At 69.4% G+C, this 55983-nt stretch carries 54 protein-coding genes and 1 tRNA gene (2 of these 55 running past the window's edge); 30 read left to right on the top strand and 25 right to left on the bottom strand.

The window, feature by feature from the left end; all coding sequences use genetic code 11:
• The 7 genes from flhA to WJM96_RS21745 form a co-directional block, all read right to left on the bottom strand.
• Positions 1–1731, bottom strand: the 5' portion of a protein-coding gene (flhA, locus tag WJM96_RS21715) for a flagellar biosynthesis protein FlhA (RefSeq protein WP_424814655.1). It extends 330 nt beyond the left edge of the window; the window shows 1731 of its 2061 coding nt (coding positions 1–1731); its start codon is at positions 1729–1731; its stop codon lies beyond the left edge, outside the window.
• Positions 1728–3104, bottom strand: coding sequence for a sigma 54-interacting transcriptional regulator (locus WJM96_RS21720; protein WP_424814656.1), 1377 nt, complete (start codon positions 3102–3104; stop codon positions 1728–1730). The genes flhA and WJM96_RS21720 overlap by 4 nt, the downstream gene beginning before the upstream one ends.
• Positions 3101–3424, bottom strand: coding sequence for a flagellar motor switch protein FliN (fliN, locus tag WJM96_RS21725; RefSeq protein ID WP_424814657.1), 324 nt, complete (start codon positions 3422–3424; stop codon positions 3101–3103). The genes WJM96_RS21720 and fliN overlap by 4 nt, the downstream gene beginning before the upstream one ends.
• 6 nt (positions 3425–3430) lie before the next feature.
• Positions 3431–4435 carry a flagellar motor switch protein FliG gene (gene fliG / locus WJM96_RS21730; RefSeq protein WP_424814658.1) on the bottom strand — a complete coding sequence of 335 codons (1005 nt, stop codon included), beginning with the start codon at positions 4433–4435 and terminating at the stop codon, positions 3431–3433.
• Entirely contained in the window at positions 4432–6105 is a 1674-nt protein-coding gene (fliF, locus tag WJM96_RS21735) for a flagellar basal-body MS-ring/collar protein FliF (protein ID WP_424814659.1), read from the bottom strand. Before fliF ends, fliG begins: the two co-directional genes overlap by 4 nt.
• Before the next feature lie 66 nt (positions 6106–6171).
• The gene (locus WJM96_RS21740) at positions 6172–6837 is read right to left on the bottom strand and encodes a flagellar hook assembly protein FlgD (protein ID WP_424814660.1); all 666 of its coding nucleotides are present in this window, start codon (positions 6835–6837) and stop codon (positions 6172–6174) included.
• A gap of 18 nt (positions 6838–6855) precedes the next feature.
• Complete coding sequence (locus tag WJM96_RS21745) at positions 6856–8184, bottom strand: flagellar hook-length control protein FliK (protein WP_424814661.1); 1329 nt, start codon at positions 8182–8184, stop codon at positions 6856–6858.
• A gap of 210 nt (positions 8185–8394) precedes the next feature.
• On the opposite strand from WJM96_RS21745, the gene flgE reads away from it, so the two are divergent.
• The 10 genes from flgE to WJM96_RS21795 all read left to right on the top strand — a co-directional run bounded on the left by flgE (position 8395) and on the right by WJM96_RS21795 (position 18662).
• The gene (gene flgE / locus WJM96_RS21750) at positions 8395–9672 is read left to right on the top strand and encodes a flagellar hook protein FlgE (RefSeq protein ID WP_424814662.1); all 1278 of its coding nucleotides are present in this window, start codon (positions 8395–8397) and stop codon (positions 9670–9672) included.
• Positions 9673–9686: 14 nt separating this feature from the next.
• Positions 9687–11222 carry a flagellar hook-associated protein FlgK gene (locus WJM96_RS21755; RefSeq protein WP_424814663.1) on the top strand — a complete coding sequence of 512 codons (1536 nt, stop codon included), beginning with the start codon at positions 9687–9689 and terminating at the stop codon, positions 11220–11222.
• Positions 11223–11232: 10 nt separating this feature from the next.
• Complete coding sequence (locus WJM96_RS21760; RefSeq protein WP_424814664.1) at positions 11233–12309, top strand: flagellin; 1077 nt, start codon at positions 11233–11235, stop codon at positions 12307–12309.
• 143 nt (positions 12310–12452) lie between these two features.
• A complete protein-coding gene (locus WJM96_RS21765; RefSeq protein ID WP_424814665.1) occupies positions 12453–12896 on the top strand; it encodes a flagellar biosynthesis repressor FlbT in 444 nt (147 codons plus the stop codon).
• A complete protein-coding gene (locus WJM96_RS21770) occupies positions 12889–13647 on the top strand; it encodes a DUF1217 domain-containing protein (protein ID WP_424814666.1) in 759 nt (252 codons plus the stop codon). The genes WJM96_RS21765 and WJM96_RS21770 overlap by 8 nt, the downstream gene beginning before the upstream one ends.
• A gap of 81 nt (positions 13648–13728) precedes the next feature.
• The gene (locus WJM96_RS21775) at positions 13729–14790 is read left to right on the top strand and encodes an AbrB family transcriptional regulator (protein WP_424814667.1); all 1062 of its coding nucleotides are present in this window, start codon (positions 13729–13731) and stop codon (positions 14788–14790) included.
• Positions 14791–14814: 24 nt separating this feature from the next.
• Positions 14815–16026 (top strand): CaiB/BaiF CoA transferase family protein, encoded by a 1212-nt coding sequence (locus tag WJM96_RS21780; protein WP_424814668.1) that lies wholly within the window; start codon positions 14815–14817, stop codon positions 16024–16026.
• Positions 16026–16832 (top strand): enoyl-CoA hydratase, encoded by an 807-nt coding sequence (locus tag WJM96_RS21785; RefSeq protein ID WP_424814669.1) that lies wholly within the window; start codon positions 16026–16028, stop codon positions 16830–16832. The genes WJM96_RS21780 and WJM96_RS21785 overlap by 1 nt, the downstream gene beginning before the upstream one ends.
• Positions 16833–16993: 161 nt before the next feature.
• The gene (locus WJM96_RS21790; protein WP_424814670.1) at positions 16994–17632 is read left to right on the top strand and encodes an exopolysaccharide biosynthesis protein; all 639 of its coding nucleotides are present in this window, start codon (positions 16994–16996) and stop codon (positions 17630–17632) included.
• 58 nt (positions 17633–17690) lie between these two features.
• Entirely contained in the window at positions 17691–18662 is a 972-nt protein-coding gene (locus WJM96_RS21795) for a Bug family tripartite tricarboxylate transporter substrate binding protein (protein WP_424814671.1), read from the top strand.
• A gap of 60 nt (positions 18663–18722) precedes the next feature.
• Here WJM96_RS21795 and WJM96_RS21800 read toward each other — a convergent pair whose 3' ends face one another.
• The 11 genes from WJM96_RS21800 to WJM96_RS21850 form a co-directional block, all read right to left on the bottom strand.
• Positions 18723–19604 carry a lipid A biosynthesis lauroyl acyltransferase gene (locus WJM96_RS21800; RefSeq protein ID WP_424814672.1) on the bottom strand — a complete coding sequence of 294 codons (882 nt, stop codon included), beginning with the start codon at positions 19602–19604 and terminating at the stop codon, positions 18723–18725.
• Positions 19601–20623 (bottom strand): zinc-binding dehydrogenase, encoded by a 1023-nt coding sequence (locus WJM96_RS21805; RefSeq protein ID WP_424814673.1) that lies wholly within the window; start codon positions 20621–20623, stop codon positions 19601–19603. Before WJM96_RS21805 ends, WJM96_RS21800 begins: the two co-directional genes overlap by 4 nt.
• Before the next feature lie 48 nt (positions 20624–20671).
• Complete coding sequence (locus tag WJM96_RS21810; RefSeq protein ID WP_424814674.1) at positions 20672–21604, bottom strand: 2-hydroxyacid dehydrogenase; 933 nt, start codon at positions 21602–21604, stop codon at positions 20672–20674.
• Entirely contained in the window at positions 21604–22050 is a 447-nt protein-coding gene (locus WJM96_RS21815) for a hypothetical protein (RefSeq protein WP_424814675.1), read from the bottom strand. The genes WJM96_RS21810 and WJM96_RS21815 overlap by 1 nt, the downstream gene beginning before the upstream one ends.
• A 13-nt stretch (positions 22051–22063) precedes the next feature.
• Positions 22064–23653 carry an ABC transporter ATP-binding protein gene (locus tag WJM96_RS21820; protein ID WP_424814676.1) on the bottom strand — a complete coding sequence of 530 codons (1590 nt, stop codon included), beginning with the start codon at positions 23651–23653 and terminating at the stop codon, positions 22064–22066.
• A gap of 133 nt (positions 23654–23786) precedes the next feature.
• Positions 23787–24824, bottom strand: coding sequence for an ABC transporter permease (locus tag WJM96_RS21825; RefSeq protein ID WP_424814677.1), 1038 nt, complete (start codon positions 24822–24824; stop codon positions 23787–23789).
• Positions 24821–25549 (bottom strand): DUF3891 family protein, encoded by a 729-nt coding sequence (locus WJM96_RS21830; protein WP_424814678.1) that lies wholly within the window; start codon positions 25547–25549, stop codon positions 24821–24823. Before WJM96_RS21830 ends, WJM96_RS21825 begins: the two co-directional genes overlap by 4 nt.
• The gene (locus tag WJM96_RS21835) at positions 25546–26640 is read right to left on the bottom strand and encodes a microcin C ABC transporter permease YejB (RefSeq protein WP_424814679.1); all 1095 of its coding nucleotides are present in this window, start codon (positions 26638–26640) and stop codon (positions 25546–25548) included. Before WJM96_RS21835 ends, WJM96_RS21830 begins: the two co-directional genes overlap by 4 nt.
• A complete protein-coding gene (locus WJM96_RS21840; protein ID WP_424814680.1) occupies positions 26637–28475 on the bottom strand; it encodes an extracellular solute-binding protein in 1839 nt (612 codons plus the stop codon). The genes WJM96_RS21835 and WJM96_RS21840 overlap by 4 nt, the downstream gene beginning before the upstream one ends.
• A 39-nt stretch (positions 28476–28514) precedes the next feature.
• On the bottom strand, positions 28515–29297 hold the full coding sequence (locus WJM96_RS21845; RefSeq protein WP_424814681.1) for an inositol monophosphatase family protein: 783 nt from the start codon (positions 29295–29297) through the stop codon (positions 28515–28517).
• Positions 29298–29310: 13 nt separating this feature from the next.
• A complete protein-coding gene (locus WJM96_RS21850) occupies positions 29311–29844 on the bottom strand; it encodes a c-type cytochrome (RefSeq protein ID WP_424814682.1) in 534 nt (177 codons plus the stop codon).
• A 130-nt stretch (positions 29845–29974) separates the two neighbouring features.
• Between WJM96_RS21850 and WJM96_RS21855 the strand changes: the two genes are divergently transcribed.
• The 4 genes from WJM96_RS21855 to WJM96_RS21870 all read left to right on the top strand — a co-directional run bounded on the left by WJM96_RS21855 (position 29975) and on the right by WJM96_RS21870 (position 33638).
• A complete protein-coding gene (locus tag WJM96_RS21855; RefSeq protein WP_424814683.1) occupies positions 29975–30706 on the top strand; it encodes a 3-deoxy-manno-octulosonate cytidylyltransferase in 732 nt (243 codons plus the stop codon).
• A gap of 15 nt (positions 30707–30721) precedes the next feature.
• Positions 30722–31573, top strand: coding sequence for a prephenate dehydratase (locus WJM96_RS21860; protein WP_424814684.1), 852 nt, complete (start codon positions 30722–30724; stop codon positions 31571–31573).
• A 62-nt stretch (positions 31574–31635) separates the two neighbouring features.
• Positions 31636–32613 (top strand): Bug family tripartite tricarboxylate transporter substrate binding protein, encoded by a 978-nt coding sequence (locus WJM96_RS21865; RefSeq protein ID WP_424814685.1) that lies wholly within the window; start codon positions 31636–31638, stop codon positions 32611–32613.
• Complete coding sequence (locus WJM96_RS21870) at positions 32610–33638, top strand: amidohydrolase family protein (RefSeq protein WP_424814686.1); 1029 nt, start codon at positions 32610–32612, stop codon at positions 33636–33638. Before WJM96_RS21865 ends, WJM96_RS21870 begins: the two co-directional genes overlap by 4 nt.
• On the opposite strand, the gene WJM96_RS21875 is transcribed toward WJM96_RS21870, so the two are convergent.
• The 5 genes from WJM96_RS21875 to WJM96_RS21895 form a co-directional block, all read right to left on the bottom strand.
• Entirely contained in the window at positions 33628–34554 is a 927-nt protein-coding gene (locus WJM96_RS21875) for a cation diffusion facilitator family transporter (RefSeq protein WP_424814687.1), read from the bottom strand. The two genes, WJM96_RS21870 and WJM96_RS21875, sit on opposite strands and share 11 nt — an antisense overlap.
• An 85-nt stretch (positions 34555–34639) precedes the next feature.
• A complete protein-coding gene (locus tag WJM96_RS21880; protein ID WP_424814688.1) occupies positions 34640–35269 on the bottom strand; it encodes a glutathione S-transferase family protein in 630 nt (209 codons plus the stop codon).
• 46 nt (positions 35270–35315) lie between these two features.
• On the bottom strand, positions 35316–36266 hold the full coding sequence (locus WJM96_RS21885) for a DUF808 domain-containing protein (RefSeq protein ID WP_424814689.1): 951 nt from the start codon (positions 36264–36266) through the stop codon (positions 35316–35318).
• Positions 36267–36282: 16 nt separating this feature from the next.
• The gene (locus tag WJM96_RS21890; RefSeq protein WP_424814690.1) at positions 36283–37419 is read right to left on the bottom strand and encodes a glycosyltransferase; all 1137 of its coding nucleotides are present in this window, start codon (positions 37417–37419) and stop codon (positions 36283–36285) included.
• A gap of 84 nt (positions 37420–37503) precedes the next feature.
• Positions 37504–37579 (bottom strand) — tRNA-Ala (locus tag WJM96_RS21895).
• 119 nt (positions 37580–37698) lie between these two features.
• Between WJM96_RS21895 and WJM96_RS21900 the strand changes: the two genes are divergently transcribed.
• The 12 genes from WJM96_RS21900 (at position 37699) to WJM96_RS21955 (ending at position 50130) form a co-directional block, all read left to right on the top strand.
• The gene (locus tag WJM96_RS21900; protein ID WP_424814691.1) at positions 37699–38403 is read left to right on the top strand and encodes a CoA transferase subunit A; all 705 of its coding nucleotides are present in this window, start codon (positions 37699–37701) and stop codon (positions 38401–38403) included.
• A gap of 11 nt (positions 38404–38414) precedes the next feature.
• Positions 38415–39068 (top strand): CoA transferase subunit B, encoded by a 654-nt coding sequence (locus WJM96_RS21905; RefSeq protein ID WP_424814692.1) that lies wholly within the window; start codon positions 38415–38417, stop codon positions 39066–39068.
• A 47-nt stretch (positions 39069–39115) separates the two neighbouring features.
• On the top strand, positions 39116–40306 hold the full coding sequence (locus tag WJM96_RS21910; protein WP_424814693.1) for a YcjF family protein: 1191 nt from the start codon (positions 39116–39118) through the stop codon (positions 40304–40306).
• The gene (locus WJM96_RS21915; RefSeq protein ID WP_424814694.1) at positions 40303–41811 is read left to right on the top strand and encodes a GTPase family protein; all 1509 of its coding nucleotides are present in this window, start codon (positions 40303–40305) and stop codon (positions 41809–41811) included. The genes WJM96_RS21910 and WJM96_RS21915 overlap by 4 nt, the downstream gene beginning before the upstream one ends.
• A gap of 102 nt (positions 41812–41913) precedes the next feature.
• Complete coding sequence (gene atpH, locus WJM96_RS21920; protein WP_424814695.1) at positions 41914–42504, top strand: ATP synthase F1 subunit delta; 591 nt, start codon at positions 41914–41916, stop codon at positions 42502–42504.
• Position 42505: 1 nt separating this feature from the next.
• Positions 42506–44038 (top strand): F0F1 ATP synthase subunit alpha, encoded by a 1533-nt coding sequence (atpA, locus tag WJM96_RS21925; RefSeq protein ID WP_424814696.1) that lies wholly within the window; start codon positions 42506–42508, stop codon positions 44036–44038.
• Positions 44039–44071: 33 nt separating this feature from the next.
• Complete coding sequence (locus tag WJM96_RS21930) at positions 44072–44959, top strand: F0F1 ATP synthase subunit gamma (RefSeq protein WP_424814697.1); 888 nt, start codon at positions 44072–44074, stop codon at positions 44957–44959.
• Between the two features lie 27 nt (positions 44960–44986).
• A complete protein-coding gene (gene atpD, locus WJM96_RS21935; protein WP_424814698.1) occupies positions 44987–46414 on the top strand; it encodes a F0F1 ATP synthase subunit beta in 1428 nt (475 codons plus the stop codon).
• 180 nt (positions 46415–46594) lie between these two features.
• Positions 46595–47005, top strand: coding sequence for a F0F1 ATP synthase subunit epsilon (locus tag WJM96_RS21940; RefSeq protein ID WP_424814699.1), 411 nt, complete (start codon positions 46595–46597; stop codon positions 47003–47005).
• A 91-nt stretch (positions 47006–47096) separates the two neighbouring features.
• Positions 47097–47942 carry a ferritin-like domain-containing protein gene (locus WJM96_RS21945; RefSeq protein WP_424814700.1) on the top strand — a complete coding sequence of 282 codons (846 nt, stop codon included), beginning with the start codon at positions 47097–47099 and terminating at the stop codon, positions 47940–47942.
• Positions 47939–49033 carry an endo-1,4-beta-xylanase gene (locus WJM96_RS21950; RefSeq protein WP_424814701.1) on the top strand — a complete coding sequence of 365 codons (1095 nt, stop codon included), beginning with the start codon at positions 47939–47941 and terminating at the stop codon, positions 49031–49033. The genes WJM96_RS21945 and WJM96_RS21950 overlap by 4 nt, the downstream gene beginning before the upstream one ends.
• A gap of 50 nt (positions 49034–49083) precedes the next feature.
• On the top strand, positions 49084–50130 hold the full coding sequence (locus tag WJM96_RS21955) for a glycosyltransferase family 4 protein (RefSeq protein ID WP_424814702.1): 1047 nt from the start codon (positions 49084–49086) through the stop codon (positions 50128–50130).
• Positions 50131–50253: 123 nt separating this feature from the next.
• Here WJM96_RS21955 and WJM96_RS21960 read toward each other — a convergent pair whose 3' ends face one another.
• On the bottom strand, positions 50254–51234 hold the full coding sequence (locus WJM96_RS21960; RefSeq protein ID WP_424814703.1) for a sialic acid TRAP transporter substrate-binding protein SiaP: 981 nt from the start codon (positions 51232–51234) through the stop codon (positions 50254–50256).
• A 113-nt stretch (positions 51235–51347) separates the two neighbouring features.
• Between WJM96_RS21960 and WJM96_RS21965 the strand changes: the two genes are divergently transcribed.
• Genes WJM96_RS21965 through WJM96_RS21975 form a run of 3 tightly spaced genes read left to right on the top strand, consistent with a single transcriptional unit; the run spans position 51348 to position 54665 of the window.
• Positions 51348–52883: a UxaA family hydrolase gene (locus WJM96_RS21965; protein WP_424814704.1), complete on the top strand. Its 1536-nt coding sequence runs from the start codon at positions 51348–51350 to the stop codon at positions 52881–52883.
• 50 nt (positions 52884–52933) lie between these two features.
• The gene (locus WJM96_RS21970) at positions 52934–53635 is read left to right on the top strand and encodes a DUF4145 domain-containing protein (protein ID WP_424814705.1); all 702 of its coding nucleotides are present in this window, start codon (positions 52934–52936) and stop codon (positions 53633–53635) included.
• A gap of 22 nt (positions 53636–53657) precedes the next feature.
• Positions 53658–54665 carry a C-terminal binding protein gene (locus tag WJM96_RS21975; protein WP_424814706.1) on the top strand — a complete coding sequence of 336 codons (1008 nt, stop codon included), beginning with the start codon at positions 53658–53660 and terminating at the stop codon, positions 54663–54665.
• Here WJM96_RS21975 and WJM96_RS21980 read toward each other — a convergent pair.
• On the bottom strand, positions 54643–55377 hold the full coding sequence (locus tag WJM96_RS21980; protein WP_424814707.1) for an aspartate/glutamate racemase family protein: 735 nt from the start codon (positions 55375–55377) through the stop codon (positions 54643–54645). The two genes, WJM96_RS21975 and WJM96_RS21980, sit on opposite strands and share 23 nt — an antisense overlap.
• A 173-nt stretch (positions 55378–55550) precedes the next feature.
• Between WJM96_RS21980 and WJM96_RS21985 the strand changes: the two genes are divergently transcribed.
• A protein-coding gene (locus WJM96_RS21985) for an ABC transporter permease (protein WP_424814708.1) crosses the window boundary here: on the top strand, positions 55551–55983 show its 5' end (the start). Its footprint extends 521 nt past the window's final position; 433 of the gene's 954 nt are visible here — the first part of the coding sequence; its start codon is at positions 55551–55553; its stop codon lies beyond the right edge, outside the window.

The raw sequence follows: 55983 nt of genomic DNA on the forward strand, positions 1-55983 counted from the left end.
CTGGCGGGCGAGCCGCATGCGGACGATGCCCAGCATCTGCGGCACCGAGCGCAGGCTCGCCGCCGCCGCCTCCTGCAGCCCTTCGAGGATGGTGGGCAAGTCGCGGATGGAGACGCGCTCCGACAGCAGGGCCTGGAGCAGGCGCTGCAGCAGCCCCACGCTCACCTGCGTGGGGATGAGGTCCTGCACGAGCTTGTGCTGCTCGCGCGGGAGCTCGTCGAGCAGCTTCTGCGTCTCGCTGTAGGAGAGCAGCTCGCTCATGTTCTCGCGCACCACCTCGGTCAGGTGCGTGGCCAGCACGCCGGCGCAATCCACCACGGTGCAGCCGCGCATCGCGGCCTCTTCGCGCTGATGCTCCTCGATCCAGAGGGCGGGGAGGCCGAAGGCGGGCTCCTGCGTCGCGGTGCCCTTCATGTCGGGCTGCTTCCCGGAGGGGTCGATGGCGAGCAGCATGGGCGGCTTCAGCACGCCCCTCGCGGCCTCGATCTCCTTCACGCGGAGGATGTAGGTATCCGGCGGCAGGTCCAGATTGTCCTGGATGCGGACGGAAGGCAGCACGAAGCCCATATCCTGCGCGATGTTGCGGCGAAGGCCGCGGATCTGCTCGGTCAGGCGCGGGGCGTCGCCGGAAGCCAGCGCCAGCAGCCCGTAGCCCAGCTCCAGCCGCAGCAGGTCCATCCGCAGCGCCTCGGAGACCGCGGGCTCGGTCGGGACGGCGGCGGGCACGGCCGGCTCGGGCGGGGGGACCAGCGCGGCCTTACGGCGGAACCAGGCGACGCCACCGAAGCCGCCCGCGAGAAGCAGGAAGGGCAGCATGGGCATGCCCGGCATCACGCCCATGAAGAGGGAGGCACCGCCCGCGACGGCGAGCGGCTTCCACCCCGCGAGCTCCCGCGCCATCAGCCGGTCGGCCTGCTCCTCCCGCGCGGCCTTGGTGACGAGGATGGCGGCCGCGACGGACACGAGCAGCGCGGGAATCTGCCCGACGAGACCATCGCCCACCGTCAGGATCGAATAGGTCTCGACCGCGTCCATGAAGCCCATGCCGTGGCGGCCGACACCGATGGCGAGCCCGCCCAGCAGGTTGATGAAGGTGGAGACGAGGCCCGCGACCGCATCGCCCTTCACGAATTTCGCGGCACCGTCCATGGCGCCGTGGAAGCCGCTTTCCTCCTGCAACTCGCGGCGGCGGGTACGGGCCTCGGCTTCGTCGATCGTGCCGGCGGAAAGGTCGGCGTCGATGGACATCTGCTTGCCGGGCATCGCGTCCAAATGGAAGCGCGCGGCGACCTCGGCCACGCGGCTTGCGCCCTTGGAGACGACGACGTGGTTCACCATCAGCAGGATGGCGAACACGATCATGCCCACCAGGATGTCGCCGCCCATGAGATAGCGGCCGAAGGTGGCGATGACCGCGCCGGCCGCTTCCGGCCCTTCATGTCCGCTGGCGAGGATGGCGCGCGTGGTGCCGACGTTGAGGCCGAGGCGGAACAGCGTGGTGATGAGCAGCAGCTGCGGGAAGGACTGAAAGTCCAACGGCCGCGCCAGCAGCAACGCCACCATGAGCATGAGCACCGAGACGGTGATGTTGAGCGCCGAGGCCGCGTCCAGCATCGAGCCCGGCAGCGGCACGATGAGGATGACGAGGACCAGCACGATGCCCGCCACCAGCGCCGCCTCCGAGGAGACGCGCAGCTGCCCGAGCCAGGGAGGAAGCGTCAGCGACTTCACGCGATGCGCCAGGCCTCGGGTAGCTGGCCCGGCGCGGGCGGCACGCTGACGCCCTGGCCGCGATACTCCGCGAGCTTGTTGCGCATGGTGCGGATGGAGATGCCCAGGATCTCCGCCGCGCGGGTGCGGTTGCCGAGGCAGCGGCCCAGCGTCTCCAGGATCAGGTCGCGCTCCACCTCCTCCATGCGGCGGCCGACCAGGGCGGCGATAGCGGGCTCATGCGCGACGGCCGACATGGGCGCGGGCGCGATGGAAGGTGCGACCTCCGGCTCGGCGGCCGGCGACAGCTCGATGGCGTCGAGACCGATCTCCCGCCCCGAGGCGAGCAGCACGGCGCGATGCATCGCGTTCTCCAGCTCCCGCACATTGCCGGGCCAGGCGTGGCCGAGCAGGCGGTGCGTGGCGGCGGGCGAGAGCGCGCGCGGCGGCAGGCCGTTGGCCGTGGCGTAGCGCTGCGCGAAATGCTCGGCGAGCGGGAGGATATCGGCCGCGCGTTCCCGCAGCGGCGGGATACGGAGCTGCACGACGTTCAGGCGGAAATAGAGATCCTCGCGGAAGCGCCCGGCGCGCACCTCCGCCACCATGTCGCGATGCGTGGCGGCGAGGATACGCACATCCACCTTCACCGGCTGCGTGCCGCCGAGGCGATCCACCTCGCGCTCCTGGATGGCGCGCAGCAACTTGGCCTGGAGGCGGGGGTCCATCTCGCCGATCTCGTCCAGCAGCAGCGTTCCGCGCTCCGCCTGCTCGAACTTGCCCTTGCGCGCGGCCGCGGCGCCGCTGAAGGCCCCCTTCTCATGGCCGAAAAGCTCGCTTTCCAGCAGTGTCTCGGGAAGGGCCGCGCAGTTGAGCGCGACGAATGGGCCGCGCGCGCGGCGGGAGGCCGCGTGGATGTGGCGCGCGATCACCTCCTTGCCCGTGCCGCTCTCCCCGGTGATCAGCACCGAGGCCTCGGCCTGCGCGAGCTGAGTGGCGCGCGCCAGCAGCGCCTGCATCGCCGGATCGCGGCAGATGGGCGCGCTCTCCACCGCCGTCACCGCCTCCAGCATGGCGGCGATCAGCTCCGCATCCGGCGGCAGGGGCAGGAACTCGCGCGCCCCGGCGTGAATGGCGCGCAGCACGGCATCGGCGTCGGGGTTCCGGCCGCAGGCGATGAGCGGCGTGGCGATGCGCTCGTCGGCCAGGCGCTCCAGCAGCCAGGGCAGGTCGTGGATCACCTCGGCCAGCACGAGGTCCGCACCCTCGGCGCGCAGATGCGCGAGGCCGGAGGAGACGCCATCCGCCTGCGCCAGCTGCGCCCCGCGCGCCGAGGCGATGCGCGCCGCCTGCCCGAGCTCGCCCGAGAGCGAGCCGATGAGGAGCAGCCGCGTCATATGCCGCGATCCGCCTTCACGATCTCGGTCATGGTGATGCCGAGGCGGTTGTCCTCCACCATCACCACCTCGCCGCGCGCCACGAGGCGGTTGTTGACGTAGATGTCCACCGCCTCGCCCAGCTTGCGGTCCAGCTCCACCACCGCGCCGCGGCCGAGCTTCAGCAGCTGGCTCACCTGCATGGTCGCGCGGCCCAGCACCGCGCTGACCTGAACGGGGATGTCGTACACGGCATCCAGCTCGCGCGGGGCTGCCGGCGCACGCTCGCCGGGCGGCAGCGCGCCCGGGATGGTGGGTTCGAATTCCGGCGTGTCGCTCATCGCGCGCTATTCCACGAGCATGTCATCCTTGCCCTCCGAAAGCTGTATCTGTCCCTGGGCCGCGAGGTCCTTCGCGGTGGCGACGATGGCGGCCTGCGCCTCGTCCACATCCTTGAGCCGCACGGGTCCGAGAGCCGCGATGTCCTCACGCAGCAGCTTGCCCGCGCGCTCCGTCATGTTGCGGTAGAAGAGCTCGCGCATATCCTCGGCCGCGCCCTTGAGGCCGAGCGTCAGGCGCTCCTTCTCGACGCTGCGCAGCAGAACCTGCAGCCCGGCGGGGTCGAGGCGGCGAAGATCCTCGAAGGTGAACATGAGGCTGCGGATGCGCTCCGCCGCCTCCAGGTTGCGTTCCTCCAGCGCGGCGAGGATGCGCGATTCCGCCTGGCGGTCGAGGCCGTTGAAGATCTCGGCCATCATCTCATGCGCGTCGCGGCGGGTGGAGCGCGCGAGGTTGGACATGAACTCGGCCTTCAGCGTGCGCTCGACGCCTTCCAGCGCCTCCTTCTGCACGTTCTCCATGCGGAGCATCCGCATGACGACCTCCATCGCGAAGCCGTCGGGCAGGATGGAGAGCACGCGCGCGGCATGATCCGGCTTCACCTTGGTCAGCACCACGGCGACCGTCTGCGGGTATTCGTTCTTGAGGTAGTTCGCGAGGACCGTCTCGTTCACATTGCCGAGCTTCTCCCACATGGTCCGCCCGGCCGGGCCACGGATCTCCTCCATGATCTGGGCGACGCGTTCGCGCGGGAGAGTCTTGAGCAGCAGGCGCTCCGTGCTCTCGAAGGAGCCGATGAGATGACCGGCCTTGCCCAGATGGGTGGAGAATTCCTCGCACACCGCCTCGACCACCGAGGCCGAGATGGTGCCCAGCTGCGCCATCGCGGCGGAGAGATCGCGGATCTCGTCCTCATGCATGCGCGCGAACAGGCGGGCGCTGTTCTCCTCGCCGAGGGCGAGCATGAGGACGGCGGCCTTCTGCGGGCCGCGAAGCGCGCGGGCGTCGCTCATTCGTCCTCCTCCGGCGTCAGCCAGCGGCGGATCACCATCAGGGCCTGGTCAGGGTTTTCCTCGGCGAGTGCCATCACGCGCGCGATGGAGGAGGCGCGCATGGCGCCGTCCACGCGCGCCATGTGGACCATGCCATCCGGCCCTTCGCTGGCGATCAGGCCGGTGGTCCCGCCGCCCTCCAGCACCCCGGCGCCTGGCGCGCCCACTGCGCCCGCGAGCGCGGCGCCGCCGGGGCCGGCGAGGGCCGGCGCCGGGGCCAGAGAAAGCGCCAACTTGCGCGCCACCGGCCGGGCGACGAGCCATAGCGTCAGCAGGATCAGAACGCCGATGATCGCGGTCTCGGCCAGGCGCGCGACCAGCGCCTGCGGGATGTCGAGACCGAGCATCCCCGTGCCGGTCGCCGCGGCCTCGGCCTCGGCGAAGCGCATGGAGACGACCTCCACGCGGTCGCCGCGCGGCTCGCTGAAGCCGACCGCGTTGCGGACCAGGGCGGCGATGCGGGCGAGTTCCTCGGCCGTGCGTTCGCGCGTGGTGGGGGTGCCGTCGCGCATCTCCGTCACGCCATCCACCAGCACGGCGACGGTGAGGCGCCGGACGACCGGCTGTTCGCGCAGCACGTTGCGCGTGGAGCGGCCGATCTCGTAGTTGGTCGTCTCCTCTTGCCGGGATTCCTGCGTGCCGTTGCCGCCCCCCTGCGCCTCGGAGCCCGGCACGTTGTTGCCGACGCTGACCGTCCCCGGATCCTGCGAGCGATTGGTCTCGGTGGTGGACTGGACGCTGCGGGGAACCTGATTGTCCGGGTCGAAGCGCTCCTCCCGCGTCTCCACGCGGTCGAAATCCATCTCGATCGCGACTTCGGTCCGCACGCGGCCGGCGCCCAGCACGCGCTCCAGCATCTCTTCCACGCCGCGGGCCAGCCGGGCTTCCTGGGCGCGACGCAGATCATCCTGCGACTGGGCGCCGCCCACGCCGGAGAGCGCCTGGCCGCCGCGCGCCAGGAGCTCACCGCGGCTGTCCACGATGGAGACGTTCTGCGGCCGCAATCCAGGCACCGCGGCGACGACGAGGTGCAGCACGGATTGCACGCCCTCGCGGTCCAGCCGCATGGAGCCCTGCATGGTGAGCAGCACGCTCGCCTGCGCCTCGGCCCGCTCGCGCGAGAAGGCCTCGCGGCGGGGCAGGACGAGGTGGACGCGCGCGCCCCGCACCCCGGCCAGCGTGCGGATGCTGCGCGCGAGTTCGCCCTCCAAGGCGCGCAGGCGGTTCATCTCCTGCTGGAAGGGGGTGGTGGTCAGGCCCTCGCCGCGGTCGAAGAGCTCGTTGCCGATGCTGCCGCCGGCGGGCAGCCCGTCGCGCGCCAGGGCGAGGCGCAGGCGCGGCACGTCGTCGATGGGGGCGAGGATCTGCGACCCGCCCTGGGCGATGCGATAGGTGGTGCGCTGCCGTTCCAGCGCGGCGACGACATTGGCGGCGTCACGCGTCTCGAGCTCGGCATAGAGCACGCCCATGGGCGGCGTGCCCGCGCGCAGCACGAGGAAGAGGATCAGGCCGAGCACGCCCAGGCCGACGCCGGCCAGCGCCGCCAGCCGCACACGCCCCAGGGCGCGCAGCTGGCCGATCAGGTTCTGCACGACCCCTATGGGCACCGTGCTGGGCGACGGAACGTCCATGACTCTCCCGAAGCGCATCCTGCGCTCCCGGCAGAACTTGCCGCATCAACCCTTATGAAAAGTGAATCAGCTGCCGCCGACGCTCCGCAAACGGTCGAAATCGACCGAAAGCTTGCCGAGGCTCAGGCGCACCGCGCTGTCCGTCCGGTCCACGCCGGTCGCCGTGCCCAGCACGGTGAAGGGCAGGCTGGCGGTCGTGCCATCGGCCGCGATGCCCGTCACGGTGACGTTGTAGGCGCCGTCCGCGACTCGGGTGCCCGAGCTGCTGGTGCCGTCCCACTGGAAGTCGCTCCTTTCCGCACCGAGCGCGACGGTGCCGCTGCGGACCAGCCGCCCGGCGCCGTCGGTGATGACGATCTGCGCCGCGTTCGCGTCCCCTGCCGCCGGCAGGCGCAGCGTTGCGACGCCGTTCTGCAGCGCGAGCTGGCTGCTCTGGACCTCGACCGTGCGGCCCATCAGCGGGGCGGCGGAGACGAGTTGGTTGCCCTGCTGCAGCCGGATCAGGCTCTCGAGCTGCGAGTTGGTGCGAATCTGCTGCTCGACCGACGAGAACTGCACGAGCTGCTGCGTCATCTCGTTGGGATCCATGGCATTGGTGGGATCCTGATTCTGCAGCTGCGTCGTGAGCAGCGTGAGGAAGGTGTTGAAGTCGCCGGTGAGCTTGGAGGCGCTGGACCCCGCGCTGGAGGTGGTGCTGGCCGTGCTGGTGGCGCTGCCGACGGAGCCGCTCATGGATGGATTCCTTTCGCGTCAGATGTGGAGGTCGAGGAGGCTGCGGGAGAGGCGCGGCGGTTCGGGGAGGGGGGAGGCGCGCTCCGCGCGATCCTGCCGCATGGGGGAGGAGCCACCCTGGCGTGGTTCGTCGCGCGCGCCCGGCTCGCCTTGCGTGCCTAGCGAGAAGTCGATGCCGCCCGGCGTCAGCTTCAGCCCCGCATCGGCGAGGCTGCGGTCCATCTCCAGATGGTCGCGCTGCAGAAGCGCGAGGGTTTCCGGCCGCTCGGCTGCGATGCGGACGGTATGGACATCACCCTCGCGCCGCACCTCGATCTCCACCCGGCCCAATTCCGGGGGCTCCAACGCGAGGGTGAAGCCGCTGACATCCCCCGGCTGAAAGGCGAGGGCGATGGCCACGGAAGCGACCTGGCGCGGCGGTAGAGGCGGCGGCGGGGCCATGGCCGGCGCGGGGGGCGGCGGCGCCTCGGCGGGCGGGGACGCGCTGGGCTGCCAGGCCGGCGGGAGCGGGGAGGCGTCGGGCCGCGCGGGCTCAGCGGCGCGTCCATGCGCAGGCAAGGTCCGCTCCACGGCCTCGGCGTGCGGCTTTGGGGGAGCCGCATCCGCTTCGGCCGCGATGTCCCGCGGGGCGCCGGGGTCGGCGGTGACCGGGGCGGGGCGGGATTGCGGCCGTGTCACGCCAGCGGGCGCCGGTTCGCTGGTCGCCTGGGCGGCCGGGGGGGTGGTTGCGGGTGGCGGCGGCTGGGCGGGAGGGCTGGCCGGTGCGGCGGGCATGGGCAGGATGGTCGGCAGCTGGTCCACGGGACCGGTCGGTTCATCGTCGGCCGGATGAGGCCGCGCGCCGGAGGCTAGCGGCTCGGCGGTGCGGCGTGGTGGCGTGGTCGGGGCAGGAGCGGGCTCCGGCGCGCCATTCGTCCCCTCGTCGGGCTCTGGCGGTGGCGGCGCGGGTTCTGTTGCGTCCTCCGGCTGGACGGGACCGGAGGGGGCGGGCGAAGGGCCTGCCGGAAGCGGGGCGGGAAGGCCGGCCTCCGGGGCCGCCGCCGGATCGGCGACGAGGCTCGCAGGCGCGGTCGCTGCGTTCGGAGGGATGGCGGATGTCGCTGCATCCGGCAGCGCGACAATCCCCGGCAGCGACGTGGAGGCCAGGGACGGAACGGGCACCGCTGCGGGCGATGCCTCTGGGCCAGGCATCGCTTCCCCGGCCGGCCCCTCGCCGCCCGTTTCGAGGCTGCGCGCCAGGGCATCGGCGAAAGCGCCCTCCATGGCCGCGGGCGCGGCGGGCGTGCCGGGCGCGGCGCCGCCCTGCCCTATCGGGGCCACGGGTGCGAGCGCGAGGGCGAGATCCAAGCGGTGTCTCCTCGGGAGAAGTCCCGCATCGCCGTGGCAAGCGCCGGGCCAGCCCATTCCTTCCTTCGGCCCGGCAGGGCGAGCCGGCGGGCGGCAGTTTGCGTCGCACGCCGGGCAAATCCTGCCCGGTTCCGCAACCGCCTGGCTGGCACGCCGCCTGCCAGGACGTGGCATGCGCCGTCCATGGCGCCGAATGCGCGGAGGTTTTGGATGTCTCTTTTCGGTGCGATGACCACCGCGATTTCCGGGCTCAACGCCCAGTCGCGCTCTCTCGGCCACATCTCGGACAACCTGGCGAACAGCCAGACCGTGGGCTTCAAGCGGGTGGACACGAACTTCGTCGATCTCGTCACGCAGTCGAACGCGACGTTGCACGCGCCGGGCTCCGTCATGGCACGGCCGGACTACACCAACACCATTCAGGGCACGATCGAGCAGAGCGAGAACGCGCTGGCGCTCGCGATCGGCGGGCAGGGCTTCTTCAGCGTGGCCATGGCGCGCAGCGCGCAGGATGGGAGCGTCGCCTTCGACGAGCGGCAGTTCTACACGCGGGCGGGCGATTTCCGCATGGACAGCGAGGGCTACCTCGTCAACGGCTCCAACTACTACCTGCAGGGCTGGCCAGTGGACACGTCCGGCGTGGTGGACCGCACGACGGTCGGGCCCATCCGCGTCAGCCAGTCGGTCTTCAATCCCATCGCGACCAGCTCCATCGACATCGCGGCCAACCTCCCCGCCCTCGACCCGCCGGCCGTGCCCGCCGACGCGAAGAGCTTCAGCACGCAGGTGCAGGTCTACGACCAGCTCGGCACGCTGCATCCGCTGACGCTGACCTTCTCCCAGACGCCGGCCGGCACGCCGCGCAGCTGGCAGATGAGCATCTCGCCCAGCCCGGCGGGCGGCGCCGTGGACATCCCCATCGTCTTCGGCACCGATGGCACGATCCAGAGCCTGAACGGCACGGCGGGCACCCCGAACTCGCCCGTCACCTTCAACTTCGACATGGATTTCGGCCTGGGCAACCAGCCCATCTCGCTGAACATGGGCGCCTTTGGCCAGGCGCGGGGGATCACCCAGCATGCGGGGACGGACTTCTCGCTCCGCAACCTGGAGCAGAACGGCGTGCCGCCCGGCGCCTACTCCGGCCTCGCCATCCGCGAGAACGGCGATATTGCGGTGAACTACGACAATGGCCAGTCGCGCGTCATCGCGCGCGTGCCCATCGTCTCCTTCAGCGATCCCGACAAGCTGCAGCGCCTGGACGGCCAGGCCTTCATGCGGACGATCGAGAGCGGCGAGGCGCGGATCTCCGACGCCTCGACCAACGGCGTCGGCAAGCTGGTCGTGGGGGCGACCGAGGCGTCGAACGTCGATATCGGCTCGGAATTCACCAAGCTGATCGTGGCGCAGCGCGCCTATACGGCGAACACCCGGGTCGTAACCACGGCGGACGAGATGCTGCAGGACACGATCAACATGAAGCGATGAGCGGGGGAAGGTAGATGAGCCTCAACCTGGCCTTCAGCATCGCCAAGAGCGGGCTGCTCGGCACGCAGCGCGCGCTGGCGCAGGTGGCGCAGAACATCACCAACGCCGACACGCCGGGCTATACCCGCAAGGTCGCGACCGCGACCTCGGTCACGGTGGAAGGCCAGCCCCTCGGCATCAAGCTCGGCGAGGCGCGGCGCAGCGTCGATGGTGCCCTGGTCGCCGAACGCGACCAGCGGGCAGCGGACGTCGCGGCCGCCATGGTGCGGGAGCGCCTGCTGACGAGCATCGAGGCGGTGCATGGTTCCACCGATTCCGGAAACAGCCTGGGCGACACCATCGCGGCCCTGCAATCGAGCCTCATCTCGCTCCAGGCGACGCCGGGGGATACCGGCCTGCAGCGCAACGCGGCCGAAGCCGCCTATGATGTCGCGACGCGCTTCAACGAAATCGCCGAGGCCATCGGCGATGCGCGGCAGCAGGCCCAGGACGGCGTCCTCTCCGAGGTGGAGACCATCAACGCCGCGCTGCGCGAGATCACGCAGCTCACCAACTCCATCAAGGCCGACATGGTGCGCGGCCTGCCCGTCGGCGACCTGGCGGACCAGCGCGACCTGGCGCTGACCAAGCTCTCCGAGAGCCTGCCGGTGCAGGCGTTGCACCAGGCCGATGGCGGACTGATCCTCATCACCAAGGGCGGGCTGGCCCTGCCGATGCTGGCATCCGGTGACGCGCTGTCCACCAGCCTCGCCTCCATGGGTCCCGATGCCTACTACGGCGCGGGCGGCAGCATCCCCGGCGTGACGCTGGGCGGGGTGGACGTCACGAGCCAGCTCACGGGAGGGCGGCTCGGCGAATACCTCACGCTGCGCGATGCCACCCTGCCGCGCTACCAGGCGGAGCTGGACGTGGCGGCATCGCAGCTCGCCTCGCGTTTCAGCGCGCAGGGCCTTGCGCTCTTCACCGATGCGAGCGGCGCCGTGCCGGATACCTCGCTGGGATATGCCGCGGCGGGAAGCGGGCAGATCGGCTTTGCCAATGTCATCAGGCTGGCCAGCGCCGTCGCCGCCAATCCAGCGCTGCTGCGCGACGGAACGCACGCGGTCGCCGACACGCCGGGCGGGCCCACCGCTTTCACGCCCAATCCCGCCAATGGGCCAAGCGGCTTCACGACGCTGATCGAGCGTCTCGTCAAATACAGCCTGGGCGATTCGGCGCGGGACGGCAGCTACTGGGCCCCCATTCCATCCTCGGGGCTGGGCCCGGATGGCAGCCTCTCCTCGCCCTTCATTCCGGGGCGCAGCGTCGGCAGCTACGCCTCGACGCTCACGGCGACGCAGTCGGCCGACCGTGCCGCCGCGACAACGGCGAAGGAGCGCGCATCCGCTCTGCGGGATGGGCTGGACGCCCGGTTGCAGGCGGAATCCGGCGTGGACCCGGATGCGGAGATGGCGGCCCTGATCCAGCTCCAGAACGCCTATGCGGCCAATGCGCGCGTCATGAACGCGACGCAGGAGATGTGGGCTGCGCTCCAGGGCATCGCAAGTTGAGGGCTGAGCCATGAGCGGAGTGGGATTGCTGGGCCGGCTCGCGAGCGAGACGGCGGTGCTGCGCCAGCGGCTGGACCTCTTGACCCGCCAGCAGGCGAGCGGCCTGCGCGCCGAGCGGCTGGGCGATCTCGGAGCCGCCGTCTCGCGCCTGGTTTCCATGCGCGGCGAGGTGCAGCGGCGGGAGGTGTACAACGCCTCCATGACGCAGGCGCTGGGCCGGACCGGCGTGATGCAGGAGGCGCTGACCCGGATGACGGAGATCGCGCGCGAGTTCCGCACGACCGTCACCCAGCGCATCACGAGCAGCGACACCAACTCCCTCGCCACCGTCCAATCCCAGGCGCGGGCGGCGCTGACCGAGGTCGCGCATCTGCTCAACACGCAGTACACGGGCGAGTTCCTCTTCGGCGGGAGCGACCTCACCCATCCGCCGATCCCGGACCCGGACGGAATCGGGGGCGGGCAGATGGCGCAGGACATCGCGGCGGCCGTGGCGACGCTCGGCGGCAGCGGCGCGGCGGCGGTCTCGGCGGCGACACTAGGTATCGCGCAGAGCACGGCGGCCGGCATCAGCCCCTTCTCGGCCTTCCTGAACGCGGATGAGAGCCTGCCCGCCGCGAGCCAGGAGGCCCGGCGCGCGGTGCCGTCGGACGACGGCGCGACTATCGGCTACGGCATCATGGCCAATCGCAACGCCACGGCCATCAGCACGGGGGACACCACCGGGGGCTGGGCGCGAGACCTGATGCGGGGGCTGATGAGCCTGGCCGCGCTCGATCCCTCGCAGATGGCCGATGGGGTGCAGTTCGACGCCCTCGTGAAGAACATCCGGGACGGCCTTCTCTCGGCGGAGAACGCGCTGGGGGAGGAAGCGGGCGCGCTGGGCCAGGTGGAGGCGCGGATGGAGGCTTTCCAGACCCGCCACAAGAACCTGCTGACGGTGCTGGCAGGCCAGATCGCCAATATCCAGGAGGTGGATCCGGCGGAGACGCTCAGCCGGCTGCAGAACACCAAGGCCACGCTGGAGGCGAGCTACAGCGTCATCGGCTCGCTGAATGGGCTCAACCTCGTGAACTACCTCAAGTGATTCCATTCCTCTCTTCAAACCGCGTTAACCCCCCGCCCGACAGGATGGCCGGGCGAGGGGCTTTCCCCTTCGCCGGAGAGGTCCCGGGACGCGCCAAGAGGGCGTGCCGGCCGCGGCCGCAATCGGAAGCCCAAGGGGAAAACATGTCCACGCTCGTGTTGGAGTTGCGCCAGGGCGATCTGATGGTGGTGAACGGGGCGCCGATCCGCTTTCGCAACCGCACGCGCATCGAACTGGCCGCCAAGGCGCGCTTCCTGTTCGGCAAGCAGATCATGCCCCCCGATGGCGCGAATACCCCGGCGCGCCGGATCTATTTCGCGCTCCAGACCGCCTATATCGGCTCCGACGACGAGCGCGCGCCCGGCCTGGAGGCGGCGCGCCAACGGATTCGGGAGTTCATGGACGCCACCACCTCGCTGGCGGTGCGGGAGATGCTGGCCCGCGCCATGCACGCCGCCGAGATGGATGATTGCTATTCCGCGCTGAAGATCGCCCGAAGGGTGATGCGGCATGAGGAAGAGGTGCTGGGCATCCCGCCGCTGGCGCCCCCGCGCCGCGACCTGCCTGCGCAGGATGGCCATGGGTAGCATCGGCAACGCCGTCACCGCCTTTCGCCGCGTCATCGGCGCGGGCGAGGAGGAGAAAGCCCTCGCGAAGATCGCGAAGGAACCGTTGCAGAAGCGCGCACTGGACCAGTTTACCAAGGCTGTCGCGCAGGCCAAGGACATCAAATCCGCCCTTCGCGACCCGCGCATCCTTCAGGTCGTCGCCACGGCCATGGGCATTCCCGATGGCGCGGACGCTCCCGGCCTCGCGATGCGCGCGCTGTTGTCCGACCCGAACGACAAGAAAAGCCTCGTCAACCGCCTTCCTGACACGCGCTGGAAAGCGGCGGCGCAGGCACTGAACCTGCATGAGCGCGGGCTCGAGGCCCTGCGCGACCCCAAGGTGCAGAGCGTGCTGGCCGATGGCCTGAACCGTGCCAGATGGCGGGACCAGTTGGAGCAGGAGCAGACCGGGCTCGGCGACGCCGTCTCCTTCAGGGATCGCGCGGAGAAGGTGGACGGGAACATCTACACCGTGCTGGGCGATCCGGTTCTGCGGCGGGTCGTCACGGGCGCGCTGGGCCTGCCGGACCAGATGGCGGTGCAATCCGTGGAAACCCAGGCACGGGCCGTCACCAAGCGCCTCAAGCTCGACAAGCTGGAGAATCCGAGGGAAGTCCAGAAGCTTGCCGAGCGCTACCTCCTGAATGTCGCGACGGAGGAAGCGTCCTCGACCAGCGACAGCAGCTCGCTGCTCGCCGCCTATGGATGGACCGCCTCCTACAGCGTCTGACGAGCCTTCCGTATAATGACCTGCGAGCCATCTTCGCGGGCGGTTTGACGGCCGCGGAATCTGCGGTGATCCTGCCTTCTCGTGAAGCTCCCGTCCTCCCTCCTCCTGCCGCTCGTGACCATGGGCGCGGCCAGCCTGGGCGGCTTCGTCTTCTCCCTGTTGCACATTCCCCTGGCCTGGATGATCGGCGCCATGGCGGGCACCGCGGCGGTCGCGTGGTCGCGCCCGGTGATGGTTCCCAAGATGGCACGGCCCGCCTCGCTCATCGCCATCGGCCTGGCCTTCGGGCAGACCTTCTCCGGCCCCGTGCTGGCCGCGCTGCTCGATGCCTTGCCCGCGATCCTGCTGGCGGGAATGCTCTCCATCATGGCCGGCGTGGCCACGGTGCCCATCTTCACGCGGCTGGCGGAGACGGATGCCAGCACGGGTTATTTCTCCACCATCCCGGGCGGCGTGGTGGTGATGGCGGTGTTGGCGCAACGGGCCAATGCGCCCATCGCACCGGTCACGCTGGCGCAGACCATGCGCGTGCTGGTGGTGGTGCTGGTGATGCCGCCGCTGCTCTCGGCCTTCGCGCCGCATGGCGACAGCAGCGCCTTCCTGGCGCCGCGCGTGCCGATCGAGCCGCTCGGCCTCGTGGGCATGATCGCCGCGGGCTTCATCGCCGCGGTCGTGCTGCGGCGGGCGGGCCTGGCCAATCCCTGGATGATCGGGCCCTGCCTGCTGGCCATCACGGCGGCGGCCTTCGGCATGCTGCCCTCGGGCGTGCCGCCCTGGATGGTGAACGCGGCCCAGGTGGGCATGGGCGCCTCGCTCGGCCAACGCATGACGCGCGACTTCCTGCTCAGCTCGCGCCGGCTCATGCATGCGGCGGTGCTGTCCTCGCTGGCGCTCTGCGCCATCTGCACGGCGATGGCGGTCACGCTGGCCTGGGCGACGGGCCTGCCGCCGGCGGCCGTCATGCTGGGCATGGCGCCGGGCGGCATGCCGGAGATGGGCGTGACGGCGAAGGCGCTGGGCGCTGCGGTGCCGCTGGTGCTGGGCTTCCACCTGGCGCGCACGCTGATGTGCAGCTTCCTGCTCGGGCCCATCTTCCGGCTGCTGGTGCGTCTGCGGCTGTTCACGCCCCGCCCCGCCGCGTAGCCTCGGCAGCCGGAGGAAGAACACATGCCCGATGACAGCGCCGCCGCCGCGAAGGCCGCCACCACCCTGCCGCTGAACGGGCTGCGCGTGCTGGACCTGACGCTCGCGCGCGCGGGACCCACCTGCGTGCGCCATCTCGCCGACTGGGGAGCCGAGATCATCCGCGTCGAGCCCCCCGTCGCCAATGACGGCATGTCCGGCGCGCGCGACGGCTTCGATTTCACCAACCTCCATCGCAACAAGCGCTGCATCGCGCTCGACCTCAAGACGCCGGAGGGCCACGCGGCCTTCCTGAAGCTGGCCGAGACCGCCGATGTGGTGGTCGAGAACATGCGGATGCAGGTGAAGTACCGGCTGAAGGTGGATTACGAGACGCTCTCCGCCCTCAACCCGCGCCTCGTCTACGCCAGCATTTCCGGCTTCGGGCAGACGGGGCCGTATTCCAAGCGCGGCGGCGTGGACCAGATCGCGCAGGGCCTCGGTGGCCTCATGTCCATCACGGGCGAGAAGGGGCGGGGGCCGATGCGCGTCGGCATCCCCATAGACGACCTGACGGCGGGCAACCTGCTGGCGCTGGGCGTCATGATGGCGCTCTTCGAGCGGGAGAAGACGGGCCGGGGCCGCTGGGTCCATACCAGCCTGCTGGAGGCGCAGGTCTTCATGCTCGACTTCCAGGCCACGCGCTGGCTGCAGAAGGGCGAGGTGGCGGGCCAGGCGGGTAACGATCATCCGGTGAACACGCCGATGGGCGTCTTCCCGAGCGCGGACAAGCCCATCAACATCGCCGCCTCCTCCCCCAAGCTCTGGGAGGTGTTCTGCCGCGCCGTCGGCAAGGAGGAGTGGCTGGAGAAGCCTGAGTGGAAGACCGTTGAGGACCGCACGCGCCATCGCGCGGAGGTGAACGCGGCGGTGGGCGAGCTGACCAGCCGGCACCCGTCCGAATACTGGATCGAGAAGCTGGAGCAGGCGGGCATTCCCTGCGGCCCGGTGAACAACATCCGCGAGGTCTTCGAGGATCCGCAGGTGGAGCATCTGGACATGGTCTGGCAGGTGCCGCATGCGAAGCTGGGAACGGCGGGCGTGGTGCGCACGCCGATCAACATCGAGGGGCTCCGCCCCGGCATCCGGCGCCCGGTGCCAGAGCTGGGCGAGCATGCCGATGAGATTCTGACGGAAGCCGGCCTGACCGGCGAAGAGATCGCCGCATTGCGCGCGAAAGGTGTTTTGGGGAGCTGATGATGACCGAGACGAGTTACGCCGAAGGCAAGATCCTCGCGCGCAAGGCGGATGGCGTGGGCACCGTGGTGTTCAACCAGCCGGAGAAGCGCAACGCGATGAGCATCGCGATGTGGGACGGCATGGCCGAGGCGCTGGATGATTTCGAGGCCGATGCCGCGATCCGCTGCGTCGTGCTGGAAGGCGCGGGCGGCAAGGCCTTCGTCTCGGGCGCCGATATCAGCCAGTTCGAGAAGAGCCGCTCGGACGCCGATGCGCAGAAGATCTACAACGAGAAGACCAGCCATGGCCGCAAGCGGCTGCTGGAGTTCTCCAAGCCCGTGATCGCGAAGATCCAGGGCTTCTGCATGGGCGGCGGCCTTGGCATCGCCATGTCCTGCGACATGCGGATCGCGGGCACGGGCAGCGAGTTCGGCATCCCGGCCGCCAAGCTCGGCATCGCCTACGGCTTCGACATGGTGAGCAATCTCGTGGCGCTGGTCGGCCCCGCGCAGGCGCACTTCATCCTGATGACGGGCGGCCGCATCTCCGGCGAGGAGGCGGAGCGCCTGGGCCTGATCAACAAGCTCTATCCGGCCGAGACGCTGGAGGCGGAGGTCGCGAAGATCACCTCCACGATCGCCAGCAACGCGCCGCTCTCGCTGCTGGCCAACAAGCGCACCGTGCGCGCCGTGCTGGCGGATGCGGGGGACCGGGACATGGACGCCATCGCGGCCGCCCAGAACGCCTGCTTCGACAGCGCCGACTACCGCGAGGGGCGCCGGGCCTTCATGGAGAAGCGCAAGCCGGTCTTTACCGGAGCGTAATGCCCTGGAATGAAAAAGGGGGCCTAAGTCCTTGGGCTGAGGCCTTCCCAATATGGTCACGCGAAACTCGGCCACATTTCGCTGGATTCATCCCCGTATCTCGCTAGCTTCCGCATCTTCCGGGGCGGACCGGATCAGTGGATGACAAGGACAACGCTATTTTGGACGGTCTAACCCAGCACGCACCCGCGGACCTGCCGCACGAGGAACTGGCGCCGATCTCGCGCATCGTCACCGAGGTGGCCGCGCAGTTCCCAGGGGCCCGCATCACGCTGGGTGAGATGGGCGAAGCCTTCGGGGACCGCGCCTTCGGCCTGCTGATCCTGCTGCTGTGTCTTCCTTCGCTGTTGCCGGGAATGGCCTCGGTCTTCGGCATTCCCATGCTGATCCTGGGCGTCCAGATGGGCATGGGCCGGCGGGAGCCGAAGCTGCCGCGCTTCATCGCCCGCCAGTCCATCAAGCGGGAGGACCTGCTGCGCCTGGCCGGCGGCTCCACCAAATGGCTGAAGAAGATCGAGCGCTTCGTGCGGCCGCGCGAAGGCTTTTTCATCTCCAACACCGGTGACAGGCTGGTGGGCTGGCTGACGGCCTATAGCGCGCTCATGCTCATCCTGCCGGGACCGGGCACCAACGGGCCGCCCGCCTTCGGCACGATCGTCATGGCGCTGGGCGTGGTCGAGGCCGATAGCCGCGTGGTCGGCATTGGCGTGCTGCTGACCCTGCTGGGCTGCATCTTCGCCACCTGCGTGCTGGGCGCGCTGGGCTGGATGGCCGTGCAGGCGCTGGGCTGGATCTTCTAAAGCCAGCACCAATTGGCATCCGAATTGCTGTGCGGTCATGAATCGCACAGGAATAGCTATGTCCCGCCCAGGTTTTCCGCGCCGCGCCCTTCTCGTGGCGCCTCTCGTGCCGCTTTCCGCGCCAGCCGTCGCCCAATCCTGGCCCAGCCGGCAGGTCCGCTTCGTCGTGCCCTTCACCGCCGGCGGCTCGCTGGACGTGGTGGCGCGCATGATCTCGCCCCGCATGCAGGAGCTGATCGGCCAGGGCGCCATCATCGACAACCGGCCGGGCGGAGGCACCATCATCGGCACGGATGCGGTGGCCAAGCTGCCGGCCGACGGCTACGCGGCGCTGCTGATCGCCAACAGCTTCACCATCAACGCGACCCTCATCCGCAACCCGCCCTTCGATGCCCGGCGGGAATTCACGGGCGTCAGCTTCCTGGCCTTCAACCCCCATGTGCTGATCGCGGCCCCACGCCTCGGCGTCTCGACGGTGGCCGAGGTGGTGGCGGCGGCCAAGTCACGCCACGGGCTCACCTATGCCTCCTCCGGGACCGGCACATCCCTGCACCTGGGCGGCGAGAGCTTCCGGGCCGCGACCGGCGCGCCCATGACGCATGTGCCCTATCGCGGCTCGCCCCAGGCCATCACGGATGTCTTCAACGGCCAGGTGGACCTGATGTTCGCCAACATGGCGGACGCCATCCCGGCCATCCGCGACGGGCGCGTGAAGGCGATCGCGGTCGCCGATGCCAGCCGCCAGCCTCTGCTGCCCGAGACGCCGACCTTCGACGAGGTGGGCGTGCATGGCGTGGTGTCCAATTCCTGGTTCGGCATGGTCGCGCGCTCCGACGTTCCGGCACCCATCCTGGACAAGCTGCATGACACCATCGCGCAGATCCTGGCCGAGCCGGAGAGCATCGCGCGGCTGACCCAGGTGGGTCTCACCACCCGCCCCATGTCGCGCCCGGCCTTCAATGCCTTCCTGGTGGAGGAGTTCGAGCGGAACGGCCGCATCATCCGCGAGAACGGTATCACGGTGGATTGATGCCCCCGGACGCCGGGCACCGACGCGCCGGCCCGAGGCATGGCCCCGGGCCGAAGCTCCTCACCTCCAGCGGCGATGCATCCAGAGCCATTGGCCCGGGTGCTCGCGCACCCAGCCCTCGATGATGCCGTTCACCATGGCGGTGCTGGCCTCGACATCCACCTGGCCCTTGGCGTCGCGCGGCAGGTCAAGGGCGGGGGTCAGTTCCAGCCGGAAACGGTTGCCGGGCAGGCGGACGGCGCGCAGCCCATGCACCGGCGTGCCGAAGCGCCGGGCGAGCCGTGCCAGGAACGGATTGGCCGCCACCGGGTGCCCGAAGAAGGGCACGCGCGGGCCGCGCCCGAAGCGCTGGTCGATGAGCATGCCGAGCGTAAGACCCCGGTCCAGCGCATCCGCCATGCGGATCGGCGCCGCGATGCCGGCAGGGATGAGCTGGCCCATGATGGGTTCGCGCATCGCCACGATATCGGCCGCGATGAAGCGGTTGTTGGGCGTGCGGTAGAGGATCGCTGCCGGCTGGCCGAGCTTGAAGGCCGCCACCGCCGGCAGTTCCCAATTCGCCAGATGCGCGGCGAAGACCAGCACGGGCTTGCCGGAGACGCGGATCTCCTCGAAGCGGCGCTTCGAATCCTCGTCGGCCTCCACGCGGCCATTGGCCACGTCGAACAACGCTTCCAGGTGCGGGTACTCGCAGGCCGTCCGGCCGAGATTGGCCCAGGCTTCCTTCGCGATTTCGAGCCGCTCCGCCTCCGTCTTCTCGGGATAGGCGAGGCGGAGGTTGTCCATCGTGTGCTTGTGATTGCGCGTCCAGACGCCCAGACGCGGCGTCACCCAGGCGCCGAGGTTGGAGGCCCGGTCCGGGCCCAGCGCGCGCAGCAAGGCGAAGATGAGGCGAACGAGCTGCGCGAGCAGCCATTCGCCGATGGTCTGCAGCCGCTTCACAGCTTGATGACGATCTTTCCGAAGACGTTGCGGGCTTCCAGCCGCGCGAGCCCTTCCTGGAAGCGCTCCATGCCCAGCACCGTGTCCACGACGGGGCGGATGCCCTGGGCCATCTTCGCCAGGCCCTCGCGGATATTGGCGATGGTGGCGCCGAAGCTGCCCTGGATCTTGAGCTGGCGCTGGAAGAGCATCATCAGGTTCGTCTCGGCCGAGACGCCGCTGGTGCTGCCGCAGGTCACGAGCCGCCCGCCCATCTTCAGCGAGAGCAGGGAACCCTGCCAGGTGGCCGCGCCCACATGCTCGAACACCACGTCCACGCCGCGCTTGTTGGTCACCCGGCGGGCGACGCTCTCGAAGCGGTCGGTGTTGTAGTTCACCACATGGTCGACGCCGAGCGCCTTGGCCTTATCGGCCTTGGCCTGGTCGCCCACCGTACCGATGACGGTGCAGCCGATGGCCTTGGCCATGCGGACGGCGACGGTGCCGATGCCCGAGCCCGCCGCATGGACCAGCAAGGTCTCGCCCGGCTCCAGCCGCGCGTTGTCGAACAGCATGTGCTGCACGGTGGAGAAGGTGATGCCCGCGCATGCTGCGTCCTCTACCGTCACGCCGGGCGGCACCTGGACGCATTGGCGGGCGGGCACGTTGATCAGGCCGCGCGCGAAGCCGTCCACATGGAAGCCGCGGATGCCCGCGATGTTCTCGCAGAGATTGTCGCGCCCCGCCCGGCACTCCTTGCAGGTGCCGCAGGTGAGGCCGCCATAGGGCACCACCATCTGCCCCTGGGCGAAGCCCGTGACGCCCGGCCCCACGGCCGCGACATCGCCCACGCCCTCGGCGCCAACGGAGATCGGTAGGACCCGCTTGGCGAAGGCCATGCCCCGCCAACCCCAGACGTCGATGTGGTTGAGGGCCACCGCCCGCATCGCGATCTGGATCTCGCCCGGGCCCGGAGGGGGCGGGGGCTCGATCTCCACGAGGCGGAGGTCACGGTCGGCCAGGAGCTGAAGCGCGCGCATGGGGGCGCCGGATAGCAGGGTTCCGGCGCCAAACCAAACCTCTGCCGCTCAGTAACCCGCGGTGAAGTCCACCAGATTGATCAGGGGGCGCCCTTCCCGGGCGCGCCGGAGGTTCTCGACCACCTGGGGCGCGGCGCTGGAAGGGATGGTGATGCTGGCGGCATGCGGCCAGACCAGGACCTTCGGGTGCCCCCAATAGGGGTGGTCCGTGGGCAGGGGCTCGGGCTCGAAGACGTCGAGGGCCGCGCCCGCCACCTGGCCGGAATCCAGCGCCGCCAGCAGGTCCGCATCCACCACATGGCCGCCGCGGGCGGCGTTGATCAGGAAGGCGCCGCGCGGCAGCAGGCCAAGCGTGCGGGCGTTGACCACGCCCCGCGTATCCGGCGTCAGCGGCAGCAGGCAGACCAGGATGTCGGTCCGCCGCAGCATGGCATCCAGTCCGTCCGCGCCATGGAAGGTTTCCACGCCCTCGACCTGGCGGGGGTTGCGGGTCCAGCCCATGACCGGGAAGCCGAGCGGCAGCAGGGTGCGGGCGGCGGCGCTGCCGAGTTCGCCCAGGCCCAGGATGCCGATGCGGCGCTTGGTGGTGTCCGGCGCCGGCAGCTCGTTCCAGATGCGGGCCGCCTGCTGGGCGCGGTACTCCAGGTCCTGCCGGTGGAAGCGCATGACGTTGAGCAGCACGAACTCCGCCATGCCGCTGGTCAGCCGCGCATCCTTGAGGCGGGCCACCGGCACGCCCGGCGGCGGCCCGGGCGGGCGGGTCAGGTGGTCCACGCCCGCGCCCATCGAGACCATGAGCTTGAGGTTCGGGTAGCGCCGCAGCTCCATCAGGTCATGGGCCGTCCAGACCACGGCGGCCTCGATATCGGCGGGGTCGCCGGCATCGGGGAACATACGGATGTCGAGGCCCGGATCCTCGGCCAGCAGCGCGTCGCGCCAGGCCTCCATGGCGTTGAGCTTGGTGGAGAGGAGGATCGCCATCAATTGATCTCGTAGAAGCTGCGGATATAGGCGCGCCAGTCGTCGCGCTTGGTGGCCACGCGCTCGGTGCCATCGGGCAGCTTGGCGTAGAGGCTCAGCACATTGCCGGCCCAGAGCGCGTCGAAATGCGCGTCGCTGGCCAGGGCATAGGCGGCGCTGCGCATGAAGACGCCGTCCTTGATCTTCGGCAGCACCTTGGCGAGCCACCACCAGCAGCCGATGCCCAGGATGGCCGCGCCGACATAGAAATGAATGAGCGCCGTGCCGGCGAAGGAGGAGGCAAGGATGAGCGCCGCCGGCCAGACGTTCTCGGCGTACCGGTAGACCGGGCTGCCGGGCGAGTTCATCTTGCGGATATGGACGCCCAGGCGCACGCGCTCCTGATCCATCAGCTCCTGCAGCTTCTGGCGTTCCTGCCCGGCCCAGGGATGGGTGGTTTCGCTCACAAGATCAGCCTTGCTATTCCGCCGCGCGCAGCTCGAAAGCGGCGGCCATCAGGGCGCGCGTATAGGGCTCGCGCGGGTTTTGCGTAAGGGCCTCGGCCTCGCCTTCCTCGACCACCTTGCCCTGGCGCATGACGGCGATGCGATGCGCCATGGCGCGCACCACGCGCAGATCGTGGCTGATGAAGAGGTAGGCGAGGCGATGCTTCGCCTGCAACCCGCGCAGCAGCTCCACCACCTGCGCCTGCACCGAGACGTCGAGCGCGCTGGTCGGCTCGTCCAGCACCACCAGGCGCGGCTTGAGCACGATGGCGCGGGCGATCGCGATGCGCTGCCGCTGGCCGCCCGAGAATTCATGCGGGTAGCGCTCGGCCATGGCGGGGTCGAGGCCGACCTCCTCCAGCGCCTGGGCCACGCGCGCCTCGCGCGCGGCGGCCGAGAGGTTGGGCTCGTGCACCGTCAGGCCCTCGCCCACGATCTCGCCGGCGTTCATGCGCGGCGAGAGCGAGCCGTAGGGGTCCTGGAAGACGATCTGCATATGGGCGCGCAGCGGCCGCAGCTCGCCGCGCGACAGGCCCTGGATGTCCCGCCCCTGGAAGCGGATGCGGCCCTCGCTGCCCTCCAGCCGCAGCAGCGAGAGGCCGAGCGTGGTCTTGCCGCTGCCGCTCTCGCCGACGAGGCCGAGGGTCTCGCCCTCCCGCACCGCGATGGTGACGCCGTCTACCGCCTTCACCTCGGCCACGACGCGGCGGAAGAAGCCGCGTCGGATGGGGAAGTGGACGCGCACGGCCTCCGCCACCATGACCTCGGCGGCATCCGGCGGGACGGGGGCGGGGCGGCCGTGCGGCTCGGTGGCCAGCAGCATGCGGGTATAGGGGTGCTTGGGGTCGGCGAAGACGCTGGCCACGGGCCCCTGCTCGACCACCGCGCCATCCTTCATCACCACCACTCGGTCGGCATGGCGCCGGACGATCTGCAGGTCGTGCGTGATGAGCAGCATGGCCATGCCGAGCCGCTTCTTGAGATCCGCCAGCAGCTCCAGGATCTGTGCCTGGATGGTGACGTCGAGCGCCGTCGTCGGCTCGTCGGCGATGAGCAGCTTGGGCTCGTTGGCGAGCGCCGCGCCGATCATCACGCGCTGGCGCTGGCCGCCCGAGAGCTGGTGCGGATAGGCGGCGAGCCGTTCCTCGGCATTGGGCAGGCCGGCGCGCACCAGCGTCTCGACGACGGCGCGCTTCAGGGCATCGCCGCGCAGCGGGCGATGCAGGGTGATCGCCTCGCCGACCTGGCGCCCGATGCTGTGCAGCGGGTTGAGCGAGGTCATGGGCTCCTGGAAGACCATGCCCGCCACGCCGCCCCGCAGCCGCTGGAGCTCGGCAGGCTTCGCCTTGAGCACGTCCGTGCCGTCGAGGAGGATGCGCCCCTCGGGATTGCTGCCCGTATTGGCGAGGAGCTGGAGGATGGAGAGCGCGGTGACGGATTTCCCGGACCCGCTCTCGCCGACCAGGGCGACGGTCTCGCCGGCATCCACATGGAAGCTGATGCCCTGGACGACGCGCTTGCCGCGAAAGGCGACGGAGAGGTTCTCGACGCTGAGCAGGCTCATGGCTGCCTCTCCAGTATCATCCGGCCGCGAAGCGGACGGCGTCGTCCATGAGCCTGGACTGCCGGGCGAGGCAGTGGCGCGGCGAAGCCAAGCCGCCGGAGGCGCCCGGCGGCCGAGGGGCCGGAAAACTCCCTCATCGGCCTCCTCCCGGGAGCTTGCGCGGATCGAAGGCGTCGCGCACGGCCTCGCCGACGAAGATCAGCAGCGTCAGCACGCCGCCCAGGACCACGAAGCCGGTGAAGGCCAGCCAGGGCGCCTGGAGGTTGTTCTTGCCCTGGCTCAGCAGCTCGCCCAGCGAGGCCGAGCCGGGCGGCAGGCCGAAGCCCAGGAAATCGAGCGTGGAGAGGATGGTCACCGAGCCCGAGAGGATGAAGGGCAGGAAGGTCAGCGTGGCTACCATCGCATTGGGCAGGATGTGCTGGAACATCAGCCGCCGGTCCGCAACGCCGAGCGCGCGGGCGGCCCGCACGTAGTCCAGGTTGCGGCCGCGCAGGAATTCCGCCCGCACCACGCCGACAAGGCCCATCCAGGAGAAGAGCAGCAGGAAGACGAGCAGCGTCCAGAAGCCAGGCTCGATCACGCTGCTGAGGATGATCAGCAGGAAGAGCTGCGGCATGCCCGACCAGATCTCGATGAAACGCTGGAAGAGCAGGTCGGTCCAGCCGCCGTAGTAGCCTTGCACCGCGCCGGCCACGATGCCGACGATCGAGGCGAAGAAGGTGAGCGTGAAGCCGAAGAGCACGGAGATGCGGAAGCCGTAGATCACGCGCGCCATCACATCGCGCGACTGGTCGTCGGTGCCGAGGATGTTCTGCCGGCTGGGCGGCGAGGGGGCAGGGACGCTGAGGCCGGTCACGACGGTCGCGTGGCTGTAGCGGATGGGCGGCCAGATCACCCAGCCGCGCTGCTGGACCTCCCGCATGAATTCCGGGTCGTGCCAGTCGGCCTCGGTGGGCAGGCCGTCCGGCACGATGTCGCTCTCGGCGTAGTCCACCAGCACGGGGAAGCGCCAATGCCCGTCCACTTGCGCGACGATCGGGCGGTCGTTGGCCAGGAACTCGGCGAAGAGCGTCAGCACGAAAAGCACCGCGAAGATGGCGAGCGAGATCGACCCGCGGCGGTTCGCGCGGAAATTCGCGATGCGCCGGCGGTTCAGCGGCGAGAGATTCATGCCCGCCTCAAACGGAAGCGCAGCGGGACGCGCGGAGCCTCGGCAAGGCCCGCATGCATGTCGCCCTCGTCGAGGTAGCTTGGCTTGAGGTGCAGGGCCTCGGTCTCCAGAGCGATCTCCGGGACCGAGAGAGGCCAAGGGTCGAGCACGGCCTCGAAGGCGGAGGTTCGCTTCAGCGTCGCCGCCCCGCAATCGAAGGGATCGCGGCCCCAGCACAGGCCGAGCGCGATCGCGTCCACCAGGGCGAGCTTCTTCGAGTTGGCGGCGACCTGCTCTTCCGTGACGCCGAGCTTCTGGGCCAGCGAGGCGCTCCAGGCCTTCTCGCGCTCGATATAGCCCTGCATGGCCCGGAGGCTGTCGTCCCCCGGCGCCATGCGCTGATGCTCGATGCCCAGGCGATAGATGAGGGAGCCGTGGCGCAGGACCAGCAGCCCGGCCCAGAGCCCCCAGCTGGCCAGGGCCAGCCGCACGCCGGCTTCCCAAAGCGGCACGTGCTGCACGCCGGAGAGCGCGTTGAAGGCGCGGGGAAGGCCGGTCTCGCCGTCGAATTCGGGGTCGGCCTCCCAGCGCATCCAGCCGCAATCATGCTGCGCGGCGGCGGTGACGACGGGCTCGAAAGGATCCGGCGGATCGGCCAGCACCCGCATGAGCTGGCCGGAGAGGACCGCATGGGCCGGCTGGGGCGTCGCGAGGACGCTGCCGTCTTCCTGGCGCCAGAGAATCATCGCCGCGCCTCGAAGTCGATACGGGGATCGACGAGCGTGTAGGTGAAGTCGCTGACGATCTGCATCACCAGCCCCAAGAGGGTGAAGATGTAGAGCGTGCCGAACATCACCGTGTAGTCGCGCCTGATCGCGGATTCGAAGCCCAGCAGTCCCAGGCCGTCGAGCGAGAAGATGATCTCCACCAGAAGCGCGCCGGTGAAGAGGATGCTGATGAACGCCGAGGGAAAACCCGCGATGATGATGAGCATCGCGTTGCGGAAGACATGGCCGTAGAGCACGCGGGCCTCGCCGGCGCCCTTGGCCCGTGCCGTCAGCACGTACTGCTTGTTGATCTCCTCCAGGAAGGAGTTCTTCGTGAGCATCGTCAGCCCTGCGAAGCCGCCGATCACGAGCGTGAGGGTGGGCAGCACCATGTGCCAGCCGTAGTCCAGCGCGCGTTCCCAGAAGGGCCAGGCCTCGCTGCCCGAGCTGGTGAGGCCGCGCAGCGGGAACCACTGGAAGAAGCTGCCGCCCGCGAAGAGCACCACCAGCATGATGGCGAAGAGAAAGCCCGGAATCGCATATCCCACCAGCACCACCGCGCTGGTCCAGAGGTCGAAGCGCGAACCGTCCCTGACCGCCTTGCGGATGCCGAGCGGGATCGAGATCAGGTAGATGATCAGCGTGGACCACAGCCCGAGCGAGATGGAGACTGGCAGCTTCTCGACCACGAGATCCCAGACCGGACGCCCCCGGAAGAGCGAGTCGCCGAGGTCGAAGCGCAGATAGCCCCAGAGCATCTCGCCGAACCGCACGTAGGCGGGCTTGTCGAAGCCGAAGGCGCGCTCGATCTCGCTGACCACGGCGGGGTCGAGCCCGCGCGCGCCGCGATAGGTGGTGCCGCCGCCCGGCGGCGCCGAGGGCGCCTGCCGCACCTCGCCGCCGCCTTCGCCGGTGAGGCGGCCCAGCGTCTGTCCCTGGCCCCGGATCTCCGCGATCATCTGTTCGACCGGGCCGCCAGGCGCGAACTGCACGATGACGAAGTTGATCAGGATGATGCCGAACAGCGTCGGCACGATCAGCAACAGCCGGCGGAAGAGGTAGGCCGTCACAGGCTGCGTTTTGCTTCTGTCAGCGCACGGTCGAGCGTGGGATCGATCCACCAGGTGTCGAAGCCCAGCCCGTATTTCGGATTGCGCGCGGGGCGGCCGAAGCGGTTCCAATAGGCGATCCAGAAGGCACGCAGGTGCCATTGCGGGATCACGTAGGCGCCGTTGAGCAACACCCGGTCCAGCGCGCGGGTACGGGCGATCAGCTCCTCGCGGTCGGGAGCGTTGATCACCAGTTCCACCAGCGCGTCGATCACCGGCGAGCAGAAGCCCGCGACGTTCTGCGAGCCATTTTCCCGCGACTTCTCGCAGGTGAAGAAATCGCGCTGCTCGTTGCCGGGCGAGAGCGATTGCGGGATGACGTCCACCGTCATGTCATAGTCGAAGGCGTCGGTCCGGACCTGGTACTGCGCGGGATCGACCGTGCGCACCCGGGCCTCGACGCCGAGGCGCTGGAGCCATTGCACATAGGGCAGGGCAATGCGCTCGAAGGTGGGGCCGTTCAGAAGGATCTCGAACTCGAAACGCTGGCCCTGGGCGTTGACGAGGCGTCGCTCCCGGATGGTCCAGCCGGCCTGACGCATGAGGTCGAGCGCGCGGCGCAGCCCCTCGCGGTTGTTGCCGCTGCCGTCGGTCGTGGGCAGGCGCGATTCGACGGTGAAGACGGTGTCCGGCAGTTGCGAGCGGAAGGGCTCCAGCACCGCCAGCTCCTTGCCTGCGGGCAGGCCAGAGGAGGCGAGCTCGCTATTGGAGAAGAAGCTCGTCGTGCGCGTGTAGAGCCCGTTGAAGATGTTGGCGTTCAGCCATTCGAAGTCGAAGACCTGGCCCAGCGCCTCGCGCACGCGCGGGTCCTGGAAGAGCGGGCGGCGCAGGTTCATCACGAAGGCCTGCATGCCCGTCGGGCGCTCGTGGCGCAGTTCGTCACGCTTCACCAGACCGCGGCGCACGGCCGGGAAATCGTAACCCGTGGCCCAGTTGCGCGCCTGGTTCTCGGTGCGGAAGTCGATCTGGCCGGCCTTGAAGGCCTCGAAATCGACAGTGGTGTCGCGGAAATACTCGTAGCGGAGGACGTCGAAATTGTTGAAGCCGCGCTTGGTGGGCAGATCCTTCGCCCAGTAGTCGTCCACGCGGCGGTAGACCACGCTGCGGCCGGGCTCGAAGCGGTCGAGCCTGTAGGGGCCGGAGCCCAGCGGCACGTCGAGCGTGGGGCGCGCGAAGTCGCGGCCTTCCCACCAATGCTTGGGCATGACGGCGAGCTGGCCGAGGATCAGCGCCAGCTCGCGATTCTCGTTGCTCTTGAAGCGGAACACCGCGCGGCGCGGGCCGTCGGCCACGACCTCCGACACATCGCCCCAATAGGCGCGGTAGAAGGGCCGGCCCTGGGTGCGCAGCGTGTTGAAGGTCCAGACCACGTCCTCGGCCGTCACGGGCCTGCCGTCGTGCCAGCGCGCGCCCTCGCGGATCTCGAAGGTGACGCCCATGCGGTCTGCCGGGATCTCCACGGCGGAGGCGAGGTGCGCGTATTCCGTGCTGGCCTCGTCGGGGCTGTCGATCAGAAGGGTGTCGTAGATGTTGGCGATTCCCGCATCGGCGGTGCCGCGCAGGATGAAGGGATTGAAGCTGTCGAAGCTGCCCAGCCGCGTCAGCGCGACCTCGCCGCCCTTGGGGGCGTCCGGGTTGGCCCAGGGGAAATGCGGAAAATCCGCCGGCAGGGCCGGCTCGCCGAGGAGGGACAGCGCGTGGGTCCGGATCGGACCCTGCTGCTGTGCCAGGAGGCCCCCCGGGGCAGCGAAGGAGACCAGGCCGAAGCCCGCGGCGAAGAGGTCACGGCGTTTCATGCTGGACAGATAGGGGGATGCCCCCTCCCTGGACAAGTTTTAGCGTCGGCCGAGAAGGCCGACGATCTCCGGCATCAACGCCGGATCGCCCACGGCGATCACATCGCCCCGGCTGTCCAGCGTCAGGGCTTGGCCGAACCAATCCGTCATGCGGCCGCCCGCGCCCTCGATGACGGGCACCAGCGCGGCCCAGTCCCAGGGCTTCAGCCCGCTCTCCACCACCGCATCGACGAGGCCGAGGGGGATGAGGCCGTAGGAATAGCAGTCGCCGCCCCAGGTCACGCGGCGCGCGGCGCGGCGGACGGCATCGAAACGTTCCCAGTCGGCGGGCGGGAACATCTCCGGCGAGGTGCAGGAGAGTTCGGCCACGGAGAGCGAGGCGCAGGCGCGGGAGCCGACGGTTCCGCCCATGGGGCTGTGGAAGCGCGTGCCCTGGCCGGCGACGCCCACCCAGCGCTCCCGCGTCACGGGCTGGTCGATGAGGCCGAGCACCGGCTCCCCGCGATGAAGCAGGCCGATGAGCGTGCCGAAGAGGGGGCGGCCGGTGAGGAAGGCGCGGGTCCCATCGATGGGATCGAGCACCCAGAGGTATTCGGCATCGCCGCGCTCGGTGCCGTATTCCTCGCCCATGATGCCGTGGGTGGGGAAGCGCTCCGTCAGGAAGGCGCGCAGCGCGCGCTCGGCGGCGCGATCGGCTTCCGTGACAGGGGAGGCGTCGCCCTTCGCCTCGACCAGCAGGGCCGAGCGGAAGAGCGGACGGATGATGGTGCCGGCGAGATCGGCCGCGGCTTCGGCGGCCTCGACGAAGCGCGGGTCGATCATGCCGGGCGCCGGATCAGGGCAGCGGGGCGGGCGTGGCGGCCAGGCTGCGCAAATAGGCGATCAGGTCCGCGCGCTGCGAGGCGCTGTTCATGCCGCCATAGGCCATGCGCGTGCCGGGGATGGCGCGGGCCGGGCCGGCGATGAAGGTGTTCAGCGCCTCGTAGTCCCAGGGCTGGCTCTCCTTCGCCTTCATGCCCGGGCTGTAGTTGAAGCCGGCCATGTGGGCATGGTGGTTGTTCACGATGCCGTAGAGGTTCGGGCCCACGCCGGCGCGGCCGCCCTCGGTGAAGGTGTGGCAGGAGCCGCAGACCCGGGCGGCGATGGCGCGGCCGTTCTCGACATTCGCGGCGGCGAGGAGCGGGCTGATGGGCTCCAGCGCGGCCGGGGCGGCGGCGGGCGCGGCCTCCGGCGTCACGGCGCCCAGCGAGATCGCGGGCTCGTGCAGTCGATGGGGGTGAACCAGGACGCCGCCGATCACGCCCGCGCCCATGAACGCGATGCCCGCGGTCAGAACCGCCGCGAACGCCTTGTTGAACTCCAGGCTCATGCCGAGCAGACCCTTCCGAGCGATGGGCCGCCCGCGTGGTTTGCGCGAAGCCCGGCCCTGACTTATTCGTCCTTTCCCATACAGGCGCCCTTGCGCCGCATCAACCGCCCCGCGAACCGGATTTCCCATCGTGAACCCGATCGTCATCATTCCGGCGCGCATGGCCGCGACCCGCCTGCCCGGCAAGCCCCTGGCCGATATCGCCGGCCGTCCCATGATCCTGCATGTGCTGGACCGTGCGCGGGAGGCCGGGATAGGTCCCGTGGCCGTCGCGGCCGGCGAGCCCGAGATCGTGGCCGCTGTGGAAGCCGGGGGCGGGCGGGCCGTCCTCGTGGCGGATGACGTGCCCAGCGGTACCGACCGCGTCCACCGCGCCCTGGCCGAGCTCGACCCCTTCGGCACGCATGACGTGGTGGTAAACCTGCAGGGCGACGTTCCCACGCTGGACCCCCTGCTGCTGCAGGCCGTGCTGAAGCCCCTGGCGGATCCCGGCGTCTCCATCGGCACCGTGGTCTGCCCCATCGCGGACGAGATGGAGGCCAACACCTCCTCCTTCGTGAAGGCGGCCTGCGCTTTCGAGGGCGATGCCGAGGTCGCGCCCGCCCTCTATTTCAGCCGCCAGCCCATCCCCTGGGGGGAGGGCCCGCGCTGGCACCATATCGGGGTCTACGCCTTCCGCCGCGCGGCGCTGGAGCGCTTCGTGACTCTGCCGGAATCCCCGCTGGAGCGCCGCGAGAAGCTGGAGCAGCTTCGCGCGCTGGAGGGGGGGATGCGGATTTCCGTGGCCCGCGTGGCGCATGGACCGTTCGGCGTGGACACGCCGGCCGACCTCGCCCGCGCGCGGCAATTGCTCTCGGACTGAAACGAAGAAACGCACATGGCACAGATCATCGCTTTCCAGGGCGTCCCAGGCGCCTATTCCGACCTCGCCTGCCGTCACGCCTATCCGGGCTGGGCGACGCTGCCCTGCCCGAGCTTCGAGGCAGCGATGAAGGCGGTGCGCGATGGCGACGCCGAGCTCGCCATGCTGCCGTGCGAAAACAGCCTCGCCGGCCGCGTGCCGGACATCCATCGCCTGCTGCCCGATTCGGGCCTCTCGGTCATCGGCGAGCATTTCGAGCGCGTGGAGCACTGCCTCCTGGCCCGCAAGGGCGCCACGCTGCAGACCATCCGCCGCGCGCACAGCCATCCCGTTGCGCTCGGCCAGGTGCTGAAGCTGCTGAAGGAGATGAACCTCACGCCCGTGATCGAGGCCGATACGGCCGGCGCGGCGGAACTGCTGGCCAAGAACGGCACGATCGAGGATGCCGCCATCGCCAGCGAGCTGGCCGCCGAGATCTACGGGCTCGAGATCCTGCGCCGCAATGTCGAGGACGCGCTGCACAACACCACGCGCTTCTACGTGATGGCGCGGGAACGGCGGCTCGTGGCGGCCAGCGAGATGGCCCACCCCGTCACCACCTTCGTGTTCCGGGTCCGCAACATGCCGGCCGCGCTGTACAAGGCGCTGGGCGGCTTCGCGACGAATGGCGTGAACATGACGAAGCTCGAGAGCTACATGCTCGACGGCAATTTCACCGCCACGCAATTCCTCTGCGACGTGGATGGCCATCCGGACGAGCCGCATCTGTTCCGCGCGCTGGAGGAGCTTCGCTTCTTCTCGCGCGAGCTGCGGGTGCTCGGCACCTATCCGGCGAGCGCTTTCCGGCTGGCGCACGAGGGCGTCTAGCTTTAGGCGTGGCGCAGAGGCCGCGCCGCTGACATGAGCGCGGCCCAGACGGGAGTTGCGCCATGACCATTGCCTCCGTATCCCGCCGCGGCCTCGGGCTGGGGGCCGCCGCCGCGCTGGCGGCGCCCGCGCTGGCCCAGGCGCCCTGGCCCAACCGCGCGATCCGCATGGTCGTGCCCTGGCCGGCGGGTGGGGCGGCCGACCTCACGGGGCGCATCTATGCCAATGCGCTCTCCCAGAAGGTGGGCCAGCCCGTCGTGGTCGAGAATCGCGGCGGCGCCACGGGCACGATCGGCGAGCTGGCGGTGGCCCAGGCCCCGGCCGACGGCTACACCATCATGAACGCATCCACGACCATCTCCTTCATCCCCTCGCTGATGAAGGACCTGGCCTATTCGGCCACGCGCGACTTCCTTCCCGTCTTCCAGACCATGAGCGTGCCGCAGCTCCTCCTCGTGCACCCGAGCGTGCCGGCCCGCAACGCTGCGGAGCTGATCGCGCTGATGCGCGCGGCCAACGGGAATTTCCCCGCGGGTTCCTCGGGCATCGGCTCGATGCAGCATCTGGTGCTGGAGCTCTTCCTGCGCGGGGCCGGGGTGAGGGCCAACCACGTGCCCTATCGCGGCGGCGGCCCCGCTTTGGCGGATCTGCTCGCGGGCTCGATCTCGATGTATCTCGGCAACGTCAACAGCGCCGTCGCGCATGTCCGCAGCGGCGGGCTGCGGGCGCTCGCGCATACGGCCGGCACGCCGCGTATCAACGCCTTCCCAGACCTGCCGCCGCTTTACGACACCATCCCGGGATTCGACACGGCCGAGTGGAACGGCATCTTCGTGCGCACGGGCACGCCGCCCGACATCGTGGCGCGCCTTTCGGCCATGCTCAACGAGATCGTGGTGGAGCCGGGGATCCAGCAGGTGATGCGCAATGGCGACCTGACGGCAGGCCCGAATTCGCCCGAGCAGTTCGCCGCCTTCTTCCGCTCGCAGAGCGAGATGCTGCAGAAAATCATCGTGGAGACGGGAATGCGCCTGGAATGAGCGCCAGGCTCACGGCCGGCGGCCATATCGCCATCGACGAGGCCTGGCTGGCGCGCCGGCAGGAAGCGGCCCTGGAGCCGGAGCTGCCGATCATCGATCCGCATCATCACATCTGGGACCGTCACGGCGAGACGTACCTCCTCCCCGAACTGCTGCGCGACGCGGGCACGGGCCACGACGTCCGCGCGACGGTCTTCATCCAATGCGCCTCGATGTACGACGCGGACCCCGATCCCGCGCGGCGGCCGCTGGGCGAGACGCGCTTCATGGCGGGCCTCGCCGAGGAAGCCGCGCGGGGCCGCACCCGCGCCTGCGCTGGCATCGTGGGCTTGGTGGACCTGACGCTGGGCGACCGGGTCGCGCCGCTGCTGGAAGAGCATGTCGCGGCGGGGAGGGGCCATTTCCGGGGCGTGCGGAACCGCACCGCCTGGGACGCCTCGCCGCGCGTGCGGAGCAATCTGGAGACGCCGCCGCCCGGCCCGCTCGGCCTGCCCTCCTTCCGCGAGGGCGCCAAGCGCCTGGGCGAGATGGGGCTGACGCTCGACATCTGGGCGTACCACCCGCAGCTGCCGCTGGTCCTGCAGGTGGCGCGCGCGGCACCGGTCACGACCGTCGTGATCGACCATTGCGGCGGGCAGCTGGGCGTCGGCCCCTATGCCGGCCGCGATGCCGAGGTCTTCGCGGCCTGGCGCGATTCCATGGCCGCGCTGGCCGCCTGCCCGAATGTGGTGGTGAAGCTCGGCGGCCTCGCCATGGAGGTCAGCGGCAAGCAATGGCACACGCGCGAGCTGCCGCCGAGTTCCGAGCAGCTGGCGGCGGACTGGCGGCCGCAGATCGAGACCTGCATCGAGCTCTTCGGGCCCGACCGCTGCATGTTCGAGAGCAACTTCCCCGTGGACAAGGGCATGTGCGGCTATGCCGAGCTCTGGAACGCCTTCAAGCGCCTGACGCAAGGCGCCAGCGCGGCGGAGCGGGAGGCGCTGTTCTCTGGGACCGCGGCGCGGGTCTACCGGCTCACGCCCTGAAGGGCGTCGCGACCCGCGGGATGACAATGACCTGGGCCTGCGGGATCCGCAGCCGCACCTGCGCGGCCAGCCGGTCCGCGATGACCTGGATCTCGGCGATGCTGCGGGCGGGCGCGAAGCCGACCTCGATCTCCACCCAGGCATTTTGCCCCTCGGTGCGGGTGCGGACGGCCTGGAGTTCCTCGTAGTCGTCGAAATGCTCGGCCAGGACGCGGTTGATGACGCCCTGGTTCGCCTCGGCCAGCGCGCGGTCGAGCAGATGGGGCACCGCCTCGCCGATGATCTTCACGCCGAAGCCGATCATGGTGGCCACGACGAAGATGGAGCCCAGAATATCGGCCCAGTCGCCCACCGGGGTGCCCTGGTAGGCGAGGTTCGTGCCCACCGCCGCCGCCACGCCGAAGGAGACCAGCGTCTGCATCAGCCGGGCCACGACCTGGCCGTTGATGATGATGGAGACGCCGCCCTTCGCCGCGCGCCAGAGCCGAGAGAGCACGTAGGTGTTGATCACCAGGTTCGTTGTCGCGGCGCCCAGTGCCAGGGCCAGCCCGGCCGTGCTTTGCGGCGGATGTGCGCCGCTGTGCAGGAAGGTGGTGACGCCGAGCCAGAGCGCCGCCAGCAGCATGGCCCCGCCCACCACCACGTTCAGGAACTGCTCCAGCTTGCGGGTCCCGTAGTCGTATCCGGCGAGCTGCCCGCGATGGATCTTTCGCATCAGTACCAGCAGGAAGATCTGCAGCAGGGTCAGCAGCCCGCCCCGCAGCCAGTCGCCGAGCAGGGTCAGGGAATTCGCCCAGAGGGCGGTGACGAGCTTGGTGAGGTTGATCGCGACGTCCAGCGAGACGCCGGTCAGCATCGCGCGTTCGCGTTCGCGGGCCGCCTGCCTCTCGTCCGGGGGTTGCCCGGCGGCGCCCATGTCCATGTTCCTTGCCCCTGCGTCCATCCTGCCGCGCCATTCAAGTCCTTGATGTGACGGCACACAACCTATGATTGTGGGAACCTCACGCAAGGCCGTTGCGAATGTGGCGCCGGAAGGCCGGGCGTTCCGAGAGGCGCTCGTAATAGGCGCCCAAAGCCGGCATGGCGGGCTTTTCCGGCAGCTTCGACAGATGGAACCAGCGATGCACCACGAAGCCGGCGGGGATATCGGCCAGGGTGAATTCGTGCCCGCAGAGGAAGGGGCCGCCGTCGGCCAGCGCCGCGTCTATCTGGCCCATGCGCTTCGCGTATTCCGCCTGGCCGACCTCTCGGAACTGCGGCTGGGCCCAGGGCTCGAGCCCCAGCTCCCCGCCGAGATAGCCGCCGCGCATCGCCACCGTCATGTCGTAGGCCACCCAGTCCATCCAGGCCTCGACATGCGCGCGCTGCACGAGCCCCCGCGGGTAAAGCGACCAGGCGTGCTCGCGCGAGGCGAGGTAGCGCAGGATGACGTGGGATTCGCGCAGCACTGCTTCGCCATCCAGCAGCACGGGCACGGTGCCGAAGGGATTGAGGGCCAGGAATTCCGGAACCTGGGTAGGGCGGAAGTCGCGCCCCCAATCCTCCTGCTCGAATGGCAGGCCCAGCTCGTCCAGCAGCCAGAGGACCTTGCGGACGTTGAAGGCGTTCTTCCGGCCCAGAAGCTTGAGCATGCGGCGTCTTTCCCGAAGCGAAGGGCCCGAGATTCGGCCGCGCGCCTCAGCCTGTAAAGCGGCGGACAAGGCCGATCGCGAAGGCCAGCGCGGCGCCGAGCAACAGGCCGAACACGCCCGCCAGCGCGGCCGAGACGATCCATTCGACGGTCCCGGCCAGGGCGGGCATCGCATGCGCCGCGCCCTCGGCGGCGAGGTGAATGCCGTGCGGGATGGCAGAGAGGCCGTAGCCCTCCATCCCGTGCAGGATGAGCTGCCCGCCCACCCAGAGCATCGCGGCCGTGCCCACCGTGCTCAGCACCTTCAGGAAGGCGGGCATGCCGCGCACGATGGCGCGGCCGAGCGCGCGCATGCCCGGCCCTCCGCCGCCGGTGCTGCCCTTCGCCAGCGCCATGCCGAGGTCGTCGGCGCGGACGATGAGCGCCACCGCGCCATAGACCAGGGCCGTGATCCCGACGCCGACCACGGCCAGAACCACGGCTTGGGACCAGAAGCCCATTTCCGGAATGGTGCCGAGCGCGATGGCCATGATCTCGGCCGAGAGAATGAAATCCGTGCGGATGGCGCCGGTGACCTTCTGGTCCTCCAGCGCGCGGGGGTCGGTGGCCGTGGGGGCGGCCGCCGCGTCGTGATGCGCGGCGAGGCCTAGCGCCTCCATCACCTTCTCCGCGCCCTCGAAGCAGAGATAGGCGCCGCCGAGCATGAGCAGCGGCGTGATGGCCCAGGGCGCCAGCATGCTCAGCAGCAGGGCGGCGGGCAGCAGGAAGACCAGCTTGTTGCGGAGCGAGCCGACGGCGATCTTCTTGACGATCGGGATCTCGCGGTCGGCCGTGAAGCCCACGACGTAGCGCGGCGTCACGGCGGCGTCGTCGATCACCACGCCTGCTGCCTTCGCGCTGGCCTTGGCGGCGCCGGCCGCGACATCGTCCAGGCTCGCGGCCGCCACCTTGGCGATGGCGGCCACGTCGTCGAGCAATGCGATCAGTCCGGTGGCCACCAGCCTCTCCCTTCTGTCATGTCCGGGGGGAAGCGCTTGGAGGCGGTTCGCGTTGCATGACCACCTGCGCGCCGCCATCGGGCGCGATGCGATAGGCGATGCCGCGCCATCGGATCTCGCGCCCGAAGGCGCTGCGCCAGAGGCAGAGGAGGCCCACGACCTCGGCCAGCGGGACCAGGGCGAGCAAGACCTGCCATAGCCGCGTGGACGGGCGGTCTCGCGCGCCGATCCGGCGGGCCGCCATGTCCTGCATCGCCGCGCGCAGCAGCAGGGCCAGCACCAGCGCGCCGAAAGCCAGCCAGAGCCCCGAGGCCGCGAGCGCGACCCAGAGCAGCAGCCCGAGATGTGCCGCGGTGAACTGCAGGCGCCAGATCGCCGGGTTGTAGAGCCGCAGGATGCGGAGCTGCCGCGTCCAGAACCCCAAGGCACCGGCCGAGGCGAGTGGCGAGGGAGATAGCACGGTGTTGCGGATGGTCGTGCGCAGCCCGGCTTCATGGGCGCTTCGCGCGATCATGAGGTCGTCCGAGACGCCATGCGCCAGCGCCGCCGCGACGAGCGGCGCGTGGCGCGGCGCGAAGGCGAGCGAGCCGCCCCAGGCGAGCCGCATCCCGGGCAGCTTCGGAAAGAGCGCCCAGCCCCGGTCCAGCCACGCGATGGCCTGCGCGGCGGCGCCGTTATCCGCTGGGATCGTCCAGCGATAGCCGCCGGAGAGGTCGCAGTCGCCGCGCAGCACCGGCGCGGCGAGCGTGCCCAGCCACCAGGGCTCGGGCCGGATATCGGCATCGAGGAACACGACCGCCTGCTCCGTCCCGTCCAGCAGCGACAATCCGGTCGCGAGGTTCTGGCTCTTCTGCCCGCGATTCGCGGCGGGCCCCGCCACGGCGATATCGACCGGAAAGCCGAGGGCCGGGAGGGGCGGCAGATCGCCCTCGCATGCGACGGCGAGGACCAGGCGGTGTGGGCGCAGGCTCTGCGCCTCCAGCGCGCGGAGCAGCGGAAGCAGGTCGCCCGGGGGCGCGTAGGGGAGGATGAGGGTGACGCGGCCGGAATCCGCCGCGGCGGGCCGGGAAAATCCACGTGTCCACAGCCATCCGGTCCAGCTGCGCCAGCTGGCGAGGAAGGCGAGCAGCAAGGCGGACACGGCCTCAGGCATTCGTGCGATATACGCACGGCGTGGGCGTTACGGCCAATCAGCGATTTGGAGGAAAACCCTGGCCCTTCAATCAGCCGGGGTGGGTGGTGGAGCCAGGCGGAATCGAACCGCCGACCTCTTGAATGCCATTCAAGCGCTCTCCCAACTGAGCTATGGCCCCCCGTGGGAGGCGGTCGTATAGCCACGCTCCGCGAAGGCCGCAATACCCCCTCCTGCGCTCTTTCTTCGATCCCGGGTCGCGGGTAGCTTTCCGGCGACGACCAAGAGGGATGAAGCTGAATGCGCAAGGTGTTTCCGGACGCCACGGCGGCCCTGGCCGGGCTGCTGAAGGATGGAATGACGATCCATGCCGGGGGGTTCGGCCTTTGCGGCATACCTGCCGTGCTGATTGATGCGGTCAAGGAAGCGGGGGTGAAGAACCTCACCGTCGTCTCGAACAACGCCGGTATCGACGATGTGGGCCTGGGCAAGCTCCTGCGGACCCGCCAGATCAAGAAAATGATCGCGAGCTATGTCGGCGAGAATGCCGAATTCGCCCGCCAGTTCCTGGCCGGCGAGCTCGAGATCGAGTTCAACCCGCAGGGCACCCTGGCCGAGCGCATCCGCGCGGGCGGCGCCGGCATCCCGGCCTTCTACACCAAGACCGGTGTCGGCACGGCGGTGGCGGAAGGCAAGCCGACGGAGGTCTTCGACGGCGAGACCTATGTGATGGAGCGCGGCATCGTGGCCGACCTCGCCCTCGTCCACGCCTGGAAGGGCGACACGGAAGGCAACCTCGTCTACCGGCGCACGGCCCGGAACTTCAATCCGATGATGGCGACGGCGGCCAAGGTCACCGTCGCGCAGGTCGAGCACCTGGTGCAGCCGGGCGAGATCGATCCGGACCACGTCATCACGCCCGGCGTCTATGTGAAGCGCATGATCGCGCTGCCCGCCGGATACGAGAAGCGCATCGAGAACCGCACCGTGCGGAAAGCGGCGTAAGGAGAACGACCATGCCCTGGAACCGCGACCAGATGGCCGCCCGCGCGGCGCGTGAGCTCGAGGACGGCTTCTACGTCAATCTCGGCATCGGCATACCGACGCTGGTGGCCAACCACATCCCGCCCGGCATCTCCGTGCAGCTGCAGAGCGAGAACGGCATGCTCGGCATCGGGCCCTTCCCGGTGGAAGGCGAGGAGGATCCCGACATCATCAATGCCGGCAAGCAGACCGTCTCCATGCTGCCGACGACCAGCATCTTCAGCAGCGCCGACAGCTTCGCCATGATCCGCGGCGGGCATATCGATCTGTCGATCCTCGGCGCGCTGCAGGTGGCCCAGAACGGCGACCTCGCGAACTGGATGATCCCCGGCAAGATGGTGAAGGGGATGGGCGGCGCCATGGACCTCGTGGCGGGCGTGAAGCGTGTGGTGGTGCTGATGGAGCACACCGCCAAGGGCGACGAGCCGAAGCTGCTGAAGCAGTGCGAGCTGCCGCTCACCGGCTCGCGCGTCGTGGACATGGTGGTAACCGAACTCGCGGTCTTCACCATCGACCGCCGGGGCAACGAGGGCGTGGCCCTGATCGAACTCGCGCCCGATGTCACGCTGGACGAGGTGAAGGCCAAGACGGGGGCGGATTTCCGCGTCGCACTCGCCAACGCCTGACGCAAAAGGGGGTTTTCGCGACAGGCAAGCCACGGAAACCCCTTGAGATGAACCTTCCCGGCGGCATCCGGAAAGTCGCCCAGCTCTGGGACGCGGTGAGGGAGGTCCTCTTCGCCTCCGATCTGGACAAGGCGGAGCGCGAGCTGCGGCACCAGGCCCGCGCCGCCGCGCCCGTGCTCTGGCTGCTGGGCAAGACGGGCGCGGGCAAGACCGCGATCGTCTCCGCGCTCACGGGCGACCCGCGCGCCGAGGTGGGCCAGGGCTACCAGCCCTGCACGCGCCTCGCCGCCTTCTACGACGTGCCGGAGGAGGCGCCCTTCCTCCGCTTCCTCGACACGCGCGGGCTGGAGGAGGCGGGCTACGACCCCACCGAGGACATCGCCTGGTGCGAGGGGCAGGCGCATCTCCTGCTCGCCGTCATGCAGGTGGACGATCCGGCGCAGGAAGTGGTGCTGCGCGTGATCCGGCAGGCCCGGAAGCGCCATCCGGACTGGCCGCTGGTCGTCGCGCAGACCGGCCTGCACCGCCGCTACCCGCCGGGGCGCAACCACGCCGTGCCCTTCGTGGAGGCCGAGGCGCCCGAGGCGCTGCGCGATTCGCTGGCTTATCAGCGCCAGCTGTTCCGCGATGTGCCGGGCGATAGCCCGCCGGTCTTCGTGCCCATCGACTTCACGCAGGAGGGCGATGGACTGGAGCCGCGGGACTACCGGCTGGAGGCGCTGGATTCGGCGCTCGAATCGGCCCTGCCGGACGCGCTCGCGGCGTTGCATGCGGCCCGTGCCGGCGAGGGGGATGACCGCCGCCAGAAGGCGGCACGGCGGACCATCTATGCCTATACGGCGCTGGCGGCAGGCGCCGGCGCGGTGCCCGTGCCGCTCGCCGGGATGGCGGGGCTTGCGGCGCTGCAGGGTGCGATGCTGCACCGGCTGGCGAGCCGTTATCAGGTCGAATGGACGCCGGGACTTTTTGGCGCCTTCGCGGGCAGCCTGGGCATCGGCACGGCGGGCTGGTTCGGCCTGCGCTACCTGGTGGCGGAGGCTGCGAAGGTGGTGCCGGTGCTGGGCACCGCGGCGGGAGTCGCCCTCAATGCCGGTAGCGCGGCTGCCTTCACGGCCGGGACCGGCGAGGCCGCGCTCGTTTTCCTGCGCGCCGTCCGCGCCGGGCAATCCGCCCCGGCCGCAGAGGTGCGCGAGGCTTATCGCCGCGCCTTCCGCAACTGGCGCGAGCGCCCGCGGTGAACTGGGCGCGCCGTCATGCGGTGGAGTTGCTGCTGGCGGTGCTGCTGGCACTGCCATGGCTCTCGCTCTTCGGGCTGGGTCTGCTCTGGCTCTGGCAGAATGGGCGGGTGCTGGAATGGGCGCTGGCGGCGGCGGCACTGGGGCTGCTGGGCTGGCCGCTGCGTATCCTGGTCCGCCGCCGGGCGCGGGAGCGGGCCGCGGCTCTCATGGCCGGAGAGGAGCGGCCGGTGGAGGGCTGGGACGCCGAGGAAAGCGCCGCCTGGGAAAAGGTGCTGCGCTTCGCGGAAGAGGCGAAGCCGCTGGAGTTCGATGACCTCGCCCGCGCCGAGTCGCTGGCGCGCGAGACGGTGGAGCTGGTGGCCGGCCATTTCCACCCCGGCCAGCGCGATCCGACGGCCCGCGTCACCCTGCCCGAGGCGCTGCTGGTGACCGAGCAGGTGGCGCATCGCCTGCGGAAATGGGTGATCTCCTTGCCCGGATCGTCGCGCATCCGGATCAGCGATGCCTTGTGGCTGCAGCGCTTCGTCGATCGCTACGGGACCGCCGCGCGCATGGCCTACGATGTGGGCGAGACGGCGTGGAGGTTGTTCCGCGCCGTGGCCAATCCGCCACAGGCCATCGCCCAGGAGGGGCAGCGCCTGGCCTTTGGCGCCACGGGCAATTTCCTCAGCGGGAACTTCCGCCGCAACGCCACGGCCGCGCTCATCCATGCGACGGGCCGTGCGGCGATCGACCTCTATTCCGGCCGGCTGCGCCTCTCCGTGACCGAGCTCGCTGAGCTTGAGCGCGCCGATGCGGCGACGGCGGAGGCCGAGTCGCCGCCGCGCCTGCTGCTGGTCGGGCAGGCCAAGGCGGGCAAGACCTCGCTGCTCAACGCGCTGGCGGGCGCGGCGCGCGCGCATGTCGGCGCGGCGCCGAGCGAAGGGCCGGTGCGCGAGCATCTGGTGACGGTGGAAGGCCGCCCGGCACTGAACATCGCCGACATGCCGCCATTGGCGGACCAGCGCCGGTTTCTGCGCGAGGCTGGGCGGGCGGACATGATTCTGTGGGTCGTATCCGCGACGCAGCCGGGCCGCGGGCCGGATGCGGCGGCGCTCGATGCGCTGCGGGAATGGGCCGGCAACCAGCGCCTGAGCCGGCCGCCGCCGGTCCTGGCGGCCATGACGCATGCGGACCTTCTGCGCCCGGCCGCCGAATGGAGCCCGCCTTACGATCTGGTGAGCCCGGCCTCCCCCAAGGCGCGCAATATCGCCGCCGCGCGCGATTCCGTGGCGTCCGCGCTGGGCTTGCCGGTCGATTCCGTGGTGCCCGTGGCCGTGCCGGATGGCGCAGCCGCCTGGAATATCGAGGCCTTGTGGGCGCACATCGCCGCCGGGCTGGACGGCGCCCGCCGCTCCCGCCACGAGCGCCTGCGGGAAGAGGGCGCGCATCCGGGCCTGGCCACCGAGGCCAACCGCGCGGTGCGCGGCGGCTGGAGCCTGCTGAAATCGGCCTTAAAACAGTGAGGCCACCTTGGTTGCCGTCCCGTCATGCGTATGATAGAGGCCCCTCGCCTCGGCCGGAAACCCCCGGTGAGGTGACCCCAGGAACAGGACCGGGACAGCCAGGTGGCCGCCGAGACCATTGACCTGAACGCGAGCCAAAGTGCTGGCGTCGCCGCGCGTTACGCCCTTGCCCTTCTGGGCCTCGCCGATGATCTCCGCGCGCAGGATCCGGGCGTGCTCGATCGCATCGCGAACGATCTCGAGCGCCTCATGGAAGTCTGGCGCAGCGATGCCGATTTCCGCGCCTTCCTCGCCGACCCGCGCCGTGGCGCGGCCGAGCAGCAGAAGGTGCTTACCGCCATCATCCAAAAGGTGGGCGTGGGCGAGGAGGTCCGCAAGCTCGTGGGCGTGCTGGTGAACAACCGCCGCCTCGCCTCGCTGCCCGCCGTCGCCGCGGCCTTCGGCGCCGAGCTCGCGCAGCGCCGCGGCCAGCAGGTCGCGCACGTGACCAGCGCCTTCCCCCTCACCGACACGCAGCGCGCCCAGATCGCCGCGCGCCTGACGGAGAGCGGCATTTCCGGCGTGAAGCTGGCCGAGACCGTCGACCCCGCCATCCTGGGTGGGCTGATCGTCCGGATCGGCTCGCGCCTCTACGACAACAGCCTCAAGTCCAAACTGCAGCGCATGCAATTCGCCATGAAGGGAGCCGCCTGAGATGGAAATCCGTCCGGCCGAGATTTCGGAGATCCTGAAGCAGCAGATCGCGGGCTTCGACGCTGAAGCGAACGTGGCCGAGGTCGGCACCGTGCTGTCGGTCGGCGACGGCATCGCGCGCGTCTACGGGCTGCAGAACGTCATGGCCGGCGAGCTGGTCGACTTCCCCGCCTCCGGCGTGAAGGGCATGGCGCTGAACCTCGAGACCGACAATGTCGGCGTCGTGATCTTCGGCTCGGACCAGAACATCCGCGAAGGCGACACCGTCAGCCGCACGGGCTCCATCGTGGACGTGCCGGTCGGCAAGGGCCTGCTCGGCCGCGTGGTCGATGGCCTCGGCAACCCGATCGACGGCAAGGGTCCGCTCACCGACGTCGTGCGCATGCGCGCCGAAGTGAAGGCGCCGGGCATCATCCCCCGCAAGTCCGTGCACGAGCCGATGCAGACGGGCATCAAGGCGATCGACGCCCTGATCCCCATCGGCCGCGGCCAGCGCGAGCTGATCATCGGTGACCGCCAGACCGGCAAGACCGCCGTGATCGTGGACACCATCCTGAATCAGAAGGCGATCAACGCCGGCGATGACGAGAGCAAGAAGCTCTACTGCATCTACGTCGCGGTCGGCCAGAAGCGCTCCACCGTCGCCCAGCTCGTGAAGACGCTGGAGGAGAACGGCGCGCTCGAGTACTCGATCATCGTCGCCGCCACGGCTTCCGATCCGGCTCCGATGCAGTTCCTGGCACCGTACACCGGCTGCACCATGGGCGAGTTCTTCCGCGACAACGGCAAGCACGCGGTCATCTTCTACGACGATCTGTCGAAGCAGGCCGTTGCCTACCGCCAGATGTCGCTGCTGCTGCGCCGTCCGCCGGGCCGCGAGGCCTATCCGGGCGACGTGTTCTACCTGCACTCCCGCCTGCTCGAGCGTGCGGCGAAGATGGGCGATGATTTCGGCAATGGCTCGCTGACGGCGCTGCCGGTCATCGAGACGCAGGCCGGCGACGTGTCCGCCTACATCCCGACGAACGTGATCTCGATCACGGACGGCCAGATCTTCCTGGAGACGGAGCTCTTCTTCAAGGGCATCCGCCCCGCCGTGAACGTCGGCCTCTCGGTCTCGCGCGTCGGTTCCGCCGCGCAGATCAAGGCGATGAAGCAGGTGGCCGGCAAGATCAAGCTGGAGCTGGCGCAGTACCGCGAGATGGCGGCCTTCGCGCAGTTCTCCTCGGATCTCGACGCCTCCACCCAGGCCCTGCTGAACCGCGGCGCCCGCCTGACGGAGCTGCTGAAGCAGCCCCAGTTCAAGCCGGTCGCTGTCGAGGACCAGGTCATCGCGATCTTCGCGGGCACGCGCGGCTACCTCGACAAGCTGCCCCTGAACAAGGTGGGCGAGTTCGAGTCGCGCCTGCTGGCTGACCTGAAGGCGAGCGCGCCGGACATCGTGGCCTCCATCCGGAATGATCGCGAGATCAAGAAGGAGACCGAGGCCAAGCTGGTCGCTTTCCTCGACGGCTTCGCCAAGTCCTTCGCCTGAACGCCACGCTAGACCCGGCGGAGACCCACTGACATGGCGACCCTGAAGAGCCTGCGCCTGCGGATCAACAGCGTGAAGTCCACGCGGAAGATCACGCAGGCCATGAAGATGGTGGCCGCCGCCAAGCTCCGCCGCGCGCAGTCCCAGGCCGAGGCTGCCCGCCCGTACGCGGAGCGGATGGAGCGCATGCTCGCCTCCCTCGGCGCCTCGGTTGTCGGTAGCCCCGACGCGCCGAAGCTGCTGGTCGGCACCGGCGCCGAGCAGGTCCACCTGCTCGTCGTCGTCGCGGCGGACCGCGGCCTGGCGGGCGCGTTCAACACCAATGTGGGCCGCTTCGCCCGCAACCGCGTCCGCGCCCTCGAGGCCGAGGGCAAGACGGTCAAGCTCCTGACGGTCGGCCGCAAGGCGTCGAGCTACCTGAAGCGCGAGCTCGCGAGCCGCGTGATCGGTGAGATCAGCCTCGCCGGCAAGAAGGTCGTGGGCTTCGAGGATGCGGCCGAGATCGCGTCCCAGGTTACGGAGATGCTGGAGAACGGCGGATTCGACGTCTGCTCCCTCGTCTATAACCGCTTCAAGAACGTTATCAGCCAGACGCCGGTGGAGCAGCAGCTCATTCCGACGCCGATGCCGGAGGCCGTGGCCGCCGCGCCGAGCGAGGGCGCGCCGGCGCTCTATGAATTCGAGCCGACCGAGGAGGAGATCCTCGCGAAGCTGCTGCCGCAGAATCTGGCCATCCAGATCTACCGCGCGCTGCTGGAATCGGCCGCCGGCTTCTACGGCAGCCAGATGACGGCCATGGACAACGCCACGCGCAACGCGGGCGAGATGATCAACAAGCTGACGCTGAACTACAACCGTACGCGCCAGGCCAACATCACCCGCGAGCTGATCGAGATCATCTCGGGTGCCGAAGCCCTTTAAGCGCCGCAAGACGAAGGAATCCGGGCAATGAAGAACAATGTCGGTCAGGTGACGCAGGTGCTCGGCGCCGTGGTGGACGTGCAGTTCCCCGCCGAGCTCCCCGCGATCATGAACGCGCTGGAGCTGCACATCGGTGAGCAGCGCCTCGTTCTCGAGGTCGCGCAGCACCTGGGCGAGCGCACGGTGCGCTGCATCGCCATGGACACGACGGACGGCCTGGTCCGTGGCACGGAAGTGGTCGACACCGGCAAGGGTATCTCCGTGCCCGTGGGCCCCGGCACGCTCGGCCGCATTCTGAACGTCATCGGCGAGCCGATCGACGAGCGCGGCCCGGTCGAGGCCACGATGTTCTTCCCGATCCACCGCGAGGCCCCGGCCTTCGAGGAGCAGGCGACGAGCGCCGAGATCCTGGTCACCGGCATCAAGGTCATCGACCTGCTGGCCCCCTACCTGAAGGGCGGCAAGATCGGCCTCTTCGGCGGCGCCGGCGTGGGCAAGACCGTGACCATCCAGGAGCTGATCAACAACATCGCCAAGGGCCACGGCGGCGTGTCCGTCTTCGCCGGCGTCGGCGAGCGCACGCGCGAGGGCAACGACCTCTACCACGAGATGGTCGATGCCGGCGTTATCAAGCTCGGCGAGGGCACGACCGAGGGCTCCAAGGTGGCCCTGGTCTATGGCCAGATGAACGAGCCGCCGGGCGCCCGCGCCCGCGTCGCCCTCTCGGGCCTCTCGATGGCGGAGTACTTCCGCGACGAGCAGGGCCAGGACGTGCTGTTCTTCATCGACAACATCTTCCGCTTCACGCAGGCGGGCGCCGAGGTGTCGGCGCTTCTGGGCCGCATCCCCTCGGCGGTGGGCTATCAGCCCACGCTGTCGACGGACATGGGCGCCCTGCAGGAGCGCATCACCTCGACCAAGAAGGGTTCGATCACCTCGGTTCAGGCCATCTACGTGCCCGCCGACGACCTTACCGACCCGGCCCCCGCGACCTCCTTCGCGCACCTTGACGCGACGACGGTGCTCAACCGCTCCATCGCCGAGCTGGGCATCTTCCCGGCCGTGGATCCGCTAGACTCCACGAGCCGCGCGATGGACCCCCGCGTCGTCGGCACCGAGCATTACGAGACGGCCCGCGAGGTCCAGAAGATCCTGCAGACCTACAAGTCGCTGCAGGACATCATCGCCATTCTGGGCATGGACGAGCTCTCGGAAGAGGACAAGCTGATCGTGGCGCGCGCGCGCAAGATCCAGCGCTTCCTCAGCCAGCCCTTCCACGTGGCCGAGGTCTTCACCGGCACGCCGGGCGTCTTCGTGAAGCTGGAGGACACGATCCGCAGCTTCGCCGCCATCTGCAAGGGTGAGTTCGACCACCTGCCGGAAGCTGCCTTCTACATGGTCGGCACCATCGAAGAGGCCGCGAAGAAGGCCGAGACGCTCAAGCAAGCTGCTTGAGCTGATTTTTGCGCCCTCAGGCGCCGGGCGGCCGCTCCGCGGCCTTGGCTACGCCGCGTCACAGGCGCGCTGGCTGCTCGGGCATGTGGGCGGCGCCGGCAGCAGTCGCGGCCGGATGATCTGAGGGCGGCGCTGAGGCGGGGCAGGCCTGTCTCGGCGTTGCGGTGACGGGGAATTCGCATGGCCACCTTCCAACTCGAACTGGTCTCGCCGGAAAAGCTGCTCCTCTCCCGTCAGGTGGAGATGGTCGTCATCCCCGCCGCCGAGGGTGAGATGGGGGTGCTGCCCGGCCACGCGCCCATGATCGTGGCGCTCAAGGGCGGCGTCATCCGCGTGGTCGATGGCGGCCGCGATGCTGAGCGCCTCTTCGTCGCTGGCGGCTTCGCCGAGGTGACGCCCGAGCGCGTGACCGTCCTGGCCGACGAGGCCACGCCGGTGGCCGAGCTTTCCAAGGCCGAGGCGGATCGCCGCATTGCGGAGGCCGATGCGGCCTATAATGCCGCCGCGAACGACACGCCGGAGCGGCGCGACGCCGCGATGGGCAAGCTGCTCGCGATGCGCGCCATGCGGGATTCTGCCGAAGCGGCTTGAATCCGCTTCGTTCTTCCCGCATCTGTGAAAGCGGGGCCGGATCGGCCGGCTGGTGTCGTCTGGATTCCAGCAGGCTGCGGCAAGGAATGGCATGAAGCACTGGACGATCGAGCAAGTGGCCTGGGACAGTTTCGACCCCTCCAAGGTCGATCCCGAGGTCGTGCCCCTCGTCAAGGCCGCGGCGATGGTCGAGCGCAACGGCGACGACTACGCCCTCTATCTCAAGAGCGTCTTCCGGGACGATCCGGATTTCTCCCTGGCCGCGGAGAACTGGGCGGTCGAGGAGATCCAGCACGGCGACGCGCTGGGTCGCTGGGCCGGCCTGGCGGACCCCGAATTCGACTACATGGGCTCCTTCGCCCGGTATCGCGAGGGCTATACCATCGACGTGAAGGCGGATGCCTCGCGCCGTGGTTCCCGCACCGGGGAGTTGATCGCCCGCTGCATGGTCGAGACGGGGACCTCCAGCTACTACACCGCTCTCGGCGAGGCCTCTGACGAGCCCGTGTTGAAGGAGATCTGCCGCCTCATCGCCGCCGATGAGTACCGGCATTTCAAGCTCTTCTACGACCATATGAGGCGCTATCTGGCGCGGGAGAACCTCTCCTTCGTCAAGCGGCTGCAGGTCGCGCTCGGCCGCATCGGCGAGACGGAGGATGACGAACTCGCCTTCGCCTTCCACTGCAGCAATGACGGTCCCGGCGTCGCCTATGAGCATGGGCGCTGCTCGGCCGGCTATATGGGCCGGGCTATGGGCTATTACCGCTTCCGCCATATCGAGCGCAGCACGGCAATGATCCTGAAGTCGGTGGGGTTGGAGCCGCGCGGCAAGCTTTCCGCCGTGGCAGCCCGGCTTGCCTGGAAGTTGCTCGTCTGGAAGCGGGACAAGTTCCGCAAGAACCTCGCCGCCACACAACCGCAAGCTCTGGCCGCGTGAGGCTGCGGCGTCGCACGCTGGCCGGCTTGGCCGGCGTCGCGGCGTTTCATCGCCCTGCCTTGGCGCAGGCCCCGGGTTTGCGGGACCTGGCCCGAATCCGCGGCATGACCTTCGGCACCGCCGTCCGCAGCGAGATCATGGAGCGTGACCCCGCGCTGGTGGCCCTGACCGCGCGCGAGGCCGCGATCGTGGTCGGCGAATGGGAAGGCAAGTGGGACGTCCTGCAGCCCGAGCGCGGACGTTTCGATTTCGAGCCCCTGCGCGCGGTCATCCGCCATGCGCAGGCGGCCAACCAGCGCATCCGCGGCCACACGCTGCTCTGGCACGTCGCCATGCCGCCCTGGCTGGCCCCGGCGCTGGCCGAGGGGCCGGCCCAGGCGCGAGCGGTGCTGGAAACCCACATCACCACGGTGCTCGCGGAGACCCGCGCCGCCATCCGCGACTGGGATGTGGTGAACGAGGTCATCGCCGTGCCCCCCGGCAGCGACAATCCGGACCCCACCGATGGCGACCTGCGTCCCACGCCCTGGCTGCAGGCCCTTGGCCCCGGATATATCGAGACTGCCCTGCGGATCGCGCGCCAGGCGGACCCGACGCTGCGGCTGACCCTGAACGAGTTCGACCTCTACGCCGACACGCGCGGCGCCAACACCAAGCGACAGCGACTGCTGCGTGTGGTGCGGGGGCTGCTGGACCGGAACTGCCCGCTGGACGCCATCGGCATCCAGGGCCACCTGCAGATGCGCGACCCCTTCCGGCCCGAGATCTTCACCGCCTTCGTCCGCAGCCTGCATGAGCTGGGCCTGGCCGTGCTGATCACCGAGATGGACGTGCGCGAGCCCGACCAGCTCGCCCCCACGCTGGAGGCGCGGGACGCGGCGGTGGCGGAATACGCCACGCGCTTCCTCCAGGCGGCCATCGACGGCGGCGCGCGCACCTTCCTGACCTGGGGCCTGACCGACCGCGACTCCTGGCTGGTGACCGACCCGGGCGTGGCGCGCCGGGACGGCCAGACCCATCGCGGCCACCCCTATGATGCGGAGCTCAGGCCCAAGGCCCTGCGCGCGGCGCTGGCGCGGCTCTTCTCATGACCCCGGCCCATTGCCGCAAGCGCTGGCACAGGGCATAGGCCGGGCGGCCCATGTCCGACGTCACGCTCATCCTGCTCCTGGCCTTGCCGCTCGCGCTGATCTCGGCGGCGGTGGTGCGGGCGATGATCGCCTGGCCGATCCTCGATCATCCGGACGCGCGCAAAGCCCATACGCGGCCGACCCCCCGGGGCGGCGGCGTGGGGCCCGTGGTGGCCTTCATCCTGGGGATGTTCGCCTTCTACCATCTGGCCGCCCTGGCACCGCTCGCGGAGGAGCGCTTCGTCAGCGTGGTCGTCGCCGCCGTCGCCATCGCGGCCGTCTCGCTGGCCGATGATGCGTGGGACTTCCGCTTCTTCGTGAAGCTCGGCGCGCAGGCGCTGGCCGCGATGGTCGCGATGGGGGCTGGCCTGGTCCTGCACAGGCTCTCCTTGCCGGGCTTCGGCGAGGTGCCGCTGGGGTGGCTCGGCTATGCCATCACGCTCTTCTGGATCGTCGGCTGCACCAATGCTGTGAACTTCATGGACGGTCTGGACGGGCTGGTGGGCGGCGTGATGGTCGTCGCCTGCGCGGCGCTGGCGGCCATCGCCGCGGCGAATGAGGGCTGGTTCGTCTTCGCGGCGGCCGTCTTCCTGACGGCGGGCTTTGCGGGCTTCCTGCCCTTCAACCTCCACCCGGCGCGCATCTTCATGGGCGATGTCGGCAGCCAGTTCGCGGGCTTCATGCTGGCGGTGCTGGCTGTGGCGGCAGGCGGCTTCGAGGCAAGCCAGGTCAGCTTCCTCATCGTGCCGCTGCTGCTCTTCGGCCTGCTCTACGATGCGAGCTTCACGCTGATTCGCCGGGCGGCCATGGGCGAGAAGGTGAGCGCGCCGCACCGCTCGCACCTCTACCAGATGGCCCAGCGCAGCGGCATGAGCGTGCGTTGGGTAGCCGCCGTGCATGGCGGCTTCGTGCTGTTCCACACGGCGCTGGCCTTCCTGTTCATGGGCCTGGCGCCGGCGGACAAGCCGCTGGTCGTGTTGCCCGCGCTGGTTCTGCAGCTCGGCTGGACGTCCTATGTGCTGCGGCGGATGCGCCGCGCCGGCATCGGCTGGCGCTGAGCCAGCAAACCTATCCAGCCGTCCGGCAGGGCGGCAGACGCCGCCCATAAGCCAGCGCCGCACGCCGAGCCCGTGGCCCGACGAAGCCAAGCGCGCGGAGCGCGCCCGGCGTTTGAGGGCAGATTAAAGACCCTGCAGCCTGTTGTACTGGGCGCGGGTCCAGCCCACGCCTTCATTGTGCAGCGGGGCGCAGGCGGCGCGGAAGGCGGCGCGGTCGGGCTCCTGCACCGTCTTGCCCTGGGTGCGGAACCACCCTGCGAGCTCCTGCTCCTGGCTACGGATGGCGACGCCGGCGCGGTCGGCGGCCTGACCCAGCACCTCGACGAAGATGTCGCGGTCAGCGGGCGAGAGGCGGCGCCAGGTGCCGTTGCTGATGATGCTGAGCAGGCTGTCGGTGATGTGGCCGGTCAGGCTGATATGGCTCTGTACCTCGTAGAACTTCTTGGCCTGGATGGTCGGCAGGGGATTCTCCTGCGCGTCCACTGTGCCGTTCTGGAGCGCCAGATAGACCTCGGCGAAGGCGATGGGCGTGGCGTTGGCGCCGACGGCGCGCGTGAACATCAGGAAGGAGGGCGCCTGGGGCACGCGCACCTTCACGCCGCGCAGGTCACCGGGCGCCATGACGCTGCGGTTCGCCGTCACGTGCCGGTCGCCGTAATAGGTGAGCGCCACGCCGTGATGGTTGGTCTGCCGGTCGTATCCGGCCACCAGCTCCTTATGCAGGTCGGAGGCGCGATACTTCTGGAAGTGGTCGTAGTCGCGCAGCATGTAGGGCGCGTGGGAGATGGCGATCGGGCGGTAGCTGGCGCCCGCGAAGGCCACGCCGGTGTAGATGATGTCCACCGAGCCGAGCGTCAGCCCCTGGTTGATCTGCGGCTCGTTGCCGAGGGCGGAAGCCGCGAAGACCTCGATGTTCCAGCGGCCGTTGGTGCGGCTCGCGATCTCGCGCGCCGCCCATTGCGCCTCCGTGTGATAAGGTTCGTTGACCTCGTAGACATGGGCCCAGCGCAGCCGCGTGCCCTGGGCGACGGCAGGGTTGCGCAGGGCCGGGGCGGCAAGCGTGGCAGCGCCGAGGCCGAGCCCCAGCGAACGGCGGCGGATCATGAACGTCAGTCTCCCGAAGTATTGATTTTGTGACGGCATGCTGCGGCCTTTCCTTACCCTTTCGCAACAGGGAAACGCGCGGCAAACTCCCCGCCCAGGGGAGACAACGAACCATGGACACGATCGCGGACACGCCCGTTATCCGCCTGCATGCCGAGGATGGCGTGGTGATCGCCCGGCGCACCCTGCCGCCCGGCACCCCCGTCGCCCCCAATGTCGTGGCGCGGTCGCGGATTCCGGCCGGCCACAAGGTCGCGGTGACGGGGCATGCGCCGGGGCAGGAAATCCGCCGCTACGGGCAGATCATCGGCTTCGCCACCCAGCCCATCGCGCCAGGCGAATGGGTGCACACGCAGAACTGCGCCATGGGCGACTTCGCCCGCGACTACGCCTGGGGCGTGGACGCGCGGCCAACCCTGGCCGTGCCGGTGCCCGCCGAGTTCCAGGGCATCCGCCGCGCGGACGGCAGGGTCGCGACGCGCAACTACATCGGCATTATCACCAGCGTGAACTGCTCGGCCCATGTGGCCGACCTCATCGCGCGCGCCTTCACGAAGAACCCCTTCGTCGAGGGCCCGGACCCGCTGGCTGCCTATCCCAACGTCGACGGCGTGGTCGCCCTCACCCACAAGACCGGCTGCGGCATGACGGAGGGCGAGCCGCTGCGCGTGCTGCGCCGCGTGCTCGCCGGCTTCGCGCGGCATCCCAACTTCTCGCACGTCATCGCGATCGGGCTGGGCTGCGAGGTGAACCAGCTCGGCGGGCTGCTGGAGGAGCAGCGGCTGGCCGGCCGCCTGCGCACGCTGACCATCCAGGAGAGCGGCGGCACGCGGAAGACGGTGCAGGCCGGCATCGACTTCGTGCGCGAGGTGCTGGGCGAGGCCAACCAGGTGGCGCGCGTGCCCGTGCCTGCCAGCGAGCTCACCGTGGCGCTGCAATGCGGCGGCTCGGACGGGTATTCGGGCATCACGGCCAATCCGGCGCTGGGCGCGGCCTCGGACCTCGTGGTGCGTCACGGCGGCACGGTGATCCTGAGCGAATCGCCCGAGACCTATGGCGCCGAGCACCTGCTGACGCGCCGCGCCGTCTCGGAAGAGGTCGGCCGCAAGCTCGTGGACGTGATGCATTGGTGGGAGGAGTACACGGCGCGCGAGGGGGCGGAGATGAACGCCAACCCGTCGCCGGGCAACAAGGCCGGCGGGCTGACGACGATCCTGGAGAAGTCGCTGGGCGCGATGGCGAAGGCGGGGACGACGAACCTCGTGGACGTGCTGCGCTATGCGGAGGCGGTGCGCGAGCGCGGCTTCGTCTTCATGGACACGCCGGGCTACGACCCCGTGGGCGCGACGGGCCAGGTGGCCGGGGGCGCGAACCTGATGTGCTTCACCACGGGGCGCGGCAGCGTCTTCGGCTGCAAGCCGGCGCCGTCGCTGAAGCTGGCGACGAACACGGCGATGTTCTCCCACATGGAGGAGGACATGGACATCAATTGCGGGACGGTGCTGGACGGGACGGAGAGCGTGGGGGAGTGCGGGGCTCGGATTTTTTCCCACATGCTGGCGACGGCGAGTGGGGAGCCGACGAAGAGCGAGGCGCTGGGGTTCGGGGATGCGGAGTTTGCGCCTTGGGTGTTGGGAGCGACGATGTGAAGCAAGAAATGTATTCTATATTTAGCCGCCAATAGTCCGGATGGAATATTATGGCAACGTTCGTTATTGAATGCTCAAATTGTAATGTGAAAGTCGCGGCGGAGGAGACCGGCCGTACGGAGGCCAGTGGTTTCGATCACGAAAATTCTGAACCTTGGGGTAAAGTAATTCTAATGGGTAAATGCCCCGCGTGTGCAGTAATCTTAGTGGGAGAATCAACTCAGATTGGGTTTGAAAATATTGATTATGAAGAGGATGCATGGACAGAAATAACTCGTGTCTATCCAAGGCCTCCAAAAATTTTTACTAGTTGGAGAATTCCCCGCATTGTTAAAAAATCACTACGAGAAGCGGAAAAATGCGTTCAGGCGGGAGCAAATATCGCCACTTGCGTGATGCTCGGACGGGCATTGGAAGCGCTGTGCCGCGATATTCTCGACAAACAAGCAGAGGAAGAACAGAAGCCGAAACCTAAGAATATCACCTTATATAATGGGATTAAAAAATTAAAAGATGACAATATAATCGATGATAGATTATATAATTGGAGTCAACAACTTCATGCTTTTCGCAATTTGGCAGCTCATCCAACAGATATCGAAATATCGAGAGAAGATGTGGATGATTTAAGATCATTCGTAAATGCCATCGTGGAATATGTATATGACTTAACCGAACGATATAACGATTTCATAAAACGAAAAGAAGCTCGTGATCGAATACCGAAGCCTTCGATAAGGCCAAAATTCTAAACCAAAATTGATCAGGAAGCACATGCTGAACGTCCTAGAACCAGAATCCCTCTACCCCGACACCGCCCTCGAACAGCGCATCATGGGCGACGGGGTCCGCATCCTCACCGGCAACGCCAAGAAATCCCTCATGGAGCTCCCCGACGCGCTCTGCGCCGAGGTGGACGGCCTCATGACCCTCCGCATGGCCGTCCCGGCCGAAGCATTGGCCAAATTCCCCAGACTCAAGGTCGTGATCCGCATGGGCGTGGGCTACGACCGCGTGGACCGCGCCGAATGCGCGCGCCGCGGCATCAAGGTCTGCAACGTGCCCGACTACGGGACGCAGGAGGTCGCGGACACCGCGATCGCCCTCACCGTCGCGCTGCGGCGCGGGCTGGTGCTGCATCACGACGCGCAGCGGCAGGACCCGCCGGCGGCATGGGGCGTCATCCAGAACCCCATCGTCCGCCGCTTCGAGGTGCAGACCTTCGGCGTGCTCGGCCTCGGCCGCATCGGCACGGCGGCGGCGCTGCGGGCCAAGGCGCTCGGCTTCAAGGTCGCCTTCTACGACCGCTTCCTGCCCAACGGCGCCGACCGCGCGATCGGCGTGCAGCGCATGGAGAGCCTGGAGGCGCTGATGGCGGTCTCCGACGTGCTGTCCATCCACTGCCCGCTCACGCGCAACACGCGCGGCCTGGTCGGCGCCAAGGAGCTGGCGCTGCTGCCGAAGAACGCGGTGGTGATCAACACGGCGCGCGGCCCGATCCTGGACATCGACGCGCTGGAGGCCGCGCTGCGCTCCGGCCATGTCGCGGCCGCCGGGCTGGACGTGGTGCCGGTGGAGCCGCCGGTCGATCCCGTGCCCGCGCTCGTGCAGGCCTACCGCGCCAGGGAGTCCTGGCTGATGGGCCGCCTCGTGATCATGCCGCACGTCGCCTTCCACAGCCCCGAGGCCTGGGACGACATCCGCCTGAAGTCGGCCGAGACCATGCGCGACGTCCTCGTCCGCGGCCTCAAGACCAACGTCATCCCGCCGGAATCGGACTGACCAGCGCCTGCTCCAGCGCGGCGCCGAGCCCCACGCTCGGCGCCGGCTGCATCGGCGCCGTTCCGGGAGGCGTGCTCTCCACCGCCTCCAGTGTCGCGCGTAGGCAGTCCAGCACCGGCACGCTCAACTTGGGCTGCAGCCGTTCCGCGAGGCCGACCAGCCCCGCGCCCCCCAGCACCACCGCGCCGGCGCCCGCCGCCACCTGTTCCTCCGCCGCCTCCGCCAGCAGGCCCAGCGCGCGGTCGGGCTCGCGGGCGATCATGTCGCCGGTGGGGGTGACGGCCGCCACGCGCACCGTCTCCGGTCCATGGCCGCGCAGCAGGGCGAATTCCTCCAGCATGGGCACCCAGGCCGTGCCGCCCGTCAGCAGCGCCACGCGCGGCGCGATCCGCAGCGCGGCGGGGATGGAGGCGTCGGCCAGGCCCAGCACCGGGATGGGCAGCATCTCCCGTGCGGCCTCCAGCCCCGGGTCGCCGAAGCAGGCGATGACCACGGCGCCGAAGCCCTCGGGGTTCGTGGCGCCGACGCGCTCGGCCAGGATGTCCAGCACCGCATGCGCCGCGATGGCCGAGGCCGCGCGCGTCGCGATGTAGCGCGCCCCGAAGCGCGCCGTGACGGGCACGATCTCATGCGGGCACATGGCGCGGGCGGCGGCGGCCAGCTTGCCGGTGATCGCGGCGTCGGTGTTGCCGTTGAGGAGGAGGAGCTTCATCGACGGGCAGTTCTGCCCGGCCCCTGGGCAAAGGCAAGAGGCAGCAGGGCGAAACACCCCGCATCCACCTTGCTCCCCCGGGCCTACCTCGCGCTACATAGCTTCAGGATGGCTGGGCTGCGCCCTCCCGGTCCGCGCGGATTCGCCTGCCGTGCATCCAGTAAGGAGAAACGATGTTCTTCTACCTCCTGCGCCGGCTGATCTACGCGATCCCGATCGCGCTCGCGGTGGGCTTCGTGTGCTTCATGCTGGTGCAGATCGCGCCGGGCGACCCCATCAACGCCATCGTGCCGCCGGACGCGCCTCAGGATGTCGTGGATCAGGTGCGCCGCGACTATGGGCTCGACAAGCCGCTGCCGGTGCAGTTCGGGATCTGGCTGGGCAAGGTGGTGCAGGGCGACCTGGGCCGCTCGCTCGCGACGGGGCGGCCGGTCTGGGCCGACCTGCATTCGGCCATCGGCAACACGCTGATGCTGGCGGGCGCGGCCTCCATGATCGGCTTCGTGCTGGGCTGCATCCTCGGCGGGCTCGCGGGCACCTTCCGGGGCAGCCTGCTCGACCGCGCGGCGGTGACCACGGCGGTGGCCGGCGTCTCGGTGCCGCACT

The organism is Roseococcus sp. YIM B11640 (assembly GCF_049727625.1).
Classification (GTDB): domain Bacteria; phylum Pseudomonadota; class Alphaproteobacteria; order Acetobacterales; family Acetobacteraceae; genus Roseococcus.

What these genes read in the sequence shown, in the direction of transcription:
- WJM96_RS21850 (WP_424814682.1), bottom strand. Translation starts at nt 29,844, where the DNA reads ATGAGCCTGGAGTTCAACAAGGCGTTCGCGGCGGTTCTGACCGCGGGC.
- WJM96_RS21980 (WP_424814707.1), bottom strand. Translation starts at nt 55,377, where the DNA reads ATGAAGCTCCTCCTCCTCAACGGCAACACCGACGCCGCGATCACCGGC.
- WJM96_RS21970 (WP_424814705.1), top strand. Translation starts at nt 52,934, where the DNA reads ATGGCAACGTTCGTTATTGAATGCTCAAATTGTAATGTGAAAGTCGCG.
- WJM96_RS21880 (WP_424814688.1), bottom strand. Translation starts at nt 35,269, where the DNA reads ATGCTCAAGCTTCTGGGCCGGAAGAACGCCTTCAACGTCCGCAAGGTC.
- WJM96_RS21830 (WP_424814678.1), bottom strand. Translation starts at nt 25,549, where the DNA reads ATGATTCTCTGGCGCCAGGAAGACGGCAGCGTCCTCGCGACGCCCCAG.
- WJM96_RS21810 (WP_424814674.1), bottom strand. Translation starts at nt 21,604, where the DNA reads ATGGCGATCCTCCTCTCCACCAAGCTCAACGCCATGGAGGCCTGGCGC.
- WJM96_RS21805 (WP_424814673.1), bottom strand. Translation starts at nt 20,623, where the DNA reads ATGCGCGCGCTTCAGCTCCTGGCCGACCGTGACCTCCGCCTCGTGGAG.
- WJM96_RS21900 (WP_424814691.1), top strand. Translation starts at nt 37,699, where the DNA reads ATGCGCAAGGTGTTTCCGGACGCCACGGCGGCCCTGGCCGGGCTGCTG.
- WJM96_RS21780 (WP_424814668.1), top strand. Translation starts at nt 14,815, where the DNA reads ATGCCCGATGACAGCGCCGCCGCCGCGAAGGCCGCCACCACCCTGCCG.
- fliN (WP_424814657.1), bottom strand. Translation starts at nt 3,424, where the DNA reads ATGAGCGACACGCCGGAATTCGAACCCACCATCCCGGGCGCGCTGCCG.
- WJM96_RS21910 (WP_424814693.1), top strand. Translation starts at nt 39,116, where the DNA reads ATGAACCTTCCCGGCGGCATCCGGAAAGTCGCCCAGCTCTGGGACGCG.
- WJM96_RS21765 (WP_424814665.1), top strand. Translation starts at nt 12,453, where the DNA reads ATGTCCACGCTCGTGTTGGAGTTGCGCCAGGGCGATCTGATGGTGGTG.
- WJM96_RS21760 (WP_424814664.1), top strand. Translation starts at nt 11,233, where the DNA reads ATGAGCGGAGTGGGATTGCTGGGCCGGCTCGCGAGCGAGACGGCGGTG.
- WJM96_RS21785 (WP_424814669.1), top strand. Translation starts at nt 16,026, where the DNA reads ATGATGACCGAGACGAGTTACGCCGAAGGCAAGATCCTCGCGCGCAAG.
- fliF (WP_424814659.1), bottom strand. Translation starts at nt 6,105, where the DNA reads ATGGACGTTCCGTCGCCCAGCACGGTGCCCATAGGGGTCGTGCAGAAC.
- WJM96_RS21945 (WP_424814700.1), top strand. Translation starts at nt 47,097, where the DNA reads ATGAAGCACTGGACGATCGAGCAAGTGGCCTGGGACAGTTTCGACCCC.
- WJM96_RS21865 (WP_424814685.1), top strand. Translation starts at nt 31,636, where the DNA reads ATGACCATTGCCTCCGTATCCCGCCGCGGCCTCGGGCTGGGGGCCGCC.
- atpD (WP_424814698.1), top strand. Translation starts at nt 44,987, where the DNA reads ATGAAGAACAATGTCGGTCAGGTGACGCAGGTGCTCGGCGCCGTGGTG.
- WJM96_RS21755 (WP_424814663.1), top strand. Translation starts at nt 9,687, where the DNA reads ATGAGCCTCAACCTGGCCTTCAGCATCGCCAAGAGCGGGCTGCTCGGC.
- WJM96_RS21825 (WP_424814677.1), bottom strand. Translation starts at nt 24,824, where the DNA reads ATGAATCTCTCGCCGCTGAACCGCCGGCGCATCGCGAATTTCCGCGCG.
- WJM96_RS21860 (WP_424814684.1), top strand. Translation starts at nt 30,722, where the DNA reads ATGGCACAGATCATCGCTTTCCAGGGCGTCCCAGGCGCCTATTCCGAC.
- WJM96_RS21740 (WP_424814660.1), bottom strand. Translation starts at nt 6,837, where the DNA reads ATGAGCGGCTCCGTCGGCAGCGCCACCAGCACGGCCAGCACCACCTCC.
- WJM96_RS21940 (WP_424814699.1), top strand. Translation starts at nt 46,595, where the DNA reads ATGGCCACCTTCCAACTCGAACTGGTCTCGCCGGAAAAGCTGCTCCTC.
- WJM96_RS21875 (WP_424814687.1), bottom strand. Translation starts at nt 34,554, where the DNA reads ATGGGCGCCGCCGGGCAACCCCCGGACGAGAGGCAGGCGGCCCGCGAA.
- WJM96_RS21795 (WP_424814671.1), top strand. Translation starts at nt 17,691, where the DNA reads ATGTCCCGCCCAGGTTTTCCGCGCCGCGCCCTTCTCGTGGCGCCTCTC.
- atpA (WP_424814696.1), top strand. Translation starts at nt 42,506, where the DNA reads ATGGAAATCCGTCCGGCCGAGATTTCGGAGATCCTGAAGCAGCAGATC.
- WJM96_RS21975 (WP_424814706.1), top strand. Translation starts at nt 53,658, where the DNA reads ATGCTGAACGTCCTAGAACCAGAATCCCTCTACCCCGACACCGCCCTC.
- WJM96_RS21960 (WP_424814703.1), bottom strand. Translation starts at nt 51,234, where the DNA reads ATGATCCGCCGCCGTTCGCTGGGGCTCGGCCTCGGCGCTGCCACGCTT.
- WJM96_RS21870 (WP_424814686.1), top strand. Translation starts at nt 32,610, where the DNA reads ATGAGCGCCAGGCTCACGGCCGGCGGCCATATCGCCATCGACGAGGCC.
- WJM96_RS21840 (WP_424814680.1), bottom strand. Translation starts at nt 28,475, where the DNA reads ATGAAACGCCGTGACCTCTTCGCCGCGGGCTTCGGCCTGGTCTCCTTC.
- flgE (WP_424814662.1), top strand. Translation starts at nt 8,395, where the DNA reads ATGTCTCTTTTCGGTGCGATGACCACCGCGATTTCCGGGCTCAACGCC.
- WJM96_RS21770 (WP_424814666.1), top strand. Translation starts at nt 12,889, where the DNA reads ATGGGTAGCATCGGCAACGCCGTCACCGCCTTTCGCCGCGTCATCGGC.
- fliG (WP_424814658.1), bottom strand. Translation starts at nt 4,435, where the DNA reads ATGAGCGACGCCCGCGCGCTTCGCGGCCCGCAGAAGGCCGCCGTCCTC.
- WJM96_RS21965 (WP_424814704.1), top strand. Translation starts at nt 51,348, where the DNA reads ATGGACACGATCGCGGACACGCCCGTTATCCGCCTGCATGCCGAGGAT.
- WJM96_RS21845 (WP_424814681.1), bottom strand. Translation starts at nt 29,297, where the DNA reads ATGATCGACCCGCGCTTCGTCGAGGCCGCCGAAGCCGCGGCCGATCTC.
- WJM96_RS21905 (WP_424814692.1), top strand. Translation starts at nt 38,415, where the DNA reads ATGCCCTGGAACCGCGACCAGATGGCCGCCCGCGCGGCGCGTGAGCTC.
- WJM96_RS21955 (WP_424814702.1), top strand. Translation starts at nt 49,084, where the DNA reads ATGTCCGACGTCACGCTCATCCTGCTCCTGGCCTTGCCGCTCGCGCTG.
- WJM96_RS21890 (WP_424814690.1), bottom strand. Translation starts at nt 37,419, where the DNA reads ATGCCTGAGGCCGTGTCCGCCTTGCTGCTCGCCTTCCTCGCCAGCTGG.
- WJM96_RS21930 (WP_424814697.1), top strand. Translation starts at nt 44,072, where the DNA reads ATGGCGACCCTGAAGAGCCTGCGCCTGCGGATCAACAGCGTGAAGTCC.
- WJM96_RS21820 (WP_424814676.1), bottom strand. Translation starts at nt 23,653, where the DNA reads ATGAGCCTGCTCAGCGTCGAGAACCTCTCCGTCGCCTTTCGCGGCAAG.
- WJM96_RS21720 (WP_424814656.1), bottom strand. Translation starts at nt 3,104, where the DNA reads ATGACGCGGCTGCTCCTCATCGGCTCGCTCTCGGGCGAGCTCGGGCAG.